This is a genomic window from Nonomuraea sp. NPDC004702, from assembly GCF_053601695.1.
Window position 1 is genome coordinate 52702 of record NZ_JBSGCE010000036.1, and the last position, 54861, is coordinate 107562.

The window sequence follows — 54861 nt, forward strand, 5'->3', positions numbered from 1 at the left end:
CCCATCGTCTGGCCGACGTGCCTGATCCTGGCCGACGCCTCGATGCCGATCGCCACGTTCGTGATGTCGCGCTGCACGCTCTCGTTCTCGTCGTCGCCCAGGATGACCCGCCAGGCCAGGGCCCGGTTGTGGTCCACCTCCATGGACAGCGGGTGGTGGCGCAGGGCCTTGGCGCGGTGGCCGAGCAGCTCGGCGTGCACCAGGTCGGCCGTGCCGTTGCCGTTGGACTGGCGGAACAGGGCGTACTCCATGGGCGGGGCCGGGCTGCGCAGGTTGGGGGCGGGCTGGCCGTACGGGAAGAGCCGGTCGACCTCGTGCAGCCAGCGCACCTGCGGGATCACCCACGACGCGCCCGGACGGTCGCCGCCCGGCTCGGCCCCCGACAGCAGCCGCGCGGCGACCTCGGCGGCCTTCTCGGTGAGCAGCGCCGGGTCGAACCAGCTCCGCAACGACCAGGCCCGCCGCTGGACGGCGCGTTCGACCAGCGTGGCGAGCAGGCACTCGCGGCGGCGGGCGGGCAGCTCGCCCCAGGCGGCCGACAGGGCGCGCGGCACGCCGGGCAGCGGCCGGTTGCTGACGAAGGCGAGCACGACCGTGTCGCACCAGATGCGCAGCCACGCCCAGTCGGGCCCGTCGGCGAGCACGTCGGCCTCTCTGAGCTCCACCAGGGTGCACGCCTGGCCGGTGCGGCACTGCGCCCCGCACGCGGCCGACCTGCGCCCGCGGATGGGCGGCTGGGGGCCCGGCAGCGGCTTCTCCCGCGACTCGCCCAGCGGGACGCGCACCCGCAGCGGCCGGTCCATGCCGTCGGCGAAGACCGCGGCCGAGCCCGGCTGGAGCGAGACGACGTGCCTGGACTGCTCGTCGCTGAGGTTCATGGCCGCGCCGACGAGCTTCCTGTCGTCCTCGGCGGGCAGCCGGTGGACGACCTTCAGCGCGGTGTTCTTCACGACGTCGGAGACGAGCTTGGTCGGGATCTGCTCGGCCACCACGATGCCCTCGCCGTACGCCCTGATCTCGGCGAGCAGGCCGGCCAGCAGCTCCACGGCGTGCGTGGAGGCCCGGCCGTGGCCGCGGTCGCGCAGCAGCCGGTGGGCCTCCTCGATCACGATGACGTGCCGCAGCCCGGCCGACTTCTCCTTCCTGGCCCGCATGCGCAGGTGCTCGACGATCCGGATGATCAGCGTGCCCATGAGGAACGCCTTGTCCTCGTCGTTGGCGACGTCCTCGATGGCCAGGACGACGTTGCGCTCCAGCAGGCCGCCGATGTCGGCCGGGTGGCCGCCCTCGAAGAAGCGCCCGGCCGAGCCGACCCGCAACGACCGCAGCCTGAGCGAGATGAAGCCCTCGACGTCGGCCTGGACCTCGCGGCCGTAGCCGATCTCCTTGATGACGTCCATGGCGTGCTGCTGGAGCTGTTCGAGCGTCGGCACGCTGGGCGGGACGTTCGAGCCGGGCACGGCGCCGCCGGTCACGACGTCCCAGCCGGTGGCCTCGTAGACCCGTTGCAGGGACAGGGACATGATCTGCGGGAACGGCTCCTCGGCGTCGAAGGCGGCCATGAACAGCGCCCTGATCATGTCGATGTGCGCCTGGACGGGGTAGCCGGGCTCGGGTTCGAGCGGGTTGACGCTGAGCGGCACGCCCTCGGGGGCCGACGGGTTGATCACCGTCACCGGGTCGGCGATGCGGCCGGCCATGGCCGCGTACTCGGACTTGGCCGGCTCGATGGCCAGCCACGGGATGCGCGCCTCGCTGAGCTGCTCCAGCAGGTGCCGGACGGTCTGGGACTTGCCCGAGCCGGTCGCGCCGGTGACGAACGCGTGCCTGTTGAGCGTGGCCAGGGGCACCCGGAAGCTGCCCACGCCTCTGTCCTGGCCGTCGAGGATCTCGCCCAGCTCCAGCTCGCCGCCGTCGGCCTCGGACGTCACGTCGAAGAAGCCGGAGTCGAGCACGCGCACGCCGGGCACCTCGCGCCTGGGCAGCCCGGCCAGCGCGGCCAGCGCACCGGCGGTGGCCGCGAAGGGCGCGGCGGCGCCGTCGGCCGGGTCCTGCATGGTGATGGCCAGGGCCTCCGACAGCGCGTAGACCGCGCCGTGCGCGCTGCGCAGCCGGTACGGGTGGTGGCTCATCTCGACCGACCCGACGAGCACGGGCGCGATCTGCCGCAGCTCCTCGGCGGTGGCCCCGCCGGCCAGCACGCGCACGTTCCACAGGCCGGCCTCGCGGAAGGCGTCGAGCTCCTGCATGCGGCGCTCGGCCCGTTCGGCGTCGAACCGGGAACGCTCGGAGGCGTCGCCGTACTGCCGCAGGACGTTGAGCTGGGTGCGCAGGTGCGCCACCTCGGCGTCGAGCAGGTCGGTCGGCTCGGCCACCACCAGCCAGGCGAACGGCCGCGACATGAGCGTGACCAGCGTCGACTCGAACAACGTGGGCCGCTTCAGCTCGTCGGGGTCGGACCCGGCGAACTCGCGTCCCCGCCCGCCCAGTGGCGGGGCCTGGCGGCCGGGGCACGGCGTCCAGACCAGGTCGGCGAGGTCGGCCAGGTACTCCTCGTCCAGCTCGACGCCCCGCGCGCCGCCCGGGAACAGCAGCGGCTGGGGCCCGGTCGGCAGACCGGGCACGTCGGTCGCCCTGCGCGGCTGACGCGGCGGCGAGAGCGGGCCGGCATTGGTGATCAGTTCGAGCGGCGCCCCGGAACCCCGCGACAGCCACCCGATGACGAACGGCCGGTCACGCTGCGCCGCCGACAACACGGCGGGCAGCACGGTGACGAAATCCCATTCCGCCGACGAGCTTCGCGAGGGTGCGGCGATCGACTGGATCCGATACCAGGGCCCGCTCAGCGAGACACTCGGCTGCATCTTCAATTCCCCCACAGTCGGTTCTCAGTAAAATCCCGCTGATCGTCAGCTCCTCACCACGCCCTTGACCAGGTCATTGCCTGCCCTTGCGCCAGTCAAGGCGTGGCGGTGGTGGCCCGAGGTTGGGTGGCGGCTCCTCGCCCTCGTCCTTCGCCTCCAGGGCCAGCACGGCCTCGCGCACCTCCTCCAGGTCGCCGAGCGTGGTCTTGGGGAAGGTGAGGATGGCCGGGTTGGCGTCGGCCAGGCGCACCCGCCTGCCCTCGGCGGTCGCGTCGGTGACGATCACGGACGTCGTGGGGAGCTGCTGGAGCTGGTGCGGCTCGACCAGGAACTCCCGCGACCGGTGGAGCACGCGCTCGGTCTCGGAGATCTTGTCGGCCGTCCGGCCCCACTCGGTGGACTCGGTGATGTCCTCGACCAGGTCGGCGTGGCCGTCGCCGCGGTCGTGGCGGGCGTCGTCCACCTGGGAGATGGTGGAGGTGTAGCCGCCGTCGAGGCCCGGCAGGGCGTCGCTGATCGTCTCGGTGAGCTGGGCCAGCTCCAGCCGGTGCTCGGTGCCGACGTGCTCGCTGGCGACCCGGGCGTCCTCGGCGTTGCCGAGGCGCATGAACGCCACGGCCGCGTGGCCGCGCCCCAGCCGCTCCTTCACGGTGGGGGTCAGGCTCCGGTACGTCAGCACCAGCCCGGTACGCGAGGTCTCGCACGCGTCCATGAGCCGGTCGAGCACGTCGCCGCGGAGCTTGTCGGCGCCGGCCACGATGATCGTGTGGTACCAGGGCCGGTCGGAGGCGGGCGACTGGCGCAGGATGTGGGTGAGCGCGGTGGCCACGTACGTGCCGAGCACCCGGTTGCCGAACACGCCGGCCTGCCGGTCCATGCTCACCACGCGCAGCCGGGCGGGCGGCAGCCGCACCGCCTGGGTGCCGAGCGTCTCCAGCTTGCGCAGCTGCGACTCAAGGGCCCAGGCGCGCTCGATCACCACCCGGTCGCTCACGCCGCGGCCGAACAGCGTGCCGATGCGTTCGAGCTGGGTCGCGGTGATCAGGCCGAAGCGCAGGTCGTCGCGCGGGTCGCCGACCTGCGCCAGGGCCCGCAGGGCGGCGGTGACCTGGCTGATGGTGGCGTTCTCGCCGAGCACTTCGAGCACCCGTTCCAGGATGGCGTTGTCGAAGCTGAGGTCGCGGGTGGTGCGGTGCTCCTCGCTCACGCTCACCACGTGGGCCAGCACGTCGGCGAACGCCTCCGGCTTGAGCGTGGCCCCGAGGTCGAGCTTCGGCAGGTCGACCGGCAGCACCCAGACCAGCGGGTCGTCGCCGCCCTTGCGGGCCAGCTCGATCAGGTCTTTGGCGATCGCGCCCTCCGACAGGTCGAGCACGGTGAGGTGGCCGCCGCTGTAGAGCCGGGTGGCGCCGAGCAGCGTGATCAGCGCCGACCAGCCGGGCAGCGTGCCGCCGGCCACGTCGATGCGGTCGATCTCGTCGGGGACGGCGACGGCGTACCAGGTGAGCTGGCGTTCGTGGCGCTCCTTCGACTCCTGCCAGTCGCGGTAGCGCCGGGCGTGCTCCTCCTGGGCGCGGAACAGCTCCTTGTCACGTTCCTGACGTTGCCGGTCGTCCCTGGCCTGCTGTTCGAGCACTCGGTAGCGGACCGCCCGGTCGCCCTGGAGCAGGGCGTAGGTGCAGATGCCCGCCACGCCGCCGGCCGCGACCAGCCCGAGGAGCGCGAACGACCATCCCAGGTAGCCGCTGACCGCGGCCACGAGGATCAGCGCGGACATGGTCAGGCTGATGGCCCGGATGACGCGTACGGGCCGGTTGAGCATGTCCTCCTGGAGCCGCTCGCGGCGCAGCGCCTCGGCCGCCGCCCGGCCGGACGACTCCGCGTCCGGCGCCGGCTCCTTCTCGGGCGAGGGACGCTTGGGCGGCGGCCCCGGGTCGGGATGCAGCAGGATGTACTGCCACCCCAGGTAGATGCGGTCCGCCTGGAGCTGGGCATGCTCGGGATGCACGTCCGCCACGTGACCCTCCGGCCGCGATATGTCGTTAGTTGCAGGGGCCAGCCCTTTTCCGCTCCGTGACAGCGTATGAGCTTCCACCCCCGTAGCGGCAGGGTTCGCGGCAATTCCCCCCGCCAGAAGGGACCATTGCGGCAGATGGGGCAACCGTGACCTATTACCATCCATACCCATGACGGAACCCTCCGGCGACAGCAGGCCGAGACGCCCGGTGGCGGTGCCCATCCTGGCTCTCGTGGCGGTCACGGCCGTCGGCATCACGGCCTTGCTGGGCGGGCTGAACGAGGCCCCCGACAAGGGCCCCGACCTGCTCGGCCAGGGCGCGACGCTCGACCAGGGCCGTTACTCCACGCGTTTCGTCGAGTCGCGGGTCAGGGTCGAGCGGGCCAAGACGCAGTTCGACGAGGACAAGCGGTTCGTGGAGCTGGTCTTCGAGGTCACCAACAAGGGGGACGAGACCTCCAGTGTCGGTCTGCCCCCCGACCCCGCGCAGCCGGACAAGGCGTGGCTCGGCTCGTCCTTCGCCGACTCGCTGGTCGCCATCAGCCCCAAGTTCTCCAAGGAGTCGGGGCCCTTCGTCTACGCCCTGGACAAGGGCGACGAGACCCGGCAGCTCCACCCCGGCGTGACCAGCCAGGTACTCGTCCGGTACCGGCTCGGCGCCACCGAACGGCCGCCGGACAGGATCACGTTCGACGTGGCCACCTTCGAGTACGTCCCCGGCTTCCAGGACGAGCGGCTGCAGTGGCAGATGGTCGCCAAGGAGAAGGACGACAAGTTCTACCCCGAGGTGAAGGCCCGCGTGACGCTGCCGGTCAAGGCGGGTGAGGGGGCATGACCGCCACCCAGCCGCGTTCCTCCGCCGTCCCCGAGCGCCCCGAGCGGCCCGGCCGCCGCGCCGGACGCGGGCCGGGCGGCGGCTCCAAAGTGCTCAACGCCTGCGCCGGGCTGCTGCTGGCGGCCGCCGCCGTCGGGCTGCAGACGTTCCACCTGACCGCCAACGAGGCGAGCGCCAGGGTGACCTACACGGGCGCCAAGGGCGAGGACGTGGACGCCAGGCGGTTCACCGTCCGGCTCGACTCGTTCCTGGCCGCCAAGACGATCCAGAACAGCGACGAGACCATCACGACGGACAACCTGTTCCTCGTCGTCAACGCCTCGGCCAGGTCGAGCCTCAAGCCGTACCACCTGGGGCAGCCGCAGCTGCTGACCGCGGACGGCAAGAAGTTCCAGGCCACCGACCGCGTGGCGAGCACTCTGACGCTGGCCAACACGTGGGTGCAGCCCGACATCTGGGTCAGCGGGCGGTTCTTCTTCGAAGTTCCTTCATCGGCGCTGCCGGGGGCGCGGGTGGTCTTCGGGCTGCCGGCCGAGATGCTGGTGGAGCCGTTCCAGCCGGAGGTCGAGATCGACCTCGGGCTCGACGAGGAGGCCGCGCGCAAGCTCGCGGCCTCGCCGCAGGCCGTCTACTCCACCGTCAAGAAGTGATCGCACTGTGAGCACGAACGAGCGCGACTGGTTCGCCCCCAGGAACGACCACCACTCCGAGGACCCCGCTCCGGCCCCCTCGGCCTTCCCGCCTCCCCCGGCGCCCGCGACCCCGCCGGGGGCTCCGGCCTTCCCTCCACCCGAGACGGAGCAGCCGCCCGCGGCGGGGCCGATGCCGCCTGCGCCGCAGACGCCGCTGCCCGCCAGGCCACGCCGCCGCCGTACGGGCTCGCCGCGCGACCGCGCCACCCCGCCGCCGGCCCGCCCCACGCCGCCTCCCGGCTACGGCCCCGCCCCCTCGGGCCCCGTTCCCTCCGGCCACGCGACTCCCCCGGCCGGCCCCACGGGGGCGCCTCCCGGTCACGACGCGCGGCCTCCGGGCCGTGGCGGCGCGCAGCAGCCCGGCCCGGGGATGCCCGGCGGGCCCGGTCGAGGGCGGTTCGTGCATCCGGACCAGCAGGTGTGGCCGCCGGCCCCCCGCGAGTCCTCAGGAGGCAGCACCCAGCCGTTGCCCGCCATCCGGCCCGGCATGGCTGTGCCGTCCCCCCAGCGCCCCCCGGCCGCGGCCGCCGTACCGCCCGTGGAGCAGCCGCCGGCGGCCCCGCAGGACACCCGGCCGCCCAGACGGGGCCGGCTGATCCTGGTCGCCGCGGGCGCCGCCGTGGCCTCCGTCCTCGCCATGGGCCTCAACACCTACGACGGCTACCGCTTCTACGACACGACCATCACCGACGGCATCAAGATCAACGAGGTCGCCGTCGCCCCCGGCCAGTCGGGGAAGGTCCACGACATCGAGTGGCGGGCCGCCCTGAAGGCCGTCCAGGCCCCCGAGGGCAGCAAGCACGGCCCCGAGGTCACCTGGCTGAAGGTGGACATCACCCAGAAGCTCCTCGACGAGTCCAGCGCCACCATGACCGCCCCGCCGGACAGGGCCAAGCTGGAGGACCGCGCCGGCCGGACCTGGACGGTGGAGTTCACCCCGGGCGACCGCCCGACGGACCGGCTGGAGCTGGGCAAGGAGTACAAGTTCGAGGGCATGGCGATCGTCCCGGCGCCGGTCGCGGACGAGGTCGAGCTCTCCTTCAGGGTCAGCGACTACCGCTCCGACACCCCGACGGCGGACTACTTCAAACGGGAGAAGGCCGGCAAGCCGGAGGCGGACGTGCTGCGGTTCACACGTCGCTGAGCGGCTCGCCCTTGAGCCGGGCCCGCGTGGCGGCCAGGTCGTACGTGGCCGCCAGCAGCGCCATGGTGAGCACGGTCACGACCAGCCCGCGCACGAACGTCACCGGCCCCTGCTTGTACGCCCACACCCACTCGGCCTGCGAGCCGACGAGCGTCACCACGGCGCGCTCGGCGTACTCGGCGCCCACGGTGAGGGCGACGTAGCTCAGGCACATCATGCCGAACAGCGGCGCGCCGCCCTTGGCGATCATCCGCAGCGAGTTGGCCAGCGGCAGCCAGCGGTCCCGGAAGCCGCCGGTGAGCTGGTCGAACGACCTCTTGGTGAGGTCGTGGCTGTCCTCCAGCCGGTCCACGCCCCGTTCGAACCGGGTGCCTTTGACCAGGCTGCGGGTCTCGTCGGAGTAGGCGCCGAACACCAGCATCGCCACGGTCAGCCAGGCCAGCGGGACGGCGACGCCGCCGATGAAGAACGGCCAGAAGTCGCTCACCGCGTCCGTGACCGTCTTCCACAGCGGCACGCTCTTCTCCGCCTGCTCCAGCAGGTCGTTGGTGCCGGCGACCACGCTGCGGTGCTCCACCCAGTCCGAGCGCAGCCCGGCGATGGCGACGGTGGCGTTCAGGCCGTAGAAGACGAAGGCGAACTCGGAGAAGGCGGCGCCGAAGCCGTACAGCTTGCCCTTGCCCTGCTCCACGAGCTTGGCGAACAGCCACTTCAGGCCGAACAGCACGACCATCGCGCCCAGCGAGACCCGCCAGTCGAGGTCGGTGAGGCCCTTGCCGACGTGGGTCTCCTCGCCGAACCAGGCCGCCGACTGCATGTCGTAGAAGTGGTGGTTCAGGTCCATCTGCTGGAGGGCGCGGGCGTCCTCCACGTGCCAGCCCCACGACAGGTAGAGCACCGCGAAGGCGGGGGCCACCCGGTCCAGCACCCGGAAGAAGCGCTCGTCCTCGACGCCCTCCTCCCGCCTCGCGCGCATCTCCCACAGCGCGCCGCGCAGGGTGTAGAGCATGCCCGTGGTGACCGTCATCACCGCGAGGACGATCAGGGTCAGGAAGGTGACCGTGCCCACCAGCCGGAGCTGTCGCAGGTCGCCGTAGGCGAGCTCGGTGGCGGCGTACAGCAGGACGAAGCGCACGACCTGGCCCGCCGCGTACCAGAGGATCAGCGGCAGCGCGCAGCTCCCCGCGAGGCGCAGCGCGTGCAGGGGCAGCGAGTACGGCGACGGCATCCGCTGAGCCGGCGTAGGCCCAGGTCGGGGCGGCGCCATCACACCTGTCGATCCGGACATCTGCTGAATCGTAGCGGTCTGTCCCTTACGCCGCAGCCGCAACCCGTGGACAGCCTGTGGCCGGCGTGTTTCCAGGCCACTCCTGAGCAGTGGCAAATCCGGGAAACGTTGATTCGGCCCCCGAGAGACGGTCACACCGCACGAGCCTTGCGGCACGATGGCGTCATGGAGCCGCTGCCCGCGTTCGACCAGGACCCCGCCGTCGTCGGTGACCGGCTGCGACGGCTGCGCCAGGCGCGCGGCGTCTCGCTGTCCGAGCTCGCCAAGCGGGCGGGCATCGGGAAGGCCACGCTGTCCGGCGTCGAGACCGGCACCCGCAACCCCACGCTGGAGACGCTCTGGGCGATCACCGCACAGCTCGGCGTGCCCATCGGGGCGATACTCGACTCGCCGCCCGAGCCGCGGACCATGCGCGGCGCCGCCATCGAGGCCGACCTGCTGGAGGTCTTCGAGGACGACAGCGTCACCTACGAGCTCTACCGCGTCCGCGTGCCCCCGGGCGTCACCCAGACCTCGCCCGCCCACCACAAGGGGGTGAGCGAGCACGTCACGGTCTTCACCGGCACGCTCAGCGCCGGCCCGATCCACGAGCCGCTCACGGCCGGGCCGGGCGACCACATCTCCTGGCTCTCCGACGTCCCCCACGGCTACCGCGCGCACGGCCCCGACGTCGTGCGCGCCACCCTCCTGATGCGCTACCCGACCAAGCCCTCCGCCTGAGCGGGCCGGCAGGTGCGGCACGGCCGGTAGCCGGCCGCCCTGGCCTGGGCGACGCTGCGGAAGCCGTGCCGGTGCGCGGGGGTGATCCGGCGGGCGTTGTGGCAGGTCGGGAAGCACACCACGCCGGTGGTGTCGCTGGCCAGGTAGAACACCCGCTCCCCGGCCAGCGCGCGCACCCGGTCCAGGTCGACGCCCTCGGCCAGCAGCAGCCGTTCCTTGGCCGCCGGGCCGAACACGTAGTCGCCGCTCACGCCGTCGGACCTGACGACCCGGTGGCACGGCACGAGCAGCGGCACCGGGTTGGCGCCGAGCGCCGTCCCCACCGCGCGCACGGCCCGCGGCCGCCCGATCTGCTCGGCCACCCACGAGTACGGCCTGACCTCGCCCCTCGGGATCGTCCTGACCGCGTCGAGCACGTCACGCTGGAAGCCGCTGACGCCGCGCAGGTCCAGCGGCACCTTGCCCAGACGGCCGGTGCGCAGCGCGGGAACCAGCCCCGCGGGCGGCCGGTCGGCGGCCAGCAGCGGCCGGCCGAACCGTTTCCGGAACGAAGCGGCGAAGTCGTCGCCGGCGTGCACGTAGGCCACGCCCTGGTCGGTGAAGGCCACCCGCAGCTCGCCGATCGGCGCGGGCACGCTCACCCAGCGGGCGGCGATCCGGTCGAGCAGTCCGGCGGGCGCGTCGGTGGCCAGCGCGGCCAGCCCGGCCAGCAGTGAATCGTCGTTCATCGGGCACCTCCCAGTTCGCGCAGCCGCCGCAGCCCTCGCGACACGTGCGACTTGACCGTGCCCTGCGGAATCCTGAGCACGGTGGCGATCTCGCTGACCGGCAGGTCGACGACGTGCCTGAGCACCACGGCGGCCCGCTGTTCCGCGGGCAGCAGACCGAGCAGCTCCGACAGCTCGTCGCCGGTCTCCCTGCGGACCGTCGCCTCCTCGACGTCCTGGGCGGGGTCGGGCTCGTCCACGGGCTCGTCACGCAGGTCGGGTGGCGGTTTGCGGGATTTGGCCCTGGCGCAGTTGCGCCAGATGTTCATGAGGATCGTCATCAGCCAGGCCCGCGGCTGCAACGCGGCCACGCGGTCGGGCCCGTAGCCCGCCAGTGCCCGGTACGCCCGCAGGAACGCCTCGGCGGTGAGGTCCTCGGCGTCGGCCCAGCGCCCGCTCAGCCGCAGCGCGGTCGAGAAGACCAGGCCGCGGTGGGCGGCGTACAGCTCGGCGAAGCCCTCGTCGAGGTCGTCGAGGAGCGCCTTGCGCACCGGGTCGAGACAGTCGGTTCCACTCACGCCCTCTACAACACCGCCGCGCCGGGTTTCGTTGCGCTCGCCCGGAACGGGAACGGGGCCCGTGTCCGGTGTGGACACGGGCCCCGTCTCGGCGCTGTCTGGGCTCAGACGGCGACCGCGAGCTGGGAGACCTCACCCAGCCGGGCCTCCACCTGAACGTCGCGGGTGACGCCGCCGCCCGCGATGATGCGGACGGTCCAGTCGCCGGGCGCGGCGAAGAAGCGGAAGACGCCGTCGTCGGAGACGACGACCTCACCGGTGAACTCGCCGGAGTGGTCGAGCAGCCGCGCGTAGGCGGTGGTGGCGCCCGTCACCACGCCCTGGATGACGGCCTGGTTGGACAGATCGATCCCGGCCGGCAGCGCGATGGTCTGCTCCGGCGCTCCGCAACCCTGTGCAGTGGTCATCAGCGGGCCTCCCCCAGCTCGATCGGCACGCCCACGAGCGAGCCGTATTCCGTCCACGAACCGTCGTAGTTCTTCACGTTGCCCTGGTCGAGGAGCTCGTGCAGCACGAACCAGGTGTGCGCCGAGCGCTCGCCGATGCGGCAGTAGGCGATGGTGTCCTTGCCGAAGTCGACGCCGGCCTCGCCGTAGAGGGCGCGCAGCGCGTCGTCGGACTTGAAGGTGCCGTCGTCGTTCGCGGCCTTGGACCACGGGATGTTGCGGGCGGTGGGCACATGGCCGCCGCGCTGGGCCTGCTCCTGCGGGAGGTGGGCCGGGGCGAGCAGCTTGCCGGTGAACTCGTCGGGCGAGCGCACGTCGACCAGGTTGAGCTTGCCGATCGCGGAGACCACGTCGTCGCGGAAGGCGCGGATCGCGGTGTCCTGCTCCTGGGCGACGTACTGGGTCTTGGCGCGCTCGGGCACGTCGCGGACCAGCTCGCGGGAGTCGAGCTCCCACTTCTTGCGCCCGCCGTCGAGCAGCTTGACGTCCTGGTGGCCGTAGAGCTTGAAGTACCAGTACGCGTAGGCCGCGAACCAGTTGTTGTTGCCGCCGTAGAGCACGACGGTGTCATCGTTGGAAATGCCGCGGTCCGACAGCAGGGCCTCGAAACCGGTCTTGTCCACGAAGTCGCGGCGGACCGGGTCCTGCAGGTCCTGCCGCCAGTCGACCTTCACGGCGCCACGGATGTGGCCCTTGTCATAGGCGCTGACGTCTTCGTCGACCTCGACGAGTACGACGTTGGGGGTGTCGAGGTTGGCCTCGACCCAGTCGGCGTCCACCAGGGCGGCGGAGCGGCTCATTGGGAAACCTCCATTTTGGCGGCGGGCAGTAGACGGCGAATGAGCAGGTACGTTTCGCAGCCGAGGCAGAATCCGAAGGCTGCGTTGAGGAAGGCGGCGAGGAGAGCCGCGGCCGTGGCCCCGAGGGCCAGCGGCGTGATCCCGGTGACGAACCCGGCCAGCCCCGCGACCGCGAAGAGCAGCCCCACCCCCTGCGCGAACCGCGGCGGGCGGGCGTCTTCTGTCTCCTTCGGAGCGCTCCTGACGAGCGCCTTGAAGAGCATCGTGTACGGCGAGCGGCGCGCGACTCCCAGCGCGAAGACCACCGCCTGGACGGCGAGCAGCCACGCGCTGCCCGTCACGAGGACGAGAGCGAGGACCAAGGTGGTGACGGCCGCGCCGAAGCGCAGCGCTCTGGGATCAGCACGCATCGCAGGATGCTCCTGAAGGGGTCGGATGGGGCGGACCAGATGTCCGCGGTGACCGTCCTCAGGCAGCGCGACAGAGCGCGGTGGCTACGCGGCAGAAATCAACCGCGCGCCGCTTCGTGAGCAGCTCTGTCGACGGGTTCATAGCGACGACCCTACTCGTCGTCTCGCCATCTGTCACATCTCGTCCGAGTTCTGAGACAGTTCGTGAGACGGCCGTGACTCCCCGGAGGGGATCGCGACCGCCAGCGCGGCCAGCACGTCGGCCTTCCGTGGCTGGCCAGAGGCCTTTTTGACCACGTTGCCTGACGGATCCAGCACAAACACGGTGGGCGTGCGCATGACGTCGAACCGCCGCACCAGATCGAGCCGGGACTCGGCGTCGATCTCCACGTGCGCGACCCCGGGCACGAGCGCGCTCACGTCGGCCAGAACCCGCCTGGTCGCCCGGCACGGCTGGCAGAACGCGGTCGAGAACTGCACCAGCGTGGCCCGCTCGCCCATGGCGGCGCCCAGCATGTCCGCGGTCAGCCGTTCCCCGGCCGCCGCGCGCACCCGTCCGTCGCGGCGCAGACGTACCACCCCGATCACCGTGCCGAGCGCCAGCGTCGCCAGCGCGATCCACAGACCCGTCACCTCAGGTGCCAACCACGGGCGGCCGCGATTACTTCCTGGCCGGTCCGGCGACGTCCACCAGGACGCGTCCCCGCCGGTCGACGACCTCGAAGCGATCGATGCGCCGCATGAGCACCGGCGTCGCCATCTGGAAGACGGTCTCCTCGCGGTAGCTCTCGCGACTGACGGTCCAGCTCCCGACGACCTCGCGCCGCCCCCTGTCGTCGTAGACGGCCAGGCTGCAGGCGGTGCCGACCGGCACGTTCCGCACGGTCACCAGCAGCTCGGTGCGCCCGTCGCCGGGCAGCGCGTAGACCGTGGCGTAGTAGTCCTTGGCCCGGTTCTCGCCCTTGAACGCCCGGCCGTCGCCGGTGGTGCTCAGGGCCGTCGTGGGCATCGAGCTCGGCGTCGGCAGGGCCTTCCTGAGCTGGGCGTCGGGCGCGGCGTCGCTGGCGACGAAGCCCTCGGTCTCCGGCGACTTCGCGGCCGCCGAGGACTGGGGGGCGGCCGCCGGCGCGGCCGCGGTCTGCTGCCCGGCGTCCTGCCGGGTGACGGTCCAGACCGTGCCGCCGACGGCGATCACCGCGACGGAGGCGGCCACGGCCAGCATGACCCGGCCACGCCGGTGGCGCCGGGCGCGGGCGTTGAGCAGCCGGTCGAGCACCTGGCGCGGCGGGCTGGCCACCAGCTCGACGTCGCGCTCGGACACCTTGCCGAGGAAGGCGGCGACGCCTTCCAGTTCGAGCAGCTCGGCGCCGCAGGTCTCGCAGGTGGCCAGGTGGTTGTCGATCTCCAGCGCCTCGTCCGGTTCGAGCGCGCCCAAGGCGTGCGCGCCCATCGCGATGCGCACTTCTTCGCAGGTCATCACGGCGCCAGCCCCCGCTCTTCGAGCGCCAGCTTGAGCGCGCGCAGCGCGTAGTAGGTGCGCGACTTGACCGTGCCCGGCGGTATGCCCAGCGTCGCCGACGCCTCCTTCACCGATCGCCCCCGGTAGTAGACCTCCAGCAGCACCTCGCGGTGCTCGGGCCGCAGCGCGGCCAGCGCCTCGGCCACGGCCCACGACTCGACCGCCCGTTCCAGCTCGTCGTCGGCCGGCAGGACCGCGAGGGCCTCGTCGCCGGTCTCCTGCGGCCGGGCCTTCTTGGCGCGGTGCTGGTCGACCACGAGGTTACGCGCCACCGTGAACAGCCAGGCCCGGATGGGACGGCCGGAGAGCGCGTCGGGGTGCCGCCAGGCCCGCAGCAGCGTCTCCTGCACCACGTCCTCCGCTCGTCCGGAATCACCGGTGAGTCGCAGCACGTACCCGTAGAGTGGCCCGGCGTGCTCGTCGAAGAGGGTGCGTACGAGCTCCTCGTCCGCGGTGCCTGCTGCGCTCACGCCCTCATCACGTACGGGGGGCCGCAGCGGTTCAGGCTCATCCACGGATCGGCACGTCAGACGCTTCGGCCGAGAACTCCAATCCGTCGGCCACGTTCTTGACCCCGGTGATCTTCACGTCGAAGGGCAGGCCGCCCTTGAACGGGATCGTGTAGGTGACGAAGTGGGCGAGCTGGTCGGGCACGCCCTGGATCTTCTCCGCCTGGAGCCTGATGGCGCCGTCGGCCACGTCGACCCGCATCTCCGCGGTGAACTGCACCTTCTGCACCCCCACCGTCACCTCTCCCGACGCCACGAGCCGCCGCCCGTTGCCGCTGATCTTGATGCCCCGGGGCGCGTGCTTGTCGATCGTGGCCCGGGTGAGCACGCCGCTCACGGTGACCCGCCCGGCCCGGACGTCGGCACGGTTCTGCAGCACGTCGGACAGCGGGGCGGTCACGTCGTAGGCGACGCCGCGCAGGTTCTGCACCGGCACGCCTCCGTAGGTGAGGGTGCCGAGATCGAACCGTACCTCGGGATAGTGCCCCGAGACGGCCTGAGTGAGAAACGGGATGCCCTCGATCGTCACCTTGGGGGTGCCGCTGAGGTCGGTGGCGGCGGCGATCCGGTTGGACAGGTCACGCTCCACCCCGGCCACCGCGACGCGGTCGACGACGACGAAGAGGACGACCAGCACGATCAGAAAGATGATCAGCTTGCGCATGGGGCTCCCTGTCGTCGGCGGGGGTGTCGAGCCTATCGATCCGGCGGTCTCCTTCCCCACCGGAGCCGTGGATCACCCGCCGGCGAAGGGCGGCAGCACCTCCACCGTGACGCCCTCGCCGAGCACCACCGTGTCGTGGGCGCGCCGGCCCACGGGGGCGCCGTCGACGAGGAACGACGAACGGCCGACCACCCGGGCGAGCTCGGCCCGGTCCTGTGTGATTTTGGTCATCAGTTCGTCAAGAGTCGCCGCTTCGAACGACTCTTCCGCGACTCCGGCGGCCTCCTTGGCCGCCGCCCAATAACGTACTTTTCCTGTGGCCATGCGTTGCCTCACAATCGCCTTCGCTCTATTGTGCGACGCCCTTAACACGCTTGTTTCAAAGGGCCCGCTGTTCACCTGGTGGACGCGCAATGGACGCGACTAAGCCGTGGGATATCCTCGCGTACAGGACCTGGGCGACGTCGCCTCCGGGTCCTTGTGTGTTAGAGGAGGCCGTGATGAGCAACCTGCTGCTGCTGACCAACGCCCTCGAGCCGTCCTCCGAGGTGCTGCCGGCGCTGGGGTTGCTGCTCCATTCCGTGCGGGTCTCGCCGGCCGAGGCGTCGGCGCTCATCGACACGCCGCCCGCCGACGCCGTCGTCGTCGACGCGCGCAAGGAGCTCGTGCAGGCCAAGAGCCTGTGCCGGTTGATCCGCACCACGGGCATCGACTGCCCGCTGCTGGTGGTGGTGACCGAGGGCGGCCTGGCCGCGATGACCGCCGAGTGGGGGGTCGACGACGTGCTGCTGGAGACCGCCGGCCCCGCCGAGGTGGAGGCGCGGCTGCGCATGGCGACCGGGCGCAGGTCGCAGACCGCCGCCGAGGACGTCCCCGACGAGATCCGCAGCGGCGACCTGTCGATCGACGAGGCCACCTACACCGCGCGGCTGCGCGGGAACGTGCTCGACCTGACGTTCAAGGAGTTCGAGCTGCTGAAGTACCTGGCCCAGCATCCCGGCCGGGTCTTCACCCGCGCCCAGCTCCTGCAGGAGGTCTGGGGCTACGACTACTTCGGCGGCACCAGGACGGTCGACGTGCACGTCCGGCGGCTGCGTGCCAAGCTCGGCACCGAGAACGAGTCGCTGATCGGGACCGTCCGCAACGTCGGCTACCGGTTCGTGCCCGACCGGAGCGATTCGGCGCACGTGTGATCCGTTGACCCGTGTTCGCCTGATGTGACACTTTGTCGTTGGGACTGTTTCCAACCTGTCATGTCGAGGACACCGCCGTCCCCAAGATTGGTGGTGGTGGCGGCGTGGGTCTGTTCAGGTCACTTGTCGACGAGGGCGCGAGCCCCCGCCTCTTCCGCCGCGGCGAGCTGATCTGCTCGCCGGTCCGGCCGGTCAACCGTGTCCACCTGATCGACCACGGGTACGCCCGCGAGCACGTCCCCGGCGGCGACCGGGAGGTCGTGCACGACCTGCGCGGCCCCGGCGACCTGGTGGGCGAGCTGGCCTTCTGGAGCCCGGGCGAGCGCGTCAAGGTGGACGCCCTGACCGACGTCCGGGCCTGGCCCATCGACCTGCGGCGGTTACGCGAGCACGCCTCGGCGGGCCCGGCCGTGGCGACCGCGCTCGTCCAGGAGCTGTTCGCCAGGAACCTGGCGGCCCGCAGGCACGAGGCGCTGGCCCGGGCCCCGGTCGCGGCCCGCCTGGCCGTGTGGCTGCTGCACCTGGACGAGCGGTACGAGCTGGCCTCCCCCGCCGCGCCGCCGCTGTCCGGGGACACGCTGGCCGACCTCGTGGGCAGCGCGCCCGACGTCGTGCAGCGGCAGCTCACGCAGTGGGTCAGGCGCGGCTGGCTGGTGCGGCTGGGGTACCGGAGGCTGCGGATCGCCGACCCGGTGGCGCTGCGCGAGGCCGCGGGGGCCTGGGAGCACCTGTCCGAGCCGTGGCGCGGCCGGGTGACGCCGTTCCTGACGCGGCCGGGCGCGCAGGCCGGGCCGCTGCCGGTCGGCGAGCTGCCGAAGCCGCGCCAGCTGCCCGCCGACGTGTCCGACTTCACCGGCCGCCAGCAGAGCCTCGACCTGCTCACGGCCTGGCTGGACCGGCCGCGGCGGACGAACACCATGGTCGTGCAGGGCCTGACCGGCGTGGGCAAGACCGCGCTGGTGACGCACTGGGGCCACCTGCACGCCGACCGGTTCTCCGACGGCCAGATCATGATCGACCTGCGCGGCCACTCGCCGACCCAGCCGCCGATGAGCTCGGCCGAGGCGCTCGGGCAGATCCTGCGCTCGCTCGGCGTCGGCGAGCACATGCCGGCCTCCGACGAGGCCGAGCTGATGCTGCTCTACCGCAGCAGGATCGCCGGGCGCAGGCTGCTGCTCGTCCTGGACAACGCGGCCGACCCGGCCCAGGTGCGGGCGCTGCTGCCGGGCGGCAAGGACTGCGTGGTGCTGGTGACCAGCAGGACGCGGATGGCGCCGTTGCGCGCCACCGGGCACGCCGACCTCATGGACCTGTCGGTGCTCGACCCGGGCAACGCGGTGGCGCTGCTGGTGTCGGTGCTCGGCGAGGGCTCGCCGCGGGCCGCCGACCGGGACGCGCTGGCCGAGCTGGCCCGGGTGTGCTCGTACCATCCGTACGCGTTGCGGATCTCGGCGGCCAAGCTGGCCGAGGACCCGGGGCTGAGCGTGCGGGCGCGGGCGGCGGAGCTGCGTACGCCGGACCGGCCGCTGGCCGGGGACCCGGAGGAGGCGTTCAGGTCGGCGCTGGACCTGGCGTACGAGTCGCTGAGCCCCGCGCAGCGGCGGGCCTTCCGGCACGTCGGGCTGCTTCCCGGGCGGGACTTCGCGCCGGAGGTGCTGGCGGCGGCGCTGGGCGTGCCGGTGGGCGAGGCCGTGGCGGCGGTGGAGGGGCTGCACCGGGCGTACCTGGTCGAGCCGCTGCCCGGGTCGCGGTACCGGGTGCACGACCTGGTCAAGTGGCAGGCCAGAGAGCTGGGCCGGCACGCCGAGGCGGGGGTGCGCGAGGCCAGGGTGCGGCTGCTCGACCACTACCTGGCGGTCGCGACCGGTCCGGACACGCCGCGCGAGTGGTTCGAGGCCGAGCGGCGGTCGCTGGTCTCGGCGGTGCGGCTGGCCGAGGAGAGCGGGGCGTACGGAATGGCCTGGCAGCTCGCCGAGGCGGTGTTCGAGCCGTTCAGGAGGCTGCGGTACTACGAGAACAACCTGGAGGTGCAGCAGGCCGGGCTGACCTCGGCCATCCAGGTGGGCGACCGGCGGGCCGTCGCGCTCATGCGCAGCCACCTCGGCTCGATCCACCGCGACATCGGGCCGTCCACGCTGGCGGCCAGGTTCATCGGCGAGGCGCTGGCCGACTTCACCTCGCTGGGCGACCGCGCGGGGCTGGCCCGCGCGCTCAACGACCTGGCGGAGGTGCACGGCATCGCGGGCAACAGGGACGAGGCGTTGCGCCGCGCGGGCGAGGCGCTGGAGGTGCACCGGGAGATCGGAGACCTGCCCGGCGTGGCGAAGTGCCTGCACACGCTCGCCCGGCTGCACCTGTCGCAGGAGCGCAACGATCTGGCGCTCCGGTACGCCGGCCAGGCGCGGCGCGTACGGGAGGAGCTGGGCGACCGCAGGGGCGCCGCGCAGAGCATGATCATCTCGGCCCGGGTGCGGCGGAGCCTGGGCGAGCCCGACGCGGCGCTGTCGGAGGGCCTGGAGGCGCTGTCGATCTGCCACGAGCTGGGCGACGAGCACGCCGAGGCCGAGACGCTGCTCTGCCTGGCCGAGATCTACGACCAGCTCGGGCTGCAGCAGGACGCCCGCCGCGACGCCGAACGCGCCCTGGCCGGGTACACGGCCACCGGTGACCAGCACGGGTGCGGGCGGGCGCTGTGCGCGCTGGGCCGCATAGCGCGCAACGGCTCGCGCTACGACGAGGCGCTGGCCTGCTACGAGCAGGCGCTCGCGGTGCAGGTCGAGCTCCACCACGAGCAGGGCAAGGCCGAGACGCTCGGCGACATCGGGGTGGTGCACTGGCGGCTGTCGGACTACCTGCGCGCCGACGACTATCTCAACCAGGCGCTCGTCATCAGCCGGGTGATCCGCGACGAGCCCGTCGAGGCCCGCATGCTCAACCGGCTGGCCCGGGTGCGCCGCCGCCAGGGCCTGCCCCAGGTGGCCTTCGTGTACGCGCTGGAGGCGCTGGACCTGGTCCAGGGGCTGGGCAACCGGCGAGCCGAGGCCGACGTGCAGGAGACGCTGACCTACACGTACCTGTCGCTCGGGCGGCACGAGCCGGCGGTGCGGGCGGCGCGGGCCTCGCTGGCGATCCGGGAGGAGACGGGCGACAGCAGGGCCAGCGCGCTGCTGTCGATCGCGCACGCGCTCCACGCGGCGGGCGAGCCCGCGGCGGCCCTGGAGTACGCCATGGAGACCGTCGAGCTGCAGCACGTGACCGGCACCAGGGACCGGTGGGGGGCGGCGCTCACGACGCTGGCCATGGTGCTGCTCGACCTGGACCGGGCCGAGGAGGCGCTGGTGCATGCCAAGCAGGCCAGGGACGTGCACCTGGAGTGCGGGACGCGGCGCGACCTGGGATGCGCGCTGAGGGCGCTCGGCCTGATCACCGCCAGGCTCGGGGACCGCGAGGCGGCCGTGGCCCATCTGGCCGAGGCGGTGCGCACGCTGGACGAGGTGGGGGACGTCTTCGAGGGCCGGCGGGCGGCGCAGGAGCTGCGGGAGCTCTCCTGAAAGACCGCTAAAAGTCGGGAAATCTCGGAAGTGAGGTCGCAGATCTTCTCCGCGCCTTCTCGTTAGCTGGTGCCACCAGCGACGACACGGAGGTGATCCGGATGCTCAAGCACCAGATGCGTCGAGACCTGCAGTCACTCAAGCGACAGGCGCGCAGGGATCGGCGGGTCACGCTCGGCCTGCTGGCCGGGGTGCTGGCGGCCTGGACCCGTCAGCTCTCGCCGGGTGACCCGCCGGCGGGGCCGGGGGTGCTGCTCGCCCTGTCCGTCGGGCTGCTCACCGCGTCGGGGGCGGCCTGGCTGATGGCGGCCTACTTCGCGGCACGGGCGGTCAGGCCGCGGTCCGAACCGGTGGAGGTGCTGGTCTGGGTGGCGCGGGTGAGCAGGAGCAAGGAGTGGGCGTTCTGCTCGCTGGCCGCGTACGTGGCCTGGCACCTGCTCCAGTTCGTCTCCGCGCTGCTCCTGGCCTGAACGGGGGCGCGGCGGGCCGTCACCTTCGCGGTGGCGTCCCGCCGTCTTCGCGCCACGCGCCGACGGCCGCCCTGATCAGCGGCTCGTAGCCGGCTTCGAGGTCGTCGGGCAGCCGGTCGACGGGGAAGAAGCGCAGGTCGCTGTGCTCCTCGCTGACGCGCGGCTCGACCGGCCCGGTGGGGGTGGCGAGCAGGGCGACGACCAGGACCTTGCCGCCGGCGATGTGGAAGATCTCCGCGCCGACGACCCCGCCGACCTCGACGTCGAGGCCGCTCTCCTCCAGGACCTCGCGGCGGACGACCTCGGCGAGGGTGTCGTCGGCCCGGTCGGGCCAGCCGCCGGGCAGCTCCCAGGCGTTCCTGGGGTTCCTGCAGAGCAGGACGCCCTCGTCGGTCAGGACCACGCCCTTGATCGAGGCGTGCATGAAATACCAGCCGGTCTCCGCGTCGATCATGAAGGGATCATGACACGGTCCGCGGGCCTGCGGGCGGGGTCGGGGGAAGGCGGATCGATGCGGGCCGGTGCCGGGGTCAGTGTCGGGTCAGGGGAAGGCGGACCGGTGGGGGCCGGTGCCGGGGTCAGTGTCGGGTCAGGGGAAGGCGGACTGGTGGGGGCCGGTGTCGGGGTCGAACTCGTGGCGGATCCTGGCGCAGTCGTCGAGCAGGGCGCCGTAGAGGGGCCACAGGGGGCCCTTGGGCGGGGAGCCGGCCAGCTCGGCGGCCAGGTGGCGCTGCTGGTGCTCGCCCTCGCGCAGGGCCGCGCACAGGTTCGCCATGTCCCTGGACGCGGCCTTGCCCACCTGGATCAGCCCGAAGTCGCGGAAGATGCGCGACAGCGCGCGCAGCTCGCCGGCCAGGGGCTCGGGCAGGTCGGCGGCCTTCTCGCCGGGCAGGCCGCGGGCGCCGGCGACCAGGTCCACCAGCCCGCGCGCGATGCTCCTGAGCTGGTGCCCGGCGTGGTCGAGGCAGGTCGCGGCCTCGGCCGACTGGCGCAGCCGCCGGTCGTAGCGGCGGCGCCGGCGGAAGGTCAGGCGCACGGACTCGGCCGCCTGGTCGGCGGTGTCCTTGGTCTCCTCCAGGCGCTGGGACAGCTCGCGGGCGCGGTCGAGCCAGTCGCGGGCCATGTCCTCCGTCCAGTGGCCGCTCAGCCCGTCGGCCATGTCCTGGGCCAGGTCGGCCAGCTCGGCCGACATGTCGCACAACTCCCTGGCGGCGTGCTCGACGAAGCGCGGCGGCAGGATGAGCAGGTTCGCCGCGATGCCGATGGCCGCGCCGAGCAGGACGTCGGCCAGGCGCGCAAAGCCGTACGTGCGGCCGAGCGAGAGCACCAGCAGGGCGGTGATCGGGATCTGCACGTTCTGGGCCGGCAGGTTGAGCAGCCGGGTCAGCACGAGTCCGGCCGCCACCAGCAGGCCCAGCGTCAGCGCGTTGACGCCCATCAGCCAGATCACCCCCGACGCCGCCGCCACCCCGACCACGACCGCCCCGACCTGCTGGAACCCGCGGACGACCGTGCTGTAGGCGGTGGCCGAGACCGTGAGCAGCACCCCGATCGGCACCAGCACGGGCAGCGGCACCTTCAACGCGAACGTGGCGAGCCACCACCCGAACACGCAGGCCAGCGTCACCTTGACCGTCTGGGTGAACGCCTCCCGCTCGGCCCCCAGCCACTGCCGGAACCCCTGGGCGCGCAGGCGCGCGAGCCCGGCCGCCGCGCCCGAGAAGATCCGCCCGAGCGGCGCGCCGGCGCTCTGCTGCTTGCGCCCCGGCTCCTTGTCCATACTCCCAGGTCAATGCCCATTCGAGCGGTGAATAGAGGTCGCCGTGCCTGGGTAGCGGCAAGGTTGTGGCGCAGCGGGGCAGCGCGCCCGTCGGAGGTGAAGCATGACCGGCGACCTGGTCGTCCCTGACGCCGCCCGGGGGGTGGTGGTGTTCGCGCACGGCAGCGGCAGCGGCCGGCTCAGCCCGCGCAACCGGTACGTGGCCGAGGTGCTGAACAAGGCCGGCCTGGGGACGCTGCTGTTCGACCTGCTCACGCCCGAGGAGGAGGCCGACCGGGCCAACGTGTTCGACATCGCGCTGCTGGCCGGACGGCTGCTGGAGCGTACGGAGGAGCTGCGCGGGAACGAGGAGGCGGCGGGGCTGCCGATCGGCTACTTCGGCGCGAGCACGGGCGCCGCGGCGGCGCTGTGGGCGGCGGCCGAGCCGGACAACCGGATCGCGGCGATCGTCTCCCGCGGCGGGCGGCCCGACCTGGCCGGGAAGCGGCTGGCCGCGGTGCGCGCGCCCACGCTGCTCATCGTCGGCGGCCGGGACCCGATCGTGATCGACCTGAACGAGGAGGCGCAGCGGCACCTGAGCGCCGAGCACCGCCTGACCGTCGTGCCCGGCGCCACCCACCTGTTCGAGGAGCCGGGCGCGCTGGAGAGCGTCGCCGGACACGCCCGCGACTGGTTCACCACGTACTTCAACGCGCCGTGACCGGTTCCGCCGACTCGTTCAACGCGCCGTGACCGATGCGGCTCTCAACGGCCCGTGATGGGTGCGGCTTTCAACGGCCCGCGATCGGTGCGGCGCCCTTCGCCTCGGCGAGCAGGTGCGCGTAGACCTCGGGGTCGGTGGTCTCGCAGCCCAGGCGGTGGCCGGTCAGCTCGCCGTGGTCGTCGCTCGACCCGGTCACTTCGAGGCCGAGCCCGGCGGCGAGGCTGCGCAGGTGGGCGCGGGCCTCGTCGTCGTGGTCGAGGTGGTCGGCCTCCACGCCGAAGAGCCCTGCCGCGGCCAGCTCGGCGATCCACTCGTCGGGCACCGCCTCGCCGCGCCGGACCGCCTTCGGATGGGCCAGCACGGGCACCCCGCCGGCCGACCGCACCAGGCGCACCGCGCGTACGGGGTCGAGGGCGTAGCGGGTGACGTGCGCGCGGCCGCCGGCGCCGATCCACTCGGGCGTGAACGCCTCCTCCGGCGCGGCCACGGCCCCCGCGACGACCATGGCGCGGGCGATGTGCGGCCGTCCGACCGGGCTGTCGCCGGCCACCGCGGCCACCTGCTCCCAGGTGATCGGCACGCCCAGCTCGACCAGCCGCTCGACGGTCAGCCTGCCGCGTTCCTCGCGGGCCCGGCGGATGCGTTCGCACTCGGCCAGCAGCTCGGGGTCGGCGGGGTCGAAGAGGTAGGCGAGCAGGTGGATGCTCTGCCCGGCCCGCCGGCACGACAGCTCCATGCCCGGCACCAGCGTCAGGCCCTCGGGCAGCGCCTCGACGGCCGCGCGGTGCCCGGCGACGGTGTCGTGGTCGGTCAGCGCGAGCACGTCGAGGCCGCGCTCGTGGGCGCGGCGCACCACGTCGGCCGGCGGCTGCGTGCCGTCGGAGGCGGTGCTGTGGCTGTGCAGGTCGATGCGCATCGCTCGATGGTAGGCGGTCACACCTGCACGGTCGCGAGGATGCGGCCGTCCAGGGTCTCGATGGTGAAGTGGTTGAGGTCGTCCTGGGTCAGGCTGGTGCCGCCGTGCAGCAGCAGGGGGTCGGGGGCGCCCGGGACGCCGTACCCCTTGTCGGGCACGCCCCAGCTCGCCACGGTCTCCGAGCGGCCGTCGTCGCCGAAGGCCACCAGCCGGCACTTCAGCGGCCCCTTGACGCCCTTGAGCTCCAGCGCCACGTGGGTGCCCCAGCCCTTGTCCTCGACGCCCACCACGCCGGACACGCCGGTCGCGGGGTCGTTGACCGGGTAGGTGCGGCCGGTCATGAGCAGGGCGCGGGCGGGGCTGTGCACGCTGTCGGGGTTGGGGCCCGAGGTCGCCGCGTTGACGGCGAGGAAGACGCCGGTCGCGACGAGGAAGCACGCGGCGGCCGACATGAGCCCCCGGTGGAGGGTGCGGCGGCGGCGCTCCACGGCGGCCCGGCGCACCAGCAGCGACTCGACCGGGGAGTCCAGTTCTGCATCGACCGGTCCGGCGCGCAGGTCGTCGGGATCGACGTCGCGCATCAGCTCCCCCATGGCCGCGAACGCGCCGACCTCGCCGGCGCAGCTCGGGCAGCCGTGCAGGTGGCGTTCGAAGGCGTTGCGCTCGTCGTCGTCCAGCAGGCCCAGCGCGTACGCCGCCACGTCCTCGTGGTGCACTTCGTTCACGGGAGCCCCACCCCCCTTTCCTCCAATGCGATGCGTAACGCCCGCATCGCGTAGTACACGCGGGACTTCACCGTGCCCACGGGCACGCCGATCGTCTCCGCGGCCTCCTGCAGTGTGCGATCGCGCAGGAAGGTCTCCGTGAGCACCTGGCGGTGCGCCGGCGACAACGAGAGCATGGCGTCGGTCACCACGATCTCGCGCAGCAGGCGGTCGTCCTCGGCGGCCACGGCGTTCGCCCGTTCCGGGACCTCCTCCACGGTGTCGAGGGGACGCGTGCCGGCCCGGCGCCGGTCGTCGATCACGACCCGGCGGGCCACGGTGGCCAGCCAGGGCATCAACGAGCCGTTGTCGGTCCGCAGGTCCCCCAGGTTGCGCCAGGCGCGTACCAGCGTCTCCTGGACGACGTCCTCCGCCCAGCGCCGGTCGCCGCCCGTCAGCCGCACGGCGAAGGCCATCAGCGGGGACCCGTATTCGCGGTACAGGGCCCGCACCATGGCCTCGTCGGTCACACGATGATTCACGCGGCGACTCCTCGCGCTGCGTACATCATGAAATGTCGCCCGGATAACTACTGATATTGAATTATTGCCCTAGCACGGGCGAGGAACAAGGTACGGGATTTGCATCAATCCCCCCACCTGTTGATTCATCGATAAAAAGCTGATCATTCCCCCGATGACGCACGCCCGTGCCGACCCGCCGCTCGCGGCCGCGCCTCCAAACGTGCCTCCGTACGTGCCTCCGGACGTGCCGGCTCGTGCGGACCGGCCCAGGCCTCGGCCTCGCGCAGCAGGTCGCGAACCGAGGCGTGCCGGGCGGAGGCCGCGTGCCCGAGCAGGACGCGCACCAGCTCGATCGCCGTCGGCCGGGCGGCCGGGTCCGGCCGGCGGCACCGGTCGACCAGGCCGCGCAGCGGGGGCGGCAGCCGGCCGAGATCGTCGCCGCCCCCGGCATGCCCGGCGGCGGCGAAGACGATCACGTCGGCCCACTCGCGCACGTCGGCCGGCGGCAGGTCGCTGCTCCGCGGGCCGGGCGCGAACGACGCCTCGCCGAGCGGCCCGACCAGCACGTTGTGCGGCCCGAGCCGCAGCCCCGCGATCCCGGTCAGATGCAGCCTGGCCATGGTGGCGGCCGTGCCCAGCGCGAGCCGGTGCAGCGCCTCCCCCTCGTACGGCCCCGCCGCCGCGACCACGTCGGCCAGCGGCTCACCCATGCCCAGGTAGTCGCGCGGCCGAAGGGCCAGCCCGCCACCCCATCCCTGACTGTCCATCGCCGTCCTCCGGCTCGGTGCCCGTCGTCAGGGTGTACGCCGTTCCGCGCGGGCCGGGTTCAACGGCTCCCATGCGGAAAACTCATGGAACGGCCGTGAAGCGCCGAGCCGGGCCAGGAGGGGCCGCGTCCTGGGACGAGGCGGACCGGCGGCGGTTCGGCGCCTGCCTCGGCCGCCTGGCCGACGACGTGGGCGCCTGACATTTCGGTCGCAAATTTAGATGAGATCAGCTCATGTTCGGTCTTGCCGGGACCCTTCCGGCGGTGGATGCTTGCGGCGACCCCGGTACCGCAGCCTGGGAGGTGGTCCCGTGTTCCACCGTCTCATCCGCCGGGCGGCCGCAGCCGTCCTTCTCCTGACCGGCGCGCTGGTCGCGCCGTCCGTCCCGACCACCGCCGCGCACGCCGCCGCCGCCGTGAGCGGCTTCGTGGACGGCCACAGCCACCTGTTCTCGTACGAGACGTTCGGCGGCATGCTCATGTGCGGCAAGCCGTTCGACCCCGACGGCATCGAGCACGCGCTGACCGACTGCCCCGACCACTACCCGAACGGCGAGCTGGCCTGGTACGAGAACTTCACCAGGACCGGCAAGCCCACCGGCACCCACGACCCGGTGGGCTGGCCGACCTTCCGCGACTGGCCGGCCAACGACTCGCTGACCCACCAGCAGGCGTACTACACCTGGGTCGAGCGCGCCTGGCGCGGCGGGCTGCGGGTGCTGGTCAACGACCTGGTGGCCAACCGGCAGCTGTGCGCGATCTACCCGCTGAAGAAGTACTCCTGCGACGAGATGACGTCCATCCGCCTGCAGGCCCAGCGGGCCCGCGAGCTGCAGGACCACATCGACGCCGAGTCGGGCGGCCCCGGGCGCGGCTGGTTCCGCCTCGTGAACGACCCCGCCGAGGCCAGGAGCGTGGCCGCGGCCGGCAAGCTGGCCGTCGTCCTCGGGATCGAGACGTCGGAGCCGTTCGGCTGCCGGCAGATCCTCGGCATCCCGCAGTGCACGAAGTCCCAGATCGACCGGGGCCTGGACGAGATGTACGCGCTCGGCGTGCGCAGCATGTTCGTCTGCCACAAGTACGACAACGCGCTGTGCGGCGTGCGCTTCGACTCCGGCACCCAGGGCGCGATCGTCAACGTCGGCAACCTGCTGTCCACCGGCTCGTTCTGGCAGGCCCGCACCTGCACAGGACCCGAGCACGACAACACCATCGACCCGGCCGGCGTGCTGCCCGACCAGATCGCGCGGCTGCTGCCGCCGGGCGTCTCGCTGCCGCTGTACCCGCCGGCGCCCCACTGCAACACCCGGGGGCTGACCTCGCTCGGCACGTACATGGTCCAGGGGCTGATCCGGCGCGGCATGATGGTGGAGATCGACCACATGAGCGTGAAGGCCGCGGCCCAGACGCTCGGCCTGCTGGAGGCGGCCCGCTACCCCGGCGTGATTTCCTCCCACAGCTGGGCCGACCCCGGCTTCTTCAGCCGGATCTACGCCCTCGGCGGCATGATCACCCAGTACGGCCACAACTCCCCGGACTTCGTCGCGGAGTGGCGGCGCACCGCGCCGCTGCGGCAGCAGTACAACGTGCCCGGATACGGCTACGGCCTTGACGTCAACGGCATGGGCCGCCTGCCCGCCCCGCGCGCGGGCAACGCCGCGAACCCGGTGACGTACCCGTTCACGTCCTTCGACGGGAGCGTGCGCCTCGACCGCCAGCGCACCGGGCAGCGGGTCTGGGACGTCAACGTCGACGGCGTGGCCAACTACGGCCTGGTCCCCGACTGGATCGAGGACATGCGCCTGCTCGCCGGTCAGGACATCGTCCGTGACCTGGCGAGCGGCGCGGAATCGTACCTGCGGACCTGGGAGGCGACCGCCGCGCGGCGACTGCCGTGAGGCGGGCGTCCCCGTCGTTCACGCGACCGGCTGGACGGACCGCGAGGTCCGCCGGCCGGTGGCGAGGTTGAGCAGCAGCGAGGCCGCGGTCAGCGCCACGCCGAACCACACGACGCTGGTCACGCCGACGTTGTCGGCGAACAGCCCGCCGAAGAGCGCGCCGAGCGCGATGGAGGTGTTGTACGCCATCGTGTTGAGCGACATGGCCGCCTCGAAGGTCTCCGGCGCGGCGGCGAGCGTCATGTTGACCTGGGCGAGCTGCACCACCCCGAACGACAGCCCCCAGACGACCAGCGCCACGATCGCCCCCGTGGCGCTGCCGCCGAGCGCGAGCAGCAGCAGCATGGCCGTCACGAGCCCCGCGGCGCCGACGACGAAGCTGCCCCGCAGGCTCCGGCTCACGGTGTGCCCGGCGACGAAGTTGCCGATCGCGCCGGCCACCCCGAACACCATCAGCACCCCGGTCACCAGCAGCGGCGAGGCGCCCGCGTTGGCCTCCAGGAAGGGCCGGACGAAGGTGTAGGCCCCGAAGTGGCCGAGCACGAAGAGCACCACCGTGAACAGCACCATGCGCAGCGGCACGTTCCGCAGCGGGAGCCCGAACACCTCGCGGACCGAGACGGCGTTCGCCGACGGCAGCGACGGGATCGCGGAGGCGACCGCCAGGAACACCAGCCCGCTCAGCCCGCTCCAGATGAGGAACGTGGTGCGCCAGTCGGTGAGGCTCTCCAGGAAGGTGCCGAGCGGGATGCCGACCACGGTGGCGACCGAGATGCCGGACATCACGATGGCGGCGGCCCGGTTGGCGTGCCGTTCCTCGACCAGCCGCATCGCCATGCTCACGCCGATGGCCCAGAACACGCCGCTGGCGAAGCCCAGCAGGAGCCGCGTCGACAAGATCACCGTGTAGCTCGGCGCGATGCCGGTCACCAGGTTGCCCACGGCCAGCACCGCCAGCAGGACCGACAACAGCACCCGCCGGTTGACCCGCCTCGACCACGCCACGATGAACGGCACGCCCAGCCCGGCCGAAACGCCCTGCAACGTCACCATCAACCCGGCCGCGCCCACGGAGATGCCCAGATCCTCGCTGAGCGGGGTCAGCAGCCCCACCGGCATCAACTCGGTCGTGAGGAAGACGAAGAGGCTGGCCGTGATCGCGGCGACCCCCGCCCACGCCCGGAAGGCGGAGCGCGTCGCCTGCGGAGAAAGAGTTTGCGTCATGCGCCCAGCCTGCCGACACTCCATCGATGAGTCCAACACATAGTTTTCATCGCGATCGATCGTCTGACACGATTGATCCATGGAGCTTCAGCAGCTGCGGTACGTCCTCGCCGTCGCCGAGACCAGCAACTTCACCCGGGCCGCCGAGCGCTGCCGGGTCGTGCAGTCGGCGCTCAGCCACCAGATCGCCGCCCTGGAGCGGGAGCTGGGCGCCCGGCTGTTCGAGCGCACCAGCCGCCGCGTGCGGCTGACCGCGGCCGGGGAGGCGTTCCTGCCTGCGGCCCGCGACTGCCTGGAGGCCGCCGACCGGGTGCGGACCGACGTCGCGGCGGCCAGCGGGGAGATCCGCGGGCGGCTCGCCGTCGGCTCGATCCCGACGGTCTCCGCCGTGGATCTGCCGGTCGTGCTGAAGGAGTTCCGCCGCCGGCACCCGCGGGTGCGCATCACGCTGGTCTCCGCCGGCAGCGAAGACCTGATCGAACGCGTCCGGCGCGGCGAGACGGACGTCGCCTTCCTCGGCCTGCCGACCCGCGCGGAGCCGAAGGCCGTCCGGAGCCGCCCGCTGGCCCGGGGCGAGCTGGTCGCCGTCGTCGCCCCGGACCACCCCCTCGCGGGCGGCGAGAGCGACCTGCGGGGCCTCGCCGACGAGCCGTTCATCGACTTCCGCGCCGGTCATGCCGGGCGCATCCAGTCGGACGTGGCGTTCGCGGCGGCCGGCGTCCACCGCGAGGTCGCCTTCGAGGTCACCTCCGCCGAGTTCATGGTCGATCTCGTCCGGCATGGCCTCGGCGTGGGCCTGCTCCCCGCCGCCTACGCCCCCCGCTTCCCGAACCTCGGCCTCGTCCGGCTCCGCGACGCCCCGGCCCGGGTGGAGCACCTGATCTGGGGCGCTCACCCGTCCGCGGCGGCCACGGCGTTCCTCGGTCTGATCGGCCCGCCGTCCGGCGGCGGCGGGAGCGGGGTCAGCCGCGCAGCAGCGGCTGGCCCGGGAGCTTGACCTTGGTCTTCATCAGGCTGGGCGCGCCGTTGCCGCCGATGTTGACGAAGTAGAGCGCCTTGCCGTCGAAGGCCAGGCTGGCCGGGCTGTCCAGCTTGTCGGCCAGCACCTCCACGCCGCCGCCGGTGCGGACGATGCTGAGGGTGTTGCCCGTGTAGCTCGGCACGTAGAGCTGTCCGCGCACGTCGAAGGCCACGCCGTCGGCCCCGGCCAGCTTGGCGTCCTTGACGTACACGGTCGGCACGCCCGCCTTGCCGCCCTTGCCGTACGGGACGCGGACGATCTGCCCTTCGTCCGACACGGCCACGTAGAACGCGCCCGAACGCCAGGCGATGCCGTTCGCCCCGGTGCCGTCCGAGCCGACGAACAGGGACGACTTGGCCCAGACCGCCGCCTTGCCGTCGGTCACGCGGTAGACGACGCTGTTCGTGGTGTCGGTGACGTAGAGCGCGTGGTCGGGGCCGAAGGCCAGGCCGTTGGCGAAGCCGATCGGCAGCGCGGCGTAGAGCTTGGCCTCGCCGTAGGAGGTGATCCGCCAGATGCCGTTGGTGGCGGCCGCACCGGAGTTGAGCGCGGCGTAGACGTTGCCCTGGCGGTCGGTGGCCAGGCCGTTCAGCTTGCCCTCGCCGATGGGCAGGGCGGCCAGCAGGCTGTCGGTGCCGGTGCTGTCGACCTTCCTGATCTCGCCCTTGGTCAGCAGGCCGACGTAGATCGTGCCGTCCGGGGCGACGGTGACGCCCTCGGTGAGGTCGCTGTACGGCTGCACGACGATCGGGCGCAGCGCGGCGGCCTGGGCCGGCGTGGCGACCAGCGTCAGCAGCGCGGCGGTGGAGAGGAAGAGGGGGATGCGCTTCATGGCTGTGATCCTGACGCCGCAAGATCGCCATGACGTCACCGCCACTTCCGCGAATCATCATGCGATCGGCACACCATGCGCGCCGGGGCTCTCCTCGCTCCCCTGGTGGTCGGTGAGGTCGCGCAGGCGCCGGATCGGCGAGGCCAGCAGGACCAGCGGCACGCAGACGGCCGCGACGACGAAGATCAACAGAGTCGCCCGCGCGCCGAGCAGCCCGGCGATCACCCCCGCGACCAGCCCGCCGACCGGGATCGCGCCCCAGGAGACGAAGCGGACCGTGGCCATCACCCGGGACAGCAGCTCGGGCGGGCTGGCGAGCTGCCGGTACGTCCGGGTCACCACGCTGAGCACCACCACCCCGGCGGCGAACACCACGTTGCCGACGGCGAACGCGGCGAAGCCCTGCCAGCCGTCGCCGAGCGGGATGACCAGCGCCCCGGCCACCACGACGAAGCCCGCGCCGACCAGCGTACGGGCGGTGCCGAACCGGGCCGTGAGCCGGCTGGTCGCCGCCGCGCCGATCAGCGTGCCGACGCCCTCCACCGCCAGCAGCAGGCCGACCAGGCCGGGCTCGGCGTGCAGCTCGCGGACCAGGTAGAGCGCGTAGAGCGCGTGCTGCGCCCCGCAGACCGTGTTCACCGCGGTGGCGGCCCACATGCACGGCCCCATGACCGGGTGACGCACGACGAACCGCCGCCCTTCGCGGATCATCTCGCGCATCGGCGGCCGGCGGTCGGGGGTCTCGGGGCGGCGTTCGGGCAGGGTCCGCAGCAGCAGGGCCGAGACCAGGTAGCTGACGGCGTCCACGAGCAGGGTGGGCACCGCCCCGAGCACCTGGACGACGAGCCCCCCGACCGACGGCCCGCCGAGCTGGGTGGTGGCGTGGGTGCCGGAGATCAGGCTGTTGCGGGACTGCAACTGCTCCCTGCTCACGATCGACGGCAGGAAGGTCGCGTTGGCGACGTCGAAGAGCACGTTCGCGAAGCTGGTCACCAGGGCCACGATCACCAGCTGGGCGACGGTCAGCTCGTCCAGCCACCAGGCCACCGGGATGGACACGATCGCCGCCGCGCGCGCCAGGTCGGCGGCGACCTGCACCGTCCGCATCGGGAGCCGCTGCACGATCACCCCGGCGGGCAGGCCGATCACGATCCAGGCGACGTAGGCGGCGGCGGCGATCACGCCCATCTCGAACGCGGAGGCGTCGAGCACGGTCAGGGCGGTCAGCGGTAACGCCACCGCGCCGACCGCCGAGCCGACCGCGCTGGTCGTGCCGGCTGTCCACCACCGCCAGAAGACGGCCGCGCCACCTCCGCCGTCGATCCCCATCCCGCACCTCCGCCAAGTAAGTTCCAGAATGGAACGCACTATACTGGAGCCCGTGAAGCGCGCCGATCTCCCCGACTCCGACTGCGGCATCGCGCAAGCCCTCGGCGTGATCGGCGACTGGTGGACGTTCCTGGTCGTACGCGACATCGCGGGCGGCACCACCCGCTTCGACGGCCTCCAGCGCGAGCTCGGCGTCAGCCGCCGGGCCCTGGCCGAACGCCTGGCCAAGCTGGTCGAACACGGCGTGCTCGAACGGCGGCCCTACTCCACCCGCCCGCCGCGCCACGACTACGTGCTGACGGCGAAGGGCGAAGGTCTGCTGCCGGCGCTCATCGCCCTCCAGGACTGGGGCGTGCGGCACGTGATGGGCGACGGCGCCCTGACCGCCACCAGCGAGAACGGCTCCGCCGAGAGCCGTCGCGTGCACGAGCTGGTCGACCGGAAGATCCCCGGCGTCCTGCTGGAACGCCACGACGGCGAGCTGACCGCGCCCAATGAGCCCGGCCTCTGGACGGTGCTCTACTTCTTCCCCGGCGCGTTCGCCCCGGACGCCCAGGACTACCCGCCCGGCTGGGCCGACATCCCCGGCACGACGGGCTGCACCCTGGAGGCTCTCACCTACGCGTCACGGTTCGCCGACTTCGAGGCGGCGGGCGCCACGATCCGCGGCGTGAGCACCCAGCGCCCCGACCAGCTGGCCGCGTTCGTCACGCACGCGAAACTGCCCTTTCCCCTGCTGTCCGACCAGAACGACAGGCTCGCCGCCGGGTTGCTGCTGCCGACCTTCCGGACGGCCGGCGTCGACCGCTTCAAGCGCCTCACCCTGCTGGTCGACCCCGGCGCGGTCGTCCGGGCCGTGCAGTTCCCGATCACCGATCCGGCCGGTTCGGTGGACGAGATGCTCGCCCTCGTCCGCGACCGCTGACCGCCGGCCTGCGGCAGGATGGCGCCATGCTGGAGATCGACTTCCTGACCGAACCCGACCGCGCCCGCTGGGAAGTGCTGGCCCGCGGGCAGGACGCCTACTTCGACACCGAACGCGACGACGACGCCTACGAACGCACCTGGCGGCGCCTGATCGACGACGAGCAGACCCGCGGGATCACCGCCCGCCTGGACGGCGAAATGGTGGGCATCGCGCACTACCTGTTCCACGCCAGCGTCTGGTACGCCGGGAGGTGCTACATGGCCGACCTGTTCGTGGACGCCGCGTTCCGGCGGCGGGGCATCGCGACGGCGGTGATCGAGTGGGTGGCCCGCGACGCCGAGGACCACGGCTACCCCAGCCTCTACTGGAACACCCTCGAAGACGCCCAGGCCCGCGCCCTGTACGACAGGATCGGCAGGTTCCACGAGGGCCTCATCCTCTACACCTACCGCCGCGACACCGCCCGGTAGGGGCCGTCACCCGCCGCCGTACAGCGTTGTGAGCTGCGCGGCCAGCTTCGTCAGCTCCTGCTGGACGGACTCCGGGCCCTCCACGACGACGAGGTCGCCCCAGCCCGCGAGCTGGCGGGCGATGTCCAGCGCGGTGGGCGCGGTGAGCGTGACGCGCACTCGCTCCCCGTGGGAGATCACCTCGCAGTGGCGGCCGAAGCGGTCGCGCAGGACGCGCAGGTAGCGGGGCTCGATGGTCGCGGTGGCCGTGGTCGTCGCGCGGCGGGCCTCCATCGCGGTGACGACCTCGTCCCAGGCCGCCGCGAGGTCGAAGTCCGCCGGGCGTTCGGCCGGGTCGTCGGTGACCTCGGCGTCGGTGACCCGGTCGACGCGGAAGGTCCGCTGTCCGTCGGGGGTGCCGGCGATCAGGTACCAGGTGTCGTCCTTGTCGACGAGGCCGTACGGCGCGACGACGCGCTCCCGTCCTGAGTAGGTGAGGCGGACCTTCCGGCGCCGGACCACCGCGTCCTCCAGCAGGTTGACGAGCGCGGGCCGGGCACGGCGGTGCTCGCCCCAGCGGGCCGGATCGACCACGACGGCGTCCGCCGCCGCCTCGGCCTCCTGGCGGAACGTCGAGGGCAGGGCGCGTACGAGCTTGCGCAGCGCCGCCTTGGCCTCGGGCGCGATCGCCGCGGCCGGGCCGAGCAGCAGGAACAGCGCCCTGGCCTCGGAGGCCTTGAGCCCGGACAGGTCGGTGCGGGCGCCGCCGAGCAGGGCCCATCCGCCGCCGCGCCCGGCCTGCGGATAGACGGGGATGCCCGCCGCCGACAGGGCCTCCAGGTCACGGCGCGCCGTGGCCACCGAGACCTCCATCTCGGCGGCGATGTCCGCCGCCGTCACCCGTCCGCGCGACTGCATCAGCAGCAGGACGGCCACCAGTCGATCCGCTCTCACGTCTTCGACGATGCCAGAAAAAGTGCTCATTCGATGAGCACTTTGCCTGGCAGCATCGATCTCACAAGCCACCGCAACGAAAGGCGCGAGGACATGCTCCGCGGACTCACCACCATCAGCTTCTACGCCCACGACGTCGCCGCCGCCCGCGACTGGTACGCCGACCTCCTCGGCATCCCCGCCTACTTCCAGCGCCCCGAGCAGGGCGACCCCGTCTACGTGGAGTTCCGCGTCGGCGACTACCAGCACGAACTCGGCATCATCGACGCCCGCTTCGCCCCGCAGAGCTGGAGCGCCGAAGACGGCGGCGCCATCGTCTACTGGGCCGTCGACGACCTGGAAGCCACTTGGCAGCGGCTGCTGGAGATGGGCGCCACCCCCTACGACAAGCCCACCGAACGCGGCCCCGGCTTCACCACCGCCTCGGTCCGCGACCCCTTCGGCAACATCCTCGGCATCATGATCAACCACCACTACCTGAACGTCCTCGCGAGCCGGAAGGGCTGACCACGATGACCGACGACGCCCTGCGCCTGGACGACGCCGCCGCCTGGAGGTCCTGGCTCACCGAGCACCACGAGACGGCCGCCGACGTCTGGCTGCTGATCGCCAAGAAGAACAGCGCCGCGACCACCGTCACTCTCGACGAGGCCCTGGACGAAGCCCTGTGCCACGGCTGGATCGACAGCCACCGCAGGGCCTTCGACGGCGACCACTACCTCCAGCGCTACTCGCCGCGCGCCCGCCGGAGCCCCTGGTCCCGCATCAACGTCGCCAAGGCCGAGGCGCTGACGGCGGCCGGCCGGATGCGCCCGGCGGGCCACGCCGCGATCGAGGCCGCCAAGACCACCGGCCGCTGGCCCGCCTGACGCCTTCCCACTCGGCAGGGACGCTCCGGCCCCCCGTGACGTGCGCCTTTCACGGGGCTCGAAGCCGTGTCAGAACGATGTCAGGGCCGTGTCGGGTCGCCCGGCCACGATTGCCGACATGGACACAGCAACGCGGCCCCCGGCCGGCGCCCACCCGACAGGCTTCGTCGCGAAGCTCCTCGCGGACCGTCACTCCGTCCCGCTCTCCATCGCACTGCACCTGGCGCCCGGCGCGGCCATCGTGGCCGTGTACGCGTTCGTCGCCGCCCCGCTGGTGCGGGCGATGGGCGCGCCGATCTTCGCGGCCTGGGCCATGGCCCTCGCGATCGTGCTCTTCCCGCTCCAGCTGTTCCTGCTGTGGCTGGGCAGGAAGCAGACCGGCCGCTTCACGATGAAGGGCGTCGTCCGCTACCGCGACAAGCCGCTCACGCGCCGCACGGTCATGTGGCTCGGGGGCGCGTGCCTGGTGTGGATGACCGTCGTCTCGCTCGCGCTGACCCCGCTGGACAACCTCGTCTACGACTGGTTCTTCACCTGGGTGGACTACCAGGGCGCCGGCCCCGACGGCACCACCTACCTCCAGGGCTACCCGCACGCGGTCGTGCTCACCACACTGATCGTCTGCGGGCCGTTCACCGGCTTCACCCTGCCGCTCATCGAGGAGTACTACTTCCGCGGCTTCCTGCTGCCCCGCCTGCCGCAGCTCGGCAAGTGGGCCCCGATCTTCAACACCCTCCTGTTCTCCGTGTACCACTTCTGGGCCCCCTGGACGGTCCTGTCGAAGCTCGTCTTCCTCTACCCCGGCGTCTGGCTGGCCTGGAAGAAGCAGGACATCCGCATCTCGATCACCATGCACCCCGGCACGACGCTCCTGATGACCGTCGTCGGAATCGTCGCCCTCGCCTCCGGCGCCGCCTCGATGTGAGCCGCCCCCTCCCCCGGAACGACGAAGGCCACGACCCCGCACAACGCTGCGGGGCCGTGGCCGTACGGTTTTCCCTACCGGATGAGCACGCTGGTGCCGAATATCTCCTGGCCGTCGTTCGGCTGCACCGCCCCGGTCACCGGCCCCTGGCAGTCCGGCCGGAGGAACACGATGGCCACCTCGTCGGTCCGGTTGTAGACGAAGGGGTTCGCGCTGTCGGAGGTGTAGCAGCCGCTGGGGTCGTCGTACTGCGCCCGGTTGATGTAGAGGGTGCCGGTCGCGGCCGAGGCGGGGGTCGCCAGGCTCAGGAGGAGTGCGGCGGCGGTGGCGAGGCCGGTCAGGCTGGTCGTGGTACGGAGCATGAGCGCGTTCCTGTCCCTTGAGGTACGGCGCCGTGGCGCCGGCGTCCTCGCCATCATTCACTTTTTGTAGTCTCTTGACTACTGTCCGTGACGACAGTGATCGGTGGCGCTCGACGAGCGGCTACTCGGGACGCAGCAGCTGCTCGCGCCTGGTCAGCAGCCGCGACTGCTCGGCCAGCAACTGGCCGCGCCGCCCCTTCAGATGCGCCCTGGTCTCGCGCACCCACTGCGCCAGCCTCTGCACCTCGGCCCTGGTCTTCTCGATGCGCTGATGCTTGAGCACGTCGCTGATGATGTTGTCGAAGAAGGCGTCCACGAACCACCGCGTGTCCACCTTGGGCATCACCGGCCGGGACGCGATCCCAGTGTCGGCCAGCTCGCGGGAGAAGACGTCCAGGGCCCGCTGGGCGTGCCAGGCGGCCTTGTCGGCGCTGGTCAGCCTGTCGTGCTCGAAGGCGTCGGCGATCAGGCCGCCGCCGAACACGTCGAAGGTGGAGGCCGTCCTGGCGGAGTCGAGCAGGCGCAGCACCACGGCCAGCGCCTCGTGCGCGCCCTGCCCCGCCTGGTGGGCCTCGTCGCACTCACGCACCTCGGCGCTCAGCCGGTCGAGCGCGGCGCCGAGATCGGCCAGCTCCCGCGCCCGCGGATCGCCGCTCCGGACGATCTGCTCCTTCTCGACCAGCAGCCGCGCGTACTCGCGGGAGGCGGGGTCGAGCACGGCCAGCTCAGCGTCGGCCGCCGCCACGTCGGCTTCGAGTTGCGCGAGCCGGGCGCGGTGACCGTCCACGCGTTCCCTGGCCACCACCACCTCGGCGCGCTCGCGTGCCAGCCGCTCCTCCCGGTTGCCCAGCAGGCGGGACAGGACGGCGGACAGCCCGCCCTCCAGCCGGGCGACGTCGCGCTCCTCATCGGCCAGCTCGGACTCCAGGCCCTTCAGGGTGTCGCGGACGTCCGCGATCTGCTGCGCGGCGCTCCCGCGCAGCCGCCGGACGTGTTCGGCGCGGTGCATCCTGGCGAACGCCTCGCGCAGCCGTTCGTCAAGTTCCGGGGAGAGGGTCACACAATGACGACGAACGACCCGGACCAGACGTTCCGCTTGACCTTGACGCGGCGTCAAACTGTTCAATGAGGGCATGCGGATCGGCGAGTTGGCCGCGCTGGTCGGGGTTTCCACCCGTACCGTGCGCTACTACCACCACCTGGGAATCCTGCCCGAGCCTGAACGGCTTCCCAACGGCTACCGGGAGTACCGGCTGCGCGACGCCGTACGGCTGGCGCGGGTGCGGCATCTGGCCGGGCTCGGGTTGTCGCTGGAGGAGTTGCGGGACGCGCTGGCCGACGACCGGGGCGTGGACTTCCGGGAGGCGTTGCAGGAGCTGGACGCCGACCTGGCCAGGCAGCAGGAGGCCATCGCGGCGCGGCGGGCCCGGCTGGCGGCGTTGCTCGCGCAGCCCGGCCTGAGCCCGGAGTCGATGATGTCCCCCGACGCGGCGGCCGTGCTGCGTGACCTGGGCGGCGGCGGGTCGGCCTTCGGGGCGTTCGATCACGAGCTGCTGACCCTGGCCACCATGTTGTCCGACGAGGAGGGCCAGGCGGGCCTGGCCGAGCGGATGCGCCCGATGACCGAGCCGGGCGCGCTCGCCGCCGGGCACGAGCTGTACCGGCGGCTCGACGAGCTGGCGGACGCGCAGGCCGGGGACGAGCGGATCGGGCCGCTCGCCGCGGACATGGCCGCCCACATACCGGACGAGCTGGCCGGGATGGTGCCCTCCGGCCCGGGGGCCGACCTGTCCTGGATGGAGACGATGGTCGGCGAGTTGTCGCCCGCGCAGGCGGAGGTGCTCCGGCTGCTGTTCACCGAGCTCACGGGGACCGGGTCCAAGGAGGGGGCGGGATGACGGGCGTGGTGCGCGCGGTCCTCAGGTTCGAGCTGGCGGGGCTGACCAGCGTGGCCCTGTGGGCGGCCCGGCGGCGGCACGGCGTCCCGGCGGGGGCGACCGCCGTGTCGTACGCCAAGGAGCAGGCGTTCACCCTGGGCCTGTTCATGTTCGCGATGGTCGTCGAGACGGCGGTCGTGGACCTGCTGCTGGTGGTGAACGACGTGCCGACGGCGATCCGCGTGCCGGTGCTGGTCGGCGACCTGTACAGCCTGCTGTTCGTGGTCTTCATGGCCGCCGCCTCCGTCACCAGGCCGCACGTGGTCACCGAGGACGAGCTGCGCGTCCGGTACGCCGCCTACTTCGACCTGCGCGTGCCGCGCGACCTCATCGCCTCCGTCCGGACCGTCCAGAACTACAACGAGGCGCGGCTGATCAGCGTGGACGGCGGCCGGCTGGGCGTCGCGGTCGCGTCCAGGACGAACGTGACGGTGGAGCTGACCGGGCCGGTCGTCGCGGTGCGGCCGCTCGGCGGGCGGGCCGAGGTCACCTCGATCCGCTTCTTCGCCGACGACCCCGCCGCCGCGGTCGCCGCCCTGCGCTCCCCGAGCCGTACCCGCTGAAGGATCCCGGGCGGGCGGCGACCCGCCCGGGATCGCCTGCTCAGCGTGCCGACTGCGAAGTGAGCGCGGTCTTCGCGGCGGCGGCGGTCCGCGGCGGGATGCCGTTCAGGTTGAAGGCGAACCTGGCCGTGGAGTCGGCCACCGCGTCGGCGTCCACGTCGAGCGCGGTCGCGTTGATGTTGGCGATCGTGTCGCACGCCTGGTGGTAGCAGGAGTCGTAGGGCTGGCCCGCGACGCCGCCGAACAGCGCGGCCTCCTCCGCCGTCTTGATGCCCTCGGCGCCGGTGAAGATGCCGCCCGCGGGGATGCCGACCGCGATGAACGGCCCGTAGTCGGAGCGTCCGTCGAAGTCGGTGCCCACGGTGGGCAGGTGGCGGGAGGCGTAGAAGTCGGCGAGCTGCCGCTCGATCTGCGCCGATCCGGGCGGACCGGCCGGCGAGCCCTGGCCGTCGGAGTCGTCGCCGTCGTACAGCTTGTACGCGTAGTTGGGCGAGGCGACCATGTCGAAGTTCAGGTAGACCCTGATCCGGTCGCGCTGGGCCTGGGACAGCTTCTCGACGTACTGGTCGGAGCCGAGCAGGCCGATCTCCTCGGCGGCCCAGAACGCGAAGCGCACCTTGTTCTTGACCGGGAAGAGCGCCATCTCCTCGGCCACTTCGAGGATGGTCGCGCTGCCCGAGCCGTTGTCGTTGATGCCGGGGCCGACGGTCACGCTGTCGAGGTGCCCGCCGACCATGACGACGTTGCGCGGGTCGCCGAACCGGGACTCGGCGATCACGTTGTCGTTGGTGCCCAGGACGAGGTTGGCGTCGACCTTGAGCCGCACGGTCGGCGAGCCGGTGGCCAGCTCGTTGCCGACGGCGAAGTCGGCGAAGACCATGGGCACGTTCGCCCGCCACTCGCCGATGTCCAGCGGGAACGCGTCGGTCCGGCCCGGCTGGCCCTCGTTGAACACGATGATCCCGGACGCGCCGGCCCGGCCCGCGTTGCGGATCTTCTGGGCGAACGCGCAGGTGCCGCGCTGGATGAGCGCGATGCGCCCGGCGACGAACCCGGCGAAGTCCGACTCCTCGCAGCCGCTGGTCGAGGTGGGCGTCGGGGTCGGGGGCAGGGTCAGGTCCACGCCCTGGACCTGCGCGGTCACGTCCCCGGCGGGTGACGGCTGGAAGGAGTAGAAGTCCTCGTTCGGCACGTACGACTTGGCGTCCGGCGCGGTCCGGTCGAGCGTGGGCGGGCTGTTCTCGGTCCAGCTCTCGACGAAGTTGATCGGCTGGAACGTGACCTTGTAACCGGCCTTGCGCAGCTTGCCCGCCACGTAGTCGCGGGAGGCGTTGTAGCCGGGCGTGCCGGCGGCGCGGGTGCCGCCGTTGGCGTTGGCGATGGATTGGAGTGCTTCCAGGTGCTTCTTCACGTTCTCGCCCTTGACCTGCTTCACCAGCAGCTTGGCGAAGACGTCGTCGAGCGGGCCCGCGCTCGCCGGGACCGCCATGGCGACGGGTAAGGCGAGAGCGGCGACCAAAGCGATGATGATTCTGCGCATGCAGGCTCCCCTAGGAGTGAGATGCGGAGAAATCCCCCGAGCCGCAATGATTCGCAAGGTAGCCCGTCGAGGCAGCCCTGAGAAGGTCTACCGGCCTACGCCAATGCGTCAATATCCGGACACTACGATGACTCGGCACGCCGGGCGCGGGCGCGACGCTTGCCCTCGTGCATCGCCTGGACGCGGGCCACCGGGATGGTGTGTCCCTCCGCGACCAGGTCGGCGGGCAGCTCGCGCGGCTCCGGCATGAGCTCGGCCCACGGGTCCCGCCCGCCGAGCAGCCCGGCGGCGTTGTGGATGGTGAAGTCGGCGGGCACGACCCGGTCGAGCTCGTCCCAGGGGACGGGGAACGAGACCGGCACGCCCGGCCGCACCCGCGGGCTGTAGGCCGACACGACCGTCGCGCCGCCGGCCCTGGTGGAGTCGATGAACACCTTGCCCGCGCGGTCCTCCCTGATGAAGGCCGTCGTGGCCAGCGCCGGGTCGAGCCGCTCGGCGCGGGCGGCCAGGGCCCGGGTGGCCGCGGCCAGGTCGTCCATGGCGGTGCCCGGCGGGACGGGGACGAACACGTGCACGCCCTTGGCCCCGCTGGTCTTGACCGCGCCCGCCAGCCCGGCGTCGGCAAGCGCCTGGCGGACGAGGTGGGCGGCTCGCACGGCGAGCGGGAAGGAGTCGTCGCCCTCGGGCGGGTCGAGGTCGAGGATCATGTGCGTGGGCCGGCCGTCCAGGAACAGCGCCGGGTGGTACTCGACGGCCCGCTGGTTGGCGAACCAGAGCAGGGTGCGCCGGTCGTCGCACAGCGCGTACGACACCTGCCTGCGGGACGCCTCGGCCCACACACTGACCGTCCTGATCCAGGAAGGGGCGTATTTGGGCAGGTTCTTCTGCATGAAGGGTTCCTGGCCCGGCCGTACCCGCAGCACCGACAGCGCGCGCCCGCGCAGCGCCGGGACGATGCGGTCGGCGACCGCGTCGAGGTAGTCGACCAGGTCGCGCTTGGTGGCGCCGGACCCGTCGAACAGCGGCTGGTCGAGGTTGGTCAGGGCGACGTCATCGGCGGTCACCCGCCCCACGATGCCCACTGGCCCGCGCCCGGGTCAACCACCGCTCAACCACGGCCGGACCGGGCGAGTTCCCGCGAGGAGCCGATCTCCTCCCGCAGCCGGGCGACCACGCGGCCGGTGTCGGAGTCCGGGTCGGCCGCGTACATGACGATCGCCAGGTCGGGCTGGCCGGGCACGGCCAGGGTCTCGTACCCGAACTCCAGCTCGCCCAGCTCGGGATGGCGCAGGCGCTTGGTCCCGTACGTCTTCTCGGCGACCCCGTGCTCGGCCCACAGGCGGACGAAGTCGGGGTCGGCCGACAGCTCGGCGACCAGCTCGGCCAGCAGCGGGTCCTCCGGGTGACGCCCGGCGTACAGCCGCAGGTACGCGACCGTGTCGGCGGCCACCTCGGCCCAGTCGGGGTAGAGGGTGCGCGTGTGCGGCGCCAGGAACACCTGGAGGAGCTGGTTGCGCCGGCCGTCCGGGACGCCGGCGAAGCCGCTGACGCGGTCGGCCAGCGCGTTCCAGGCCAGCACGTCCATCCGGGGCCCGAGGACGAACGCGGGCATGCCGTCGGCCAGGTCGAGCAGCCTGCTCAGTCCGGGCCGCAGGACGGGCCGGCTCACGTGCCTGGCCGGCCGGAGCAGGTCGCGCAGGTGGGCGCGTTCGGTGTCGTCCATGCGCAGGACCCGGGCGACGGCGTCGAGCACGGCGTCGGAGACGTTCTGGACGCGTTCCTGCTCCAGGCGGATGTAGTAGTCGACGCTCACGCCGGCGAGCAGCGCGACCTCCTCGCGCCGCAGGCCGCTGACCCGCCGCCGCCCCGACGTGGGCAGCCCGGCGTCCGCCGGATGGATCCGGGCCCGACGAGAACGGAGAAACTGCCCCAAATCACCTTCCACCGCTTCAGGGTAGTACCGCCGTTACCAGGAAAAGCCGTGCGCTGGGTAAGTCCGTGCGGCTCGGCCAGGGTGAGAGCCATGACGAACTACGAGAACCTCTCGGGCCGCATCGCCGTCGTGACCGGAGCCGCCAGCGGCATGGGCGAGGCCACGGCCCGCCTGCTGGCCGCCAACGGCGCCAAGGTGGCCCTGCTCGCCCGCCGCGCCGACCGGCTCGCCGAGCTGGCCGCCAAGATCGACGCCGACGGCGGCACCGCGCTGCCCGTCACCGTGGACGTCACCGACGACGCGAGCGTGGCCGCCGCCGTGGAGGTCGTCCACACCGGGCTGGGCCGGGCCGACCTGGTCGTCAATGCGGCCGGCGTGATGCTGCCCAACCCCGTCCAGGACGGCCGCCTCGACGAGTGGACGCGCATGCTGGACACCAACGTCGCCGGCGTGCTCCGCGTCACCGGCGCCTTCGCCGCCGACCTGCTGGCCGCCGCCGACGCCGGGCGGACGGCCGACCTGGTGAACATCTCCTCGATCGGCGCGCACGTCACGTTCCCCAACTACGCGGTCTACGGCGCGACCAAGGCGGCGCTGACCCACCTGTCGGCCTCGCTGCGCCCGGAGTTCGGCCCGCGGGGCGTGCGCGTGACCAACCTCGAACCCGGCCTGACCGCGACCGAGCTCGGCGACCACATCGACAACGCCGAGCTGGGCGCGCAGCTCGCCGGGATGTTCGAGGCGTTCACCCCGCTGACCGCCGACGAGATCGCCGACCTGATCGGCTACACGGTCAGCCGGGCCCGGCACGTCAACCTGCGCCAGGTGGTCGTGCTGCCGACCGCCCAGGCATAGGCGGGAAGCCCGCGCGCGTCCGGCGTGTTGACGCCTGCATGGACGATCGTTTCGCGGATCAGCGCGTGATCAGGCAGCTGCTGCACGAGGCCGGGACGTGGGTGTTCGTGGGGCTCGGCGACGACCCGCAGCGCACGGCCTACGACCAGGCCCAGCGCATCCAGGCGCGGGGCAAGAAGATCATCCCGGTCCATCCGGCGGGCCGGCCGGTGCTGGGCGAGCCGGGCTACACGTCGCTGGCCGAGGTGCCGGTCAAGCCTGACGTGGTGGCGGTCTACCGGCGTTCGGAGTTCGCCGGCCAGGTCGTGGACGAGGCCATCGCGGCCGGCGCGAAAGCGGTGTGGCTGCCCATCGGCGTGATCGACGAGGCGGCCGCCCAGCGCGCCCTCGACGCCGGGCTCGACGTCGTCATGGACCGCTGCCCCGCGGTGGAATGGGCGTTGCGCCGCAATCCCTGATCGCGAGGTACGGTGCGGTGAGGGAGGGCGGATCCATGGAAGACGACCACATCACCACGATCGGCACGTGCTTCGCGTGCAAGCGCACGTTCCCCTACACCACCGCGAACGTCACCATGATCACCATCGACCCGGAGACCGGCCTGCCTCCGGACCGGACGGTGCTCGGCACCCAGCGTGAGCCGGCCCCGGAGGCCCTGGCCCGGTCGGTGCCCGAGCCCGTCTGCCCCGACTGCCTGACCAGGGCGCGCGAGTTCAAGGAGCGCATGAGCTCCCCCGCGCCGTTCGAGACCTGGCGCCGGCCCGAGCCGAACTGACCTCATCCGGCCGGCGGCCGGACGCTCCCGGCGCAGAGCTCCTGGTAGGCCAGCGCCAGCAGGGTCACCACCGCCGTGCCCGCGGCGGGCCCCACGACGAGCGCCGCCGACAGCTCGCCCGCGTGCCAGCCCGCCGCCGTGATCGCCGCCGACGTCAGCACCGTGACGCCGAACGTCGCCGCCCACAGCGGCAGCAGCCGCAGGTAGGCGAACACCAGCGGGAACGCCGCCCACACGAACGGCGCCGCCGCCACCGCGAGCACGGCCCAGCACGCGGTCACCAGCCCCAGCCACGCCCGCCCGAGCATCGGCCGCGGCGGACCGCCCTGGATCACCTGACCCAGGCCGTAGAGCAGCCCGAGCAGCACGCCCCCGGCGGCCTCGGCGAACCGCTCCTCGCCCAGCACGGCCAGCACGGCGATCACCAGCGACGCCCAGAAGGCGCCGTGGACGGACCACCTGAGCAACCGCAATACGGAAGACATCCACGGAAAGTCCATAACTGTTCACCAACAGTAACGGAAGCGTCCCGGTCCTGAGAAGGTCAGCGGCGGCGCAGGGTGAGCACGAAGTACAACACCCCGGCCAGCAGCAGCGCGATGACCACGCCGATGTTGGCCGCCCCGAACGTGCTGTTCCGCAGCTCGTCGCTCATCAGGAACCCGACGACCGCCGCGATGTGCTCATCGGCGGACGTGATCAGGCCGACGCCCACGACCGAGGCGACCACCAGGGAGACCAGCCCGGCCGGGTTGAGGGCGGGCGCGCCGGGGCGCAGCAGGCGCTCGTCGTAGGCGCGGCCGCCGTCCCGCAGCCGCCACATGTCCACCAGGAAGATCGCCACCCAGGCGGCCATCACCACGCCGATGATCGCCAGGAACGCCTGGAAGGTGCCGAAGAAGTTGTCGGAGACGAACAGCAGGTAGTAGCCGCCGAGCACCATGAGGAGCCCGTCGATCAGCACCGCCAGGTGCCGTCTGACCGGCACGCCGAGGGCCAGCATCGACAACCCCGACGAGTAGATGTCCATGATGGCCCCGGCCAGGAAGCCGCCGATCGCGGTCAGCAGGTACGGCAGCAGGAACCAGGTCGGCAACGCCGCCGCCAGCGCGCCCACCGGGTCGCCGCCCGCCGCCTCGGCCAGCTTCGGGTCGCCGCCCGCCAGCAGCACGCCGAACACCAGCAGCACCATCGGCGGCAGCGCGCCGCCCAGCGTCGTCCACAGGGCCACCGACCTGGGCCGGGAGCCGGCGGGCAGGTAACGGGAGTAGTCGGCGCCGCAGTTGACCCAGCCGAGGCCGAGCAGGGTCATGGAGAGGATGACGCCGCCCACCCAGCCGCCGGGGCCCGCCGTCGTCTCCAGCGAGCCGCCCAGCCTGGGCAGCATGAGGATCAGGTAGACGACGGTCAGCACGACGAACGCGTACGTCAGGTAACGCTGGACGACCATGATCATGGCGTGGCCGTACACGCCGACGGCGATCACGACCAGCGCCGCGACGGCGAAGCAGCCGGCGGTGGCGGTCGTCTCGGGGATCCCGGGCGCCACGCGGCGCAGGATGGCGGCCCCGCTCTGCGCGGAGAGCGTGACGAGCACGATCTCCCAGCCCACGTTCGACACGTACGACAACACCGCGGGCAGCTTGTTGCCCTGGTATCCGAAGGGCGCCCGGCCCAGCGTCATCGTCGGCACGCCGGACCGGCTGCCCGCGACGGCGACCAGGCCGACCAGCAGGAACGACAACGCGTACCCGACCGCGCCGGTCACGACGGCGGGGACGACGCCGAGGCCGAGTCCGACGACGTACACGCCGAACGCCACCCCGAACAGGGACAGGTTCGCCCCCGCCCAGGGCCAGAACAGGTCGGACGGTCTTCCCCGCCGCTCGCTGTCGGGGACGGCGTTGATGCCGTTCCGCTCCACGGCCATCGTGTCCATGATCACTTGCTCCTTCGCGGGGGCCCGGCAAAGAAATCATTGTCCGCCTAGGACGATATTTCCCACCCTGGGGGGAATCATGATCGCTGCCGCTGTTCCGCAGAGAGGTCGCGATGCAGGCACCCGGTTCCGACACGCGCAGGCGGGCGCTGGGCGTGTGCCTGGTCGCGGCGTTCATGTCGGGCCTGGACGTGAGCATCGTCAACGTCGCCCTGCCCTCCATCCGCGCGGGCCTGCACGCCTCGGACGACGGCCTGCAGTGGACGCTGTCCGGCTACGCGCTCACGTTCGGCCTGCTGCTGGTCCCGGCCGGGCGGATGGGCGACGCCAGGAGCCGCAGGACGCTGTTCATGTGGGGCGTGGTGCTGTTCACGGCGGCCAGCGCGGCCTGCGGCTTCGCCTGGAGCATGCCGGTGCTGATCGCGGCCCGGCTCGTGCAGGGCATGGCGGCCGGGATGCTGAACCCGCAGGTGTCCGGCCTGATCCAGCAGATGTTCCTGGGCCACGAACGCGGCCGGGCCTTCGGCGCGCTCGGCGCGACCATCGGCGTGTCCACCGCCGCCGGGCCGCTGATCGGCGGCGCGCTGGTCACCGGGTTCGGGGCCGCGCAGGGCTGGCGGTGGGTGTTCCTGGTGAACCTGCCCATCGGGATCGCGCTGCTGCCGCTGGCCTGGAAGTGGCTGCCCGAGCCCGTCCCCGGGCCGGTGCGCACCGGGCGGCGGGAGAGCATGGACCCGGTCGGCGTGCTGCTGCTCGGCGTGGGCGTGGCGACGCTGCTGCTGCCGTTCATCCAGCAGCACCAGTGGAAGGGCGAGGCCAAGTGGCTGCTCGTGCCGGCCGCGCTGCTCGTGCTGGCCGGGTTCGTGCTCTGGGAACGGCTGTACCCCAGGGAGCCGCTGGTGGACCTGTCGCTGTTCGCCAGGCGGTCCTACAGTCTCGGGTCGGCCATCGCCCTGTTCTACTTCGCCGGGTTCACCGGGATCTTCTTCGCCTTCACCCTGTACCTGCAGAGCGGCGAGGGCTACAGCGCGTTGCTGGCCGGGTTGTCGATCACGCCGTTCGCGCTGGGGTCGGCCGGGTCGTCGGTGGTGGGCGGCAGGCTCGTGGGCCGGGCGGGCAGGAAGCTGGTCGCGGTGGGGCTCGGGACGGTGATCGCGGGCCTGCTGGCGACCATGGTGGCGACGTTGCTGGTGCCGGGGGCCGGCGTGGGCGCCGCGACCGCGCTGCCGCTGCTGGTCGCGGGCATCGGCAGCGGCCTGGTGATCTCGCCCAACCAGGCGATCACGTTGTCGGAGGTGCCGCCCGCGGGCGGCGGGAGCGCCGCCGGGGTGCTGCAGACCGGGCAGCGGCTCGGGTCGGCGATCGGCATCGCGGCGGCGGGCTCGGCGTTCTTCGGCTCGCTGCCGCAGGGCTGGCCGACGGCCTTCCGGCACGGCCTGTGGGTGGTGCTGGGGTTCGTGGTCATGGCGCTGGCCGCCGCCCTCTACGACCTCTTCCGCTCCCGCGCCGCCCACTGACCGGGCCGCTGCCGGGCGGCTACAGGTCGGCGGGGTCCGGATCGTCCTCGTCGCCGTACTCGGCGGGGGTGAGCGGGCCGCGCGTCCTCGCCGGCTCGCGGTCGGGGACGCGGACCCGCCGGACGGGCTCGGGCTCCCCCGGCACCCGGGCGGTCAGCCCGGGGGCGAGCAGCTCGACGTCGGCGTGCTCGGGAGTGCGCCGGGCCCGCCAGGACGCCGCCAGGGCCAGGGCGAGCAGCAGCTCCCCGGCGCCCCCGCCGTAGAACATGATCTCCGCCGCGCCCCTGAGCTGGTCGGACGGCACCGGCAGGTCCAGCCATCCGGCGTACATCACCTGGGACAGCCCCGCGTGCACCGCGACCGCCACCCCGACCACGGCCAGCCGCACCGGCACCGGCGGGCGGCGCGGCGCGGGGTCGGGCCCGGCGACGACCCAGGCGAACAGGTAACCGGTCAGCAGGAGGTACGCGTGCACCGCCGGCGCGGGGACGAGCCCGTACAGGGGCGTGCAGGACAGGGCCGCCATGCCGCCGGCGCTGAGCGCCAGCGCGGTCCACGGGTTGGCCGGCAGGTGGACGGCGGGCCCGCGGAGCGCCAGGGTCAGGCGGCGGGCCTGCGCGACCGGCAGCGAGCGCAGCAGCAGCGTCACCGGCGCGCCCAGGGCCAGGAACAGGGGCGCCGCGATGCCGATCAGCAGGTGCTGCACCACGTGGCCGCGGAAGTCGGTCGCGGCCAGCGCTGCGACGGGGTCGGTGAGCGCCACGGTCACCAGCGCGCAGCCGCCCGCGAAGCTCGCGGTACGCCACCGGCTCCACGCCGTCCGCCCGGCCAGCACCACGTACGTCACCAGCACGACGAGCGCCGGCGCGGCCCAGAACCCGCTCAGGTGGTGATGATGCGGCACAGATCGATCACCTCGCCCATGTGTCGCGGCAGCCGCCCGGCGAGGACCGGCGGCCTGCCCGTGGCGCCTCCCACGTGATCCACTATTCGAGCGCCACGCCGGGCCGGCCCGGCGGGACACCCCTCTTTGCGGGCCGCTTGCCGAATCTCGATCCGGGCTTTTCCCCGTTCAGGTCTCCATGGGTAGGTCTCAGGGGATGGCGAAAAGGCTCTTTCCCCGCTCGATCCGCGGGCGCCTGACCACGCTCGCGACATTGGTGGCGGCAGTGGTCCTGGCCGTCACGGGCGCGCTCGCCCTCACCCTCGGGCCGGACAACCTGCACGGGCTGGTGGAGACCCGGGTGGAGCTGGCCGTCCGCAGGGTGGCCAGCGAGGCCCGCGCCGGGCAGCTGCCCGCGTCGCTGGAGGCTCCGGCCCGCGTGCAGCTCCTGCAGGTGGTCGACGCCGACGGACGCGTGCTGGCCACCAGCCCCGGCCTGCACCACGGCCAGCGGCTGTCCGGCATGCGGGTGGACAAGCCGGAGACCCTCTACAGCGCCGAGAGCACGCTCACCGGCCTCAGGGACGAGAAGGAGGCCCAGTACCTGATCATGGCGATGAAGGTGCGCACCCCCGACGGCCGGCTCGTCACGGTGTACGGCGCCTCCTCCCTCAGCGACGTCAACCGGGCGCTGTCCTGGCTGAACGCCACGGTGTTCCTCGGCACGCCCATCGCCCTGGTGATCGTCGCCGGCATCACCTGGGTCGTGGTCGCCTCCGCGCTGCGCCCGGTCGAGCGCATCCGCGCCGAGCTCGCCGAGATCACCGGCCGCGACCTGAGCCGGCGCGTGCCCGTCCCCGAGACCGGTGACGAGATCACCGACCTGGCCACCACCACCAACCACACCCTGGACCGCCTCGAACGCTCGGCCGAGACCCAGCGCCGCTTCGTCGCCGACGCCTCCCACGAGCTGCGCAGCCCCATCTCCGCCCTGCGCACCCAGCTGGAGGTCGCCAACGCCTACCCCGACGAGACCGACTGGCCCGCCACCGGCGCCCGCGCCCTGGCCGCCGCCGAACGCCTCACCGGGATCATCGACGAGCTGCTCCTGCTGGCCCGCCTGGACGCCGGCGCCATCCCCGACCGCCGCGTCGTCGACATGTGCCGCCTGGCCGAGGAGCAGGTGCGCCGCCGCGAGGGCGGCAAGATCCCCATCGTCGTGGACGTGTGCGCCCACGCGCCCGTCCTCGGCTCGCCCGTCCAGCTCGACCGGCTGCTGACGAACCTGCTGGACAACGCCACCCGGCACGCCGCGCACCGGATCGACCTCAAGGTGTGGGTGGAGGGCGACCACGTCTACGTCTCGGTCACCGACGACGGCGACGGCATCCCGCCCGCCGACCGCGAGCGCGTCTTCGAACGCTTCACCCGGCTGGAGGACGCCCGCCGGAAGGAGAAGGGCGGCAGCGGGCTGGGCCTGCCGCTGTCCCGCGAGATCTGCGCCTCGCACGGCGGCACACTGAAGGTCGCCGACCACGAACCGGGCGCCCGCCTGGTGGCCTGCCTGCCGCTGTACCGCGAACAGGAACGCCCCGCCGACTCACCGCACCGGTCCTGACGTCCGGCTCACCGCATCGGGTCCTGGCGTCCGGACGCACGCCGTCGCGCTCTGTCCGGACAGACGCCGTCGTGCTCTGTCCGGAAGAGCCGGAGGCCCGCACGGCGGGACCTCCGGCCCGGAGATCACTTGATCATCGTGATGCGGTTGGCCGCCGACGGGCTGATCGGCGAGTGCGCGGTCAGGTACGCCGTGAACGCGTCGAGATCGACCGGTCCGCTCCACGTGTCCGTGCTCTGCGTGAACACCGAGAAGCCGTCACCGCCGCCCATCAGGAAGTTGTTCGCGGCGATCTTGATCGACTGCGTGTCCGTGACGGGGGCGCCGTTGAGCTTGACGTCCGACACGCGCGACCCCACCGGCTTGGTGGTGTCGAAGGTGTAGGTCAGCGACGACGACACCTGGAGCAGCCGGTGGTTGATCGCGCCCGTCGCCGGGTTGGGCGTCCAGACCTGCTGCTCCAGCAGCGCCTTGAGCTGCGCGCCCGTGTACGTGCGCACCTGCACGATGTTGCTGAACGGCTGGACGGCGAACGCCTCGCCGTAGGTGACGACGCCGTCGCCCTCGGACCCCGACTGCGCGTACGTCAGCGAGGTGCGGATGCCGCCCGGGTTCATCAGCGCGATCTCGGCGCCCGCCGGCTTGGCCGCCTCCAGCTGGGAGTCGGCGATGAGGTCGCCGAGCGGCGTCTCCGGCCTGGTGGTCGCGGCCGAGGTGTTGGTGACGACGTTGGTGATGTCACCGGTGATCGAGCCGATCTTGCGGTTGGCCACTTCGGCGCTGCGCGTCCGCCACGTCTGAACTTGCGCCTCGACCTCCGGGTCCGGGGTGACCGTACGGGCGACGACCTTGTTGTCCGCGGTGACCGAGGAGCGGACCACGTCCCGGGTGCGCTTGTCGACCCGCAGGTCGATCTGGGTCAGCACGCGGCCGAACGACGAGCCCTGCGTGTAGTAGCGGTCCTGGCCCGCCGGGTCCTTGGTCTTGCAGATGTAGGCCTGGTGCGAGTGGCCGCTGATGACCAGGTCGATCTGCGGGTTCAGCTCCCTGGCGATACGCGAGCCGGCGTTGGCGGTGTTCGCCGAGCACGCGTCCGGGCTCTGGTTCGGGGTGGTCGAGTCGCCCTCGTGCATCAGGACGACCTGCGCCTTGACGCCCCTGCGCGCCAGATAGGCCGAGGCCCGGTTCGCCGCGGCGACCTCCTCGGTGAACTGCAGGCCCTTGATGCCCTCGGCGGTGACGATGGTCGGCGTGGTCGCCGTCACCAGGCCGATGAAGCCCACCTGCACGCCGTTGATCTTCTTGACGTAGAACGGCGGCAGGGCGTACTGGCCGGAGCCCTCCTTGAGGACGTTGGCGGCGAGGAAGTCGAAGTCCGTGCCCTTCCACTGGCCGGCGGGCGAGCAGCCGTCCACCGGGTGGCAGCCGCCGTTCATGAGGCGCTGCAGCTCGGCGTACCCCTCGTCGAACTCGTGGTTGCCGGCCGCGGTGGCGTTGAGGCCGAGCGAGCCGAGCACCTCCAGGGTGGGCTCGTCGTGGTAGGCGGCCGAGATGAGCGGGGACGCGCCGATCAGGTCGCCCGCCGCCACGAGCAGCGTGTTCTCGGTACGCGCCTGCTTGACGTACGTCGCCAGGTACGACGCGCCGCCGGCGATCGAGTACTTGCCGCCGGGCAGCCCGGTCAGCGAGCCGTCGGCGTCGACGAGGGGGCCGTCCGGGTCGAGGATGCGGCTGGAGGAGCCCGACGGCGGTTCGAGGTTGCCGTGCAGGTCGTTGATGCTCAGCAGGCGGACCGGGACGGTCGGCCCGCCGTGGCCGGTTCCGCGATCGGCCGAGCCGCTGGTCGCGGCGACCGCGGGCGCCATGGCCAGGGCGATCCCGGCCGCGGTGGCGGCGCCGGCCGTGCACAGCCGGAGGAGGGTGCGTGACGTCATGAGAGGGACGTTACGACGTCTCCCTATGCAACGAATGTCGCAAAGGTAACGATTGACCGGGGCAGCCCATGGCATTGTTCGCCATTGGTACGCCTAGAGTTCCTTATGTGGGTGCACATGTGAAGATCTGCGAACGGCTCGACGACGACGAGGTCTCCCAGGTTCTCCGCATCGTCGAGGCGGCGACCGAGACGGACGGGGTCCGCCCGCTCAACGAGCACGTGATGCTCCATCTCCGGTACGGCGGCGACCCCCGTGCCCGCTCATTGCTGCTGCACGCCGACGACGGCGCGCCCGCGGGCTACGCGCACGTCGACCCGACCGACGAGGTCGAGGGGCCGAGCGCGGAACTGGTCATCCATCCCGCCTACCGGCGACAGGGCCACGGGACGCGGCTGCTGCGGGCCGTGCTGGAGCTGACCGGCGGCAGGGTGCGGCTGTGGGCGCACGGCGACCACGCCGGCGCCGGGGCGCTGGCCGCGTCGTTCGGCTTCGACCGGGTGCGCTCGCTGTGGCAGATGCGCCGCTCGCTGTTCGCCCCGCTGCCGCCCTACACGCTTCCGGAAGGTGTGGAGCTGCGCACGTTCGTCCCGGGTCAGGACGAGGAGGCGTGGCTCAAGGTGAACTCCGCCGCCTTCGCCCACCACCCCGAGCAGGGCGCCTGGACGCTCGACGACCTGCACCGGCGCGAGCGCGAGCCCTGGTTCGACCCCGAGGGCTTCTTCCTGGCCGTCCGCGGCGACCGACTCGCCGGCTTCCACTGGACCAAGGTCCACGGCTCGTCCGAGCACGGCCACGAGCCGCTCGGCGAGGTCTACGTCGTGGGCGTCGACCCCTCCCAGCAGGGCACCGGCCTGGGCCGGGCGCTCACCCTGGCCGGACTGACCCACCTGCGCTCGCGCGGCCTCGCCCACGCGATGCTCTACGTGGACGAGGCCAACACGGCCGCGATCAGGCTGTACGAGTCCCTGGGCTTCGCCCGCTGGGACGTGGACGTGATGTACGCCGGCGGATAGCTCCCGGCAGAGGTACGCCGGCGGACAGCCCCCGGCAGAGGTACGCCGACGGATAGCCCCCGGCTGATGTACGCCGGCGGAAAGCCACCGGCGCCCCACTCCACCGTCAGGCCCTACTCACCATCAGGCCCTACTCCACCATCAGGTGGAGGACGCCGTAGGCCAGCGCCGCCACGAGGGCCGCCGCCGGGATGGTGAGCACCCAGGCGGTCACGATGTTGCCGGCCACGCCCCACCGCACGGCGCTCAGCCGCTTGGTCGCGCCGACGCCCATGATCGCCGTGGTGATGGTGTGGGTGGTGGAGATCGGCGCGCCGAACCCGATCGCGGCTCCGTACAGGACGGTGGCCGCGGCCGACTCGGCGGCGAACCCCTGGGGCGGGTCGAGCGCGATGATCCGCCGGCCGAGCGTGCGCATGATGCGCCACCCGCCGGCGTACGTGCCGAGCGAGATCGCACCGGCGGCGCTCAGGATGACCCACTGCGGGATCCCCTCGCCGGGGCTGGCGTACCCGCCGACCGTGAGCGCCAGGAAGATGACGCCCATCGTCTTCTGCGCGTCCTGCAGGCCGTGCCCGAGCGCCATGGCGGCGGCCGAGACGGTCTGCGCGTAGCGGAAGCCGCGGTTGGTCCTGCCCGGCTGGCTGTTGCGGAAGATCCAGTAAATTGCGATCATGATCAGCGCGGCGAGGCTGAACCCGATCAGCGGCGACAGGATCATCGGGATGACGACCTTCTCGACGACGCCGTCCCAGTGCACCACGCTGGCCGAGGCCAGCGCGGAGCCCACCAGGCCGCCGATGAGCGCGTGACTGGAGGAGGAGGGCAGCCCGAAGTACCAGGTGATCAGGTTCCAGACGATCGCGCCGATGAGCGCCGCGGCCACGACGACCAGGCCGTGCGGACCGTTGGGAGCGTCGATGATCCCTTTTCCGACGGTCTGGGCCACCTGAGTGCCCAGGTGGGCGCCGATGAAGTTCATCGCCGCGGCCATGAACAGCGCGGCCCTGGGGGTGAGCGCCCGGGTCGAGACGGAGGTCGCGATGGCGTTCGCCGCGTCGTGGAACCCGTTGGTGTAGTCGAAGGCCAGGGAGATGACGACCACGCCGATGACGAGGGCGAGCGTGAGGTCCACTGGGCCTAGCTTTCCTTGACCGCGATCGACTCGACGGTGTTGGCCACGTGCTCGAAGGCGTCGGCGGCCTCCTCCAGGGCGTCGACGACCTCCTTCATCTTCATGACGGTGAGCGCGTCGTACTCGCCGCTGAACAGCTTGGCCAGCAGCCTGCGGTAGACCTGGTCACCCTGGTTCTCCAGGCGGTTGACCTCGATCCAGTACTCGTTGAGGTTCTTCATGGAACGCAGCCGGGGCATCGCCTCGGCGGTCAGCTCGGCGGCGCGTTCCAGGACCTCGACCTGCCGGACCACGTCTTTGGGGAGATGGTCGATCTGGTAGAGGACGATGAGGTCGGAGGCGGCCTCCATCGCGTCCATCACGTCGTCGAGGTTGGAGGCGAGGCGGTAGATGTCCTCACGGTCGAACGGAGTGATGAAGCTCTCGTTGAGCCGGTTCATGATCGCATGGGTGCGTTCGTCACCGGCGTGCTCGCAGGCGCGCATCTTCTCGGCCAGGGCTTCCCTGTCCGATCCGTCACTGATGATCTCGACCAGCAGACGGGATGCCGTGACCAGGTTGTTCGCGGAGTCGGCGAACAGGTCGTAGTAGCTGTCCTCACGTGGCGTGAGACGCAGGCGCACGT

57 protein-coding genes (1 of these 57 only partly in view) are annotated in these 54861 nt (G+C 72.3%); 23 read left to right on the plus strand and 34 right to left on the minus strand.

What is annotated here, in order from left to right; genetic code table 11:
- Together ACWEJ6_RS34905 and ACWEJ6_RS34910 are read right to left on the minus strand one after the other, a co-directional pair.
- On the minus strand, window positions 1-2864 hold the 5' portion of the coding sequence (locus tag ACWEJ6_RS34905; RefSeq protein WP_358289352.1) for an ATP-binding protein. It extends 106 nt beyond the left edge of the window; only the first 2864 of its 2970 coding nucleotides appear in the window; it begins with the start codon at window positions 2862-2864; its stop codon lies beyond the left edge, outside the window.
- A 73-nt stretch (window positions 2865-2937) separates the two neighbouring features.
- Window positions 2938-4881, minus strand: coding sequence for a hypothetical protein (locus tag ACWEJ6_RS34910; RefSeq protein WP_358289355.1), 1944 nt, complete (start codon window positions 4879-4881; stop codon window positions 2938-2940).
- Window positions 4882-5050: 169 nt separating this feature from the next.
- On the opposite strand from ACWEJ6_RS34910, the gene ACWEJ6_RS34915 reads away from it, so the two are divergent.
- From ACWEJ6_RS34915 to ACWEJ6_RS34925, 3 genes are read left to right on the plus strand one after another with little or no spacing between them, the layout of a single operon-like run.
- Window positions 5051-5716 carry a hypothetical protein gene (locus tag ACWEJ6_RS34915; RefSeq protein WP_452429294.1) on the plus strand — a complete coding sequence of 222 codons (666 nt, stop codon included), beginning with the start codon at window positions 5051-5053 and terminating at the stop codon, window positions 5714-5716.
- Complete coding sequence (locus ACWEJ6_RS34920; protein WP_397219205.1) at window positions 5713-6366, plus strand: hypothetical protein; 654 nt, start codon at window positions 5713-5715, stop codon at window positions 6364-6366. Before ACWEJ6_RS34915 ends, ACWEJ6_RS34920 begins: the two co-directional genes overlap by 4 nt.
- Window positions 6367-6373: 7 nt before the next feature.
- On the plus strand, window positions 6374-7552 hold the full coding sequence (locus tag ACWEJ6_RS34925; protein ID WP_452429297.1) for a hypothetical protein: 1179 nt from the start codon (window positions 6374-6376) through the stop codon (window positions 7550-7552).
- Here the strand turns inward: ACWEJ6_RS34925 and ACWEJ6_RS34930 are convergent.
- Window positions 7539-8780 carry a hypothetical protein gene (locus ACWEJ6_RS34930; RefSeq protein WP_452429299.1) on the minus strand — a complete coding sequence of 414 codons (1242 nt, stop codon included), beginning with the start codon at window positions 8778-8780 and terminating at the stop codon, window positions 7539-7541. The genes ACWEJ6_RS34925 and ACWEJ6_RS34930 overlap by 14 nt on opposite strands.
- Window positions 8781-9005: 225 nt before the next feature.
- Here ACWEJ6_RS34930 and ACWEJ6_RS34935 point away from each other — a divergent pair, with 225 nt between their 5' ends.
- Window positions 9006-9560, plus strand: a complete 555-nt coding sequence (locus ACWEJ6_RS34935; RefSeq protein WP_387679403.1) for a helix-turn-helix domain-containing protein — start codon at window positions 9006-9008, stop codon at window positions 9558-9560.
- On the opposite strand, the gene ACWEJ6_RS34940 is transcribed toward ACWEJ6_RS34935, so the two are convergent.
- The 10 genes from ACWEJ6_RS34940 to ACWEJ6_RS34985 form a co-directional block, all read right to left on the minus strand.
- The gene (locus ACWEJ6_RS34940) at window positions 9536-10288 is read right to left on the minus strand and encodes a methylated-DNA--[protein]-cysteine S-methyltransferase (RefSeq protein ID WP_387679406.1); all 753 of its coding nucleotides are present in this window, start codon (window positions 10286-10288) and stop codon (window positions 9536-9538) included. The genes ACWEJ6_RS34935 and ACWEJ6_RS34940 overlap by 25 nt on opposite strands.
- A complete protein-coding gene (locus ACWEJ6_RS34945) occupies window positions 10285-10845 on the minus strand; it encodes an RNA polymerase sigma factor (protein ID WP_452429302.1) in 561 nt (186 codons plus the stop codon). Before ACWEJ6_RS34945 ends, ACWEJ6_RS34940 begins: the two co-directional genes overlap by 4 nt.
- Window positions 10846-10949: 104 nt before the next feature.
- Window positions 10950-11252: a DUF1416 domain-containing protein gene (locus ACWEJ6_RS34950; RefSeq protein WP_357706203.1), complete on the minus strand. Its 303-nt coding sequence runs from the start codon at window positions 11250-11252 to the stop codon at window positions 10950-10952.
- Window positions 11252-12091 (minus strand): sulfurtransferase, encoded by an 840-nt coding sequence (locus tag ACWEJ6_RS34955; RefSeq protein ID WP_358289377.1) that lies wholly within the window; start codon window positions 12089-12091, stop codon window positions 11252-11254. The genes ACWEJ6_RS34950 and ACWEJ6_RS34955 overlap by 1 nt, the downstream gene beginning before the upstream one ends.
- Window positions 12088-12501 carry a DUF4395 domain-containing protein gene (locus ACWEJ6_RS34960; RefSeq protein WP_397154110.1) on the minus strand — a complete coding sequence of 138 codons (414 nt, stop codon included), beginning with the start codon at window positions 12499-12501 and terminating at the stop codon, window positions 12088-12090. Before ACWEJ6_RS34960 ends, ACWEJ6_RS34955 begins: the two co-directional genes overlap by 4 nt.
- 174 nt (window positions 12502-12675) lie before the next feature.
- Window positions 12676-13134, minus strand: a complete 459-nt coding sequence (locus ACWEJ6_RS34965; protein ID WP_387679414.1) for a thioredoxin family protein — start codon at window positions 13132-13134, stop codon at window positions 12676-12678.
- A 28-nt stretch (window positions 13135-13162) separates the two neighbouring features.
- On the minus strand, window positions 13163-13978 hold the full coding sequence (locus ACWEJ6_RS34970; protein WP_452429305.1) for an anti-sigma factor family protein: 816 nt from the start codon (window positions 13976-13978) through the stop codon (window positions 13163-13165).
- Window positions 13978-14490, minus strand: a complete 513-nt coding sequence (locus tag ACWEJ6_RS34975) for a sigma-70 family RNA polymerase sigma factor (RefSeq protein ID WP_125643242.1) — start codon at window positions 14488-14490, stop codon at window positions 13978-13980. Before ACWEJ6_RS34975 ends, ACWEJ6_RS34970 begins: the two co-directional genes overlap by 1 nt.
- A 37-nt stretch (window positions 14491-14527) precedes the next feature.
- Window positions 14528-15193 (minus strand): LmeA family phospholipid-binding protein, encoded by a 666-nt coding sequence (locus tag ACWEJ6_RS34980; RefSeq protein WP_364326462.1) that lies wholly within the window; start codon window positions 15191-15193, stop codon window positions 14528-14530.
- Between the two features lie 72 nt (window positions 15194-15265).
- Window positions 15266-15517, minus strand: a complete 252-nt coding sequence (locus ACWEJ6_RS34985; RefSeq protein ID WP_358289389.1) for a MoaD/ThiS family protein — start codon at window positions 15515-15517, stop codon at window positions 15266-15268.
- 176 nt (window positions 15518-15693) lie between these two features.
- Between ACWEJ6_RS34985 and ACWEJ6_RS34990 the strand changes: the two genes are divergently transcribed.
- The 3 genes from ACWEJ6_RS34990 to ACWEJ6_RS35000 all read left to right on the plus strand — a co-directional run bounded on the left by ACWEJ6_RS34990 (window position 15694) and on the right by ACWEJ6_RS35000 (window position 20407).
- Window positions 15694-16386, plus strand: coding sequence for a winged helix-turn-helix transcriptional regulator (locus ACWEJ6_RS34990; RefSeq protein WP_357994472.1), 693 nt, complete (start codon window positions 15694-15696; stop codon window positions 16384-16386).
- Window positions 16387-16490: 104 nt separating this feature from the next.
- Complete coding sequence (locus tag ACWEJ6_RS34995; protein WP_452429309.1) at window positions 16491-19937, plus strand: tetratricopeptide repeat protein; 3447 nt, start codon at window positions 16491-16493, stop codon at window positions 19935-19937.
- Window positions 19938-20038: 101 nt separating this feature from the next.
- Window positions 20039-20407 carry a hypothetical protein gene (locus ACWEJ6_RS35000; protein WP_387679428.1) on the plus strand — a complete coding sequence of 123 codons (369 nt, stop codon included), beginning with the start codon at window positions 20039-20041 and terminating at the stop codon, window positions 20405-20407.
- A 19-nt stretch (window positions 20408-20426) separates the two neighbouring features.
- Here ACWEJ6_RS35000 and ACWEJ6_RS35005 read toward each other — a convergent pair whose 3' ends face one another.
- Together ACWEJ6_RS35005 and ACWEJ6_RS35010 are read right to left on the minus strand one after the other, a co-directional pair.
- Window positions 20427-20861, minus strand: coding sequence for an NUDIX domain-containing protein (locus ACWEJ6_RS35005; RefSeq protein WP_452429311.1), 435 nt, complete (start codon window positions 20859-20861; stop codon window positions 20427-20429).
- Window positions 20862-20996: 135 nt separating this feature from the next.
- Window positions 20997-22187, minus strand: coding sequence for an FUSC family protein (locus ACWEJ6_RS35010; protein ID WP_452429313.1), 1191 nt, complete (start codon window positions 22185-22187; stop codon window positions 20997-20999).
- 103 nt (window positions 22188-22290) lie between these two features.
- Here ACWEJ6_RS35010 and ACWEJ6_RS35015 point away from each other — a divergent pair, with 103 nt between their 5' ends.
- A complete protein-coding gene (locus ACWEJ6_RS35015) occupies window positions 22291-22887 on the plus strand; it encodes a dienelactone hydrolase family protein (RefSeq protein WP_452429315.1) in 597 nt (198 codons plus the stop codon).
- A gap of 70 nt (window positions 22888-22957) precedes the next feature.
- Here ACWEJ6_RS35015 and ACWEJ6_RS35020 read toward each other — a convergent pair whose 3' ends face one another.
- The 4 genes from ACWEJ6_RS35020 to ACWEJ6_RS35035 all read right to left on the minus strand — a co-directional run bounded on the left by ACWEJ6_RS35020 (window position 22958) and on the right by ACWEJ6_RS35035 (window position 25801).
- Window positions 22958-23806: a PHP domain-containing protein gene (locus tag ACWEJ6_RS35020; RefSeq protein ID WP_452429317.1), complete on the minus strand. Its 849-nt coding sequence runs from the start codon at window positions 23804-23806 to the stop codon at window positions 22958-22960.
- A gap of 17 nt (window positions 23807-23823) precedes the next feature.
- Window positions 23824-24531, minus strand: a complete 708-nt coding sequence (locus ACWEJ6_RS35025; RefSeq protein WP_358289406.1) for a zf-HC2 domain-containing protein — start codon at window positions 24529-24531, stop codon at window positions 23824-23826.
- Window positions 24528-25052, minus strand: coding sequence for a sigma-70 family RNA polymerase sigma factor (locus tag ACWEJ6_RS35030; RefSeq protein WP_357706187.1), 525 nt, complete (start codon window positions 25050-25052; stop codon window positions 24528-24530). Before ACWEJ6_RS35030 ends, ACWEJ6_RS35025 begins: the two co-directional genes overlap by 4 nt.
- A 143-nt stretch (window positions 25053-25195) precedes the next feature.
- Window positions 25196-25801: a hypothetical protein gene (locus tag ACWEJ6_RS35035; RefSeq protein WP_452429320.1), complete on the minus strand. Its 606-nt coding sequence runs from the start codon at window positions 25799-25801 to the stop codon at window positions 25196-25198.
- Window positions 25802-26111: 310 nt separating this feature from the next.
- On the opposite strand from ACWEJ6_RS35035, the gene ACWEJ6_RS35040 reads away from it, so the two are divergent.
- Window positions 26112-27698, plus strand: a complete 1587-nt coding sequence (locus tag ACWEJ6_RS35040; RefSeq protein ID WP_452429322.1) for a Coagulation factor 5/8 type domain-containing protein — start codon at window positions 26112-26114, stop codon at window positions 27696-27698.
- An 18-nt stretch (window positions 27699-27716) separates the two neighbouring features.
- On the opposite strand, the gene ACWEJ6_RS35045 is transcribed toward ACWEJ6_RS35040, so the two are convergent.
- Complete coding sequence (locus tag ACWEJ6_RS35045) at window positions 27717-28922, minus strand: MFS transporter (RefSeq protein ID WP_358289414.1); 1206 nt, start codon at window positions 28920-28922, stop codon at window positions 27717-27719.
- A gap of 79 nt (window positions 28923-29001) precedes the next feature.
- Here ACWEJ6_RS35045 and ACWEJ6_RS35050 point away from each other — a divergent pair, with 79 nt between their 5' ends.
- Window positions 29002-29919: a LysR family transcriptional regulator gene (locus ACWEJ6_RS35050; protein ID WP_387679448.1), complete on the plus strand. Its 918-nt coding sequence runs from the start codon at window positions 29002-29004 to the stop codon at window positions 29917-29919.
- Here ACWEJ6_RS35050 and ACWEJ6_RS35055 read toward each other — a convergent pair.
- Window positions 29885-30775 (minus strand): SMP-30/gluconolactonase/LRE family protein, encoded by an 891-nt coding sequence (locus tag ACWEJ6_RS35055; protein ID WP_387679450.1) that lies wholly within the window; start codon window positions 30773-30775, stop codon window positions 29885-29887. The two genes, ACWEJ6_RS35050 and ACWEJ6_RS35055, sit on opposite strands and share 35 nt — an antisense overlap.
- Before the next feature lie 57 nt (window positions 30776-30832).
- The gene (locus ACWEJ6_RS35060; RefSeq protein WP_452429326.1) at window positions 30833-32104 is read right to left on the minus strand and encodes an MFS transporter; all 1272 of its coding nucleotides are present in this window, start codon (window positions 32102-32104) and stop codon (window positions 30833-30835) included.
- Window positions 32105-32156: 52 nt separating this feature from the next.
- On the opposite strand from ACWEJ6_RS35060, the gene ACWEJ6_RS35065 reads away from it, so the two are divergent.
- Both ACWEJ6_RS35065 and ACWEJ6_RS35070 read left to right on the plus strand, forming a co-directional pair.
- Window positions 32157-33029: a winged helix-turn-helix transcriptional regulator gene (locus tag ACWEJ6_RS35065; protein WP_452429328.1), complete on the plus strand. Its 873-nt coding sequence runs from the start codon at window positions 32157-32159 to the stop codon at window positions 33027-33029.
- Between the two features lie 26 nt (window positions 33030-33055).
- The gene (locus ACWEJ6_RS35070; protein WP_452429330.1) at window positions 33056-33502 is read left to right on the plus strand and encodes an N-acetyltransferase family protein; all 447 of its coding nucleotides are present in this window, start codon (window positions 33056-33058) and stop codon (window positions 33500-33502) included.
- Between the two features lie 6 nt (window positions 33503-33508).
- Here ACWEJ6_RS35070 and ACWEJ6_RS35075 read toward each other — a convergent pair whose 3' ends face one another.
- Complete coding sequence (locus tag ACWEJ6_RS35075) at window positions 33509-34435, minus strand: helix-turn-helix transcriptional regulator (RefSeq protein WP_452429332.1); 927 nt, start codon at window positions 34433-34435, stop codon at window positions 33509-33511.
- A gap of 93 nt (window positions 34436-34528) precedes the next feature.
- Between ACWEJ6_RS35075 and ACWEJ6_RS35080 the strand changes: the two genes are divergently transcribed.
- From ACWEJ6_RS35080 to ACWEJ6_RS35090, 3 genes are all read left to right on the plus strand, one after another.
- A complete protein-coding gene (locus ACWEJ6_RS35080; protein ID WP_452429334.1) occupies window positions 34529-34942 on the plus strand; it encodes a VOC family protein in 414 nt (137 codons plus the stop codon).
- Between the two features lie 5 nt (window positions 34943-34947).
- The gene (locus ACWEJ6_RS35085) at window positions 34948-35304 is read left to right on the plus strand and encodes a YdeI/OmpD-associated family protein (protein ID WP_452429336.1); all 357 of its coding nucleotides are present in this window, start codon (window positions 34948-34950) and stop codon (window positions 35302-35304) included.
- Window positions 35305-35422: 118 nt separating this feature from the next.
- Complete coding sequence (locus tag ACWEJ6_RS35090) at window positions 35423-36229, plus strand: CPBP family glutamic-type intramembrane protease (protein WP_452429338.1); 807 nt, start codon at window positions 35423-35425, stop codon at window positions 36227-36229.
- 74 nt (window positions 36230-36303) lie between these two features.
- Here the strand turns inward: ACWEJ6_RS35090 and ACWEJ6_RS35095 are convergent, their stop codons facing one another.
- Entirely contained in the window at window positions 36304-36591 is a 288-nt protein-coding gene (locus ACWEJ6_RS35095) for a hypothetical protein (protein WP_452429340.1), read from the minus strand.
- Between the two features lie 121 nt (window positions 36592-36712).
- Entirely contained in the window at window positions 36713-37651 is a 939-nt protein-coding gene (locus tag ACWEJ6_RS35100) for a hypothetical protein (protein ID WP_452429342.1), read from the minus strand.
- A 73-nt stretch (window positions 37652-37724) separates the two neighbouring features.
- On the opposite strand from ACWEJ6_RS35100, the gene ACWEJ6_RS35105 reads away from it, so the two are divergent.
- On the plus strand, window positions 37725-38489 hold the full coding sequence (locus ACWEJ6_RS35105; RefSeq protein WP_452429344.1) for a MerR family transcriptional regulator: 765 nt from the start codon (window positions 37725-37727) through the stop codon (window positions 38487-38489).
- Window positions 38486-39091: a hypothetical protein gene (locus ACWEJ6_RS35110; RefSeq protein WP_452429346.1), complete on the plus strand. Its 606-nt coding sequence runs from the start codon at window positions 38486-38488 to the stop codon at window positions 39089-39091. The genes ACWEJ6_RS35105 and ACWEJ6_RS35110 overlap by 4 nt, the downstream gene beginning before the upstream one ends.
- A 40-nt stretch (window positions 39092-39131) precedes the next feature.
- Here the strand turns inward: ACWEJ6_RS35110 and ACWEJ6_RS35115 are convergent, their stop codons facing one another.
- From ACWEJ6_RS35115 to ACWEJ6_RS35125, 3 genes are all read right to left on the minus strand, one after another.
- Window positions 39132-40631 carry a M28 family metallopeptidase gene (locus ACWEJ6_RS35115; protein ID WP_452429349.1) on the minus strand — a complete coding sequence of 500 codons (1500 nt, stop codon included), beginning with the start codon at window positions 40629-40631 and terminating at the stop codon, window positions 39132-39134.
- Between the two features lie 122 nt (window positions 40632-40753).
- Window positions 40754-41695 (minus strand): DNA polymerase domain-containing protein, encoded by a 942-nt coding sequence (locus ACWEJ6_RS35120; RefSeq protein WP_452429351.1) that lies wholly within the window; start codon window positions 41693-41695, stop codon window positions 40754-40756.
- A 44-nt stretch (window positions 41696-41739) separates the two neighbouring features.
- Window positions 41740-42576: a helix-turn-helix transcriptional regulator gene (locus ACWEJ6_RS35125; RefSeq protein ID WP_452429353.1), complete on the minus strand. Its 837-nt coding sequence runs from the start codon at window positions 42574-42576 to the stop codon at window positions 41740-41742.
- A gap of 78 nt (window positions 42577-42654) precedes the next feature.
- Here ACWEJ6_RS35125 and ACWEJ6_RS35130 point away from each other — a divergent pair, with 78 nt between their 5' ends.
- From ACWEJ6_RS35130 to ACWEJ6_RS35140, 3 genes are all read left to right on the plus strand, one after another.
- The gene (locus ACWEJ6_RS35130) at window positions 42655-43419 is read left to right on the plus strand and encodes an SDR family oxidoreductase (RefSeq protein WP_397154179.1); all 765 of its coding nucleotides are present in this window, start codon (window positions 42655-42657) and stop codon (window positions 43417-43419) included.
- Between the two features lie 65 nt (window positions 43420-43484).
- On the plus strand, window positions 43485-43877 hold the full coding sequence (locus ACWEJ6_RS35135) for a CoA-binding protein (RefSeq protein WP_352319836.1): 393 nt from the start codon (window positions 43485-43487) through the stop codon (window positions 43875-43877).
- Between the two features lie 35 nt (window positions 43878-43912).
- Window positions 43913-44194: a hypothetical protein gene (locus ACWEJ6_RS35140; protein WP_387679515.1), complete on the plus strand. Its 282-nt coding sequence runs from the start codon at window positions 43913-43915 to the stop codon at window positions 44192-44194.
- A 2-nt stretch (window positions 44195-44196) separates the two neighbouring features.
- Here the strand turns inward: ACWEJ6_RS35140 and ACWEJ6_RS35145 are convergent, their stop codons facing one another.
- Complete coding sequence (locus ACWEJ6_RS35145; protein WP_452429355.1) at window positions 44197-44679, minus strand: hypothetical protein; 483 nt, start codon at window positions 44677-44679, stop codon at window positions 44197-44199.
- 59 nt (window positions 44680-44738) lie between these two features.
- The gene (locus ACWEJ6_RS35150; protein ID WP_352319839.1) at window positions 44739-46133 is read right to left on the minus strand and encodes a purine-cytosine permease family protein; all 1395 of its coding nucleotides are present in this window, start codon (window positions 46131-46133) and stop codon (window positions 44739-44741) included.
- A 113-nt stretch (window positions 46134-46246) separates the two neighbouring features.
- Here ACWEJ6_RS35150 and ACWEJ6_RS35155 point away from each other — a divergent pair, with 113 nt between their 5' ends.
- Window positions 46247-47650: an MFS transporter gene (locus ACWEJ6_RS35155; protein ID WP_452429358.1), complete on the plus strand. Its 1404-nt coding sequence runs from the start codon at window positions 46247-46249 to the stop codon at window positions 47648-47650.
- A gap of 19 nt (window positions 47651-47669) precedes the next feature.
- On the opposite strand, the gene ACWEJ6_RS35160 is transcribed toward ACWEJ6_RS35155, so the two are convergent.
- Entirely contained in the window at window positions 47670-48554 is an 885-nt protein-coding gene (locus ACWEJ6_RS35160; protein ID WP_452429360.1) for a cytochrome c oxidase assembly protein, read from the minus strand.
- Between the two features lie 256 nt (window positions 48555-48810).
- Between ACWEJ6_RS35160 and ACWEJ6_RS35165 the strand changes: the two genes are divergently transcribed.
- The gene (locus tag ACWEJ6_RS35165) at window positions 48811-50151 is read left to right on the plus strand and encodes a sensor histidine kinase (RefSeq protein ID WP_452429362.1); all 1341 of its coding nucleotides are present in this window, start codon (window positions 48811-48813) and stop codon (window positions 50149-50151) included.
- A 125-nt stretch (window positions 50152-50276) separates the two neighbouring features.
- On the opposite strand, the gene ACWEJ6_RS35170 is transcribed toward ACWEJ6_RS35165, so the two are convergent.
- Window positions 50277-52085: a bifunctional metallophosphatase/5'-nucleotidase gene (locus ACWEJ6_RS35170; protein WP_452429364.1), complete on the minus strand. Its 1809-nt coding sequence runs from the start codon at window positions 52083-52085 to the stop codon at window positions 50277-50279.
- A gap of 107 nt (window positions 52086-52192) precedes the next feature.
- On the opposite strand from ACWEJ6_RS35170, the gene mshD reads away from it, so the two are divergent.
- A complete protein-coding gene (mshD, locus tag ACWEJ6_RS35175) occupies window positions 52193-53101 on the plus strand; it encodes a mycothiol synthase (RefSeq protein ID WP_452429366.1) in 909 nt (302 codons plus the stop codon).
- Between the two features lie 130 nt (window positions 53102-53231).
- On the opposite strand, the gene ACWEJ6_RS35180 is transcribed toward mshD, so the two are convergent.
- Window positions 53232-54236, minus strand: a complete 1005-nt coding sequence (locus ACWEJ6_RS35180; RefSeq protein WP_358289487.1) for an inorganic phosphate transporter — start codon at window positions 54234-54236, stop codon at window positions 53232-53234.
- 5 nt (window positions 54237-54241) lie between these two features.
- Window positions 54242-54859 carry a DUF47 domain-containing protein gene (locus tag ACWEJ6_RS35185; RefSeq protein WP_106243913.1) on the minus strand — a complete coding sequence of 206 codons (618 nt, stop codon included), beginning with the start codon at window positions 54857-54859 and terminating at the stop codon, window positions 54242-54244.
- Window positions 54860-54861: the final 2 nt, after the last annotated feature.

Excerpts from the sequence above, each read along its gene's own strand:
- ACWEJ6_RS34915 (WP_452429294.1), top strand. The coding sequence starts at position 5,051 with ATGACGGAACCCTCCGGCGACAGCAGGCCGAGACGCCCGGTGGCGGTG.
- ACWEJ6_RS34920 (WP_397219205.1), top strand. The coding sequence starts at position 5,713 with ATGACCGCCACCCAGCCGCGTTCCTCCGCCGTCCCCGAGCGCCCCGAG.
- ACWEJ6_RS34930 (WP_452429299.1), bottom strand. The coding sequence starts at position 8,780 with ATGCCGTCGCCGTACTCGCTGCCCCTGCACGCGCTGCGCCTCGCGGGG.
- ACWEJ6_RS34935 (WP_387679403.1), top strand. The coding sequence starts at position 9,006 with ATGGAGCCGCTGCCCGCGTTCGACCAGGACCCCGCCGTCGTCGGTGAC.
- ACWEJ6_RS34940 (WP_387679406.1), bottom strand. The coding sequence starts at position 10,288 with ATGAACGACGATTCACTGCTGGCCGGGCTGGCCGCGCTGGCCACCGAC.
- ACWEJ6_RS34950 (WP_357706203.1), bottom strand. The coding sequence starts at position 11,252 with ATGACCACTGCACAGGGTTGCGGAGCGCCGGAGCAGACCATCGCGCTG.
- ACWEJ6_RS34955 (WP_358289377.1), bottom strand. The coding sequence starts at position 12,091 with ATGAGCCGCTCCGCCGCCCTGGTGGACGCCGACTGGGTCGAGGCCAAC.
- ACWEJ6_RS34960 (WP_397154110.1), bottom strand. The coding sequence starts at position 12,501 with ATGCGTGCTGATCCCAGAGCGCTGCGCTTCGGCGCGGCCGTCACCACC.
- ACWEJ6_RS34970 (WP_452429305.1), bottom strand. The coding sequence starts at position 13,978 with ATGACCTGCGAAGAAGTGCGCATCGCGATGGGCGCGCACGCCTTGGGC.
- ACWEJ6_RS34980 (WP_364326462.1), bottom strand. The coding sequence starts at position 15,193 with ATGCGCAAGCTGATCATCTTTCTGATCGTGCTGGTCGTCCTCTTCGTC.
- ACWEJ6_RS34985 (WP_358289389.1), bottom strand. The coding sequence starts at position 15,517 with ATGGCCACAGGAAAAGTACGTTATTGGGCGGCGGCCAAGGAGGCCGCC.
- ACWEJ6_RS34990 (WP_357994472.1), top strand. The coding sequence starts at position 15,694 with ATGAGCAACCTGCTGCTGCTGACCAACGCCCTCGAGCCGTCCTCCGAG.
- ACWEJ6_RS35000 (WP_387679428.1), top strand. The coding sequence starts at position 20,039 with ATGCTCAAGCACCAGATGCGTCGAGACCTGCAGTCACTCAAGCGACAG.
- ACWEJ6_RS35005 (WP_452429311.1), bottom strand. The coding sequence starts at position 20,861 with ATGATCGACGCGGAGACCGGCTGGTATTTCATGCACGCCTCGATCAAG.
- ACWEJ6_RS35010 (WP_452429313.1), bottom strand. The coding sequence starts at position 22,187 with ATGGACAAGGAGCCGGGGCGCAAGCAGCAGAGCGCCGGCGCGCCGCTC.
- ACWEJ6_RS35015 (WP_452429315.1), top strand. The coding sequence starts at position 22,291 with ATGACCGGCGACCTGGTCGTCCCTGACGCCGCCCGGGGGGTGGTGGTG.
- ACWEJ6_RS35020 (WP_452429317.1), bottom strand. The coding sequence starts at position 23,806 with ATGCGCATCGACCTGCACAGCCACAGCACCGCCTCCGACGGCACGCAG.
- ACWEJ6_RS35035 (WP_452429320.1), bottom strand. The coding sequence starts at position 25,801 with ATGGACAGTCAGGGATGGGGTGGCGGGCTGGCCCTTCGGCCGCGCGAC.
- ACWEJ6_RS35045 (WP_358289414.1), bottom strand. The coding sequence starts at position 28,922 with ATGACGCAAACTCTTTCTCCGCAGGCGACGCGCTCCGCCTTCCGGGCG.
- ACWEJ6_RS35050 (WP_387679448.1), top strand. The coding sequence starts at position 29,002 with ATGGAGCTTCAGCAGCTGCGGTACGTCCTCGCCGTCGCCGAGACCAGC.
- ACWEJ6_RS35055 (WP_387679450.1), bottom strand. The coding sequence starts at position 30,775 with ATGAAGCGCATCCCCCTCTTCCTCTCCACCGCCGCGCTGCTGACGCTG.
- ACWEJ6_RS35060 (WP_452429326.1), bottom strand. The coding sequence starts at position 32,104 with ATGGGGATCGACGGCGGAGGTGGCGCGGCCGTCTTCTGGCGGTGGTGG.
- ACWEJ6_RS35070 (WP_452429330.1), top strand. The coding sequence starts at position 33,056 with ATGCTGGAGATCGACTTCCTGACCGAACCCGACCGCGCCCGCTGGGAA.
- ACWEJ6_RS35080 (WP_452429334.1), top strand. The coding sequence starts at position 34,529 with ATGCTCCGCGGACTCACCACCATCAGCTTCTACGCCCACGACGTCGCC.
- ACWEJ6_RS35085 (WP_452429336.1), top strand. The coding sequence starts at position 34,948 with ATGACCGACGACGCCCTGCGCCTGGACGACGCCGCCGCCTGGAGGTCC.
- ACWEJ6_RS35090 (WP_452429338.1), top strand. The coding sequence starts at position 35,423 with ATGGACACAGCAACGCGGCCCCCGGCCGGCGCCCACCCGACAGGCTTC.
- ACWEJ6_RS35095 (WP_452429340.1), bottom strand. The coding sequence starts at position 36,591 with ATGCTCCGTACCACGACCAGCCTGACCGGCCTCGCCACCGCCGCCGCA.
- ACWEJ6_RS35105 (WP_452429344.1), top strand. The coding sequence starts at position 37,725 with ATGCGGATCGGCGAGTTGGCCGCGCTGGTCGGGGTTTCCACCCGTACC.
- ACWEJ6_RS35110 (WP_452429346.1), top strand. The coding sequence starts at position 38,486 with ATGACGGGCGTGGTGCGCGCGGTCCTCAGGTTCGAGCTGGCGGGGCTG.
- ACWEJ6_RS35115 (WP_452429349.1), bottom strand. The coding sequence starts at position 40,631 with ATGCGCAGAATCATCATCGCTTTGGTCGCCGCTCTCGCCTTACCCGTC.
- ACWEJ6_RS35130 (WP_397154179.1), top strand. The coding sequence starts at position 42,655 with ATGACGAACTACGAGAACCTCTCGGGCCGCATCGCCGTCGTGACCGGA.
- ACWEJ6_RS35140 (WP_387679515.1), top strand. The coding sequence starts at position 43,913 with ATGGAAGACGACCACATCACCACGATCGGCACGTGCTTCGCGTGCAAG.
- ACWEJ6_RS35145 (WP_452429355.1), bottom strand. The coding sequence starts at position 44,679 with ATGTCTTCCGTATTGCGGTTGCTCAGGTGGTCCGTCCACGGCGCCTTC.
- ACWEJ6_RS35150 (WP_352319839.1), bottom strand. The coding sequence starts at position 46,133 with ATGGACACGATGGCCGTGGAGCGGAACGGCATCAACGCCGTCCCCGAC.
- ACWEJ6_RS35155 (WP_452429358.1), top strand. The coding sequence starts at position 46,247 with ATGCAGGCACCCGGTTCCGACACGCGCAGGCGGGCGCTGGGCGTGTGC.
- ACWEJ6_RS35170 (WP_452429364.1), bottom strand. The coding sequence starts at position 52,085 with ATGACGTCACGCACCCTCCTCCGGCTGTGCACGGCCGGCGCCGCCACC.